Source organism: Pseudoroseicyclus sp. H15, from assembly GCF_054353345.1.
Genome location: NZ_JBTHJE010000003.1, coordinates 333,913 through 388,921, shown reverse-complemented (window position 1 = coordinate 388,921; position 55,009 = coordinate 333,913). Strand labels below are relative to the sequence as shown.

Here is a 55,009-nt window from a genome sequence, read left to right as displayed (position 1 = left end):
TTGCCGGTGCGGTCGTCGGTCTCCACGTAGAGCCCGGCCAGCGTCGCCTCGCCCAGCGCCGGCGTGAAGCGCTCCTTGGCCATGCCGGTGACGAAGCGGCGCATCGGCTCGGCCTTCTCCATGCCGATGACCGAATTGTAATCGCCGCACATCCCGGCGTCGGAAAGATAGGCCGTGCCGCCGGGCAGGATCATCGCATCGGCGGTCGGCACATGGGTATGCGTGCCCACCACGATGCTGGCGCGGCCGTCGCAATAATGGCCCATGGCCATCTTCTCGCTGGTCGCCTCGCAATGCATATCGATCAGGCTCGCCTGCACCAGCCCGCCCATGGGGTGGGCCTTCAACACTGGCTCGACGGCCGAAAACGGGTCGTCATAGCTGCGCGACATGAACACCTGCCCCAGCGCCTGCGCGACGAGCACCTTCTGCCCGCCCTTTGCGGCAAAGACCTTCGCCCCCCGCCCCGGCGCGCCCTTGGCAATGTTCAGCGGGCGGATGATCCGCGGCTCGGCCTCGCAGAATTGCAGCATGTCCTTCTGGTCGAAGGCATGATCGCCGAGCGTAAGCACATCGGCGCCCGCCTCCAGCAGCGCCTTGGCGTTGCTGGCACTCAGCCCATGGCCCGAGGAGGCATTCTCCCCGTTCACCACGACAAAATCGAGCCGCCAGTCCTCGCGGAGCTTCGGCAGCCGCTCCGCCACGGCGGCGCGCCCCGCGCGCCCCATGACATCGCCAAGAAAAAGAATACGCATGGCCTGCCATACCCCCCCGGCCCGCCCATCGCAATCGGCGCCGCCCCTCCGTCCCAAGAGACACCACGCGCGCAAGCCGCCCCCTCGTCTTTGCTCCAGCAAAATCCTCGGGGGGTGAATTGGCCATCAGGCCAAGAGGGGGGCAGACAGCCCCCCTGCCCCGGAATCGGGTGCGCCTCAGGCGCTCAATTTTCTAGCGAACCGGTTCGATGACACCGCGCTCCGTCACGATCAGGTCGAGCGGCTGGTCGGTCACCTCCACCGGCACCGGCCCCTCCTGGCCCGCGAATGCAAAGCCCACCGCCAGCACCGGCCCTTCGGCGCGCAGCTTCTCCAGCGTGCGATCGTAGAAGCCGCCGCCGTAGCCGAGGCGGTAGCCGGCCCGGTCGAAGGCGAGCAGCGGCACGATCAGGATCTCGGGCGTCACCCAGTCCAGCACCTCGGGCCGCAGCGTGCGGAAGGGCCCCTCGACCAGCGTCATCTCCGGCTCCCAGCGGGCGAAGCGCAGCGGGGTGGCCGGTGCCTCGATGATGGGCACGGCGACGGGGCCGTGGGCGGCGGCCTCGGCCATGGCGGGCAGCGGGTCGATCTCCGTGCGGATCGGCAGGTAGCCGGCCAGCGGCACGCCGCGATGGCCGGCCAGCAGGGCAGAGAGCTGCGCCGCCTGCCCCGGACCCGCCGCCTCGAAGGCCGCCTTGCGGCGGGCAAAGGCCTCGGCGCGGGCCGCGGCCTTGTCTTCCGCGGCAGCGCTCACAGCAGCAGCACCCCGGCGAGGCCGAGGAAAGCGAAGAAGCCCACGACATCAGTCACCGTCGTCACGAAGGTTCCCGAGGCGAGGGCCGGGTCGACCCCCATCTTGTCGAGCACCACGGGGATTCCCATGCCGGCCAGGCCAGCCACCACCAGATTGATCACCATGGCTGCCGCGATCACCACGCCCAGCATCGGCAGGCCGAACCAGACGATCCCCACCACCGCCATGACGGCGGCGAAGACGACGCCATTGAACAGCCCCACGACCATCTCCCGCCTCAGCACCCGCCAGACGTTGCTGCCGGTGAGGTCGCGCGTCGCAATCGCCCGCACCGCCACCGTCAGCGACTGGGTGCCGGCATTGCCGCCCATCGAGGCAACGATAGGCATCAGGATCGCCAACGCCACGACGGCGGCGATGGTCTCGTCGAAGAGCGAGATCACGACCGAGGCGACGATGGCCGTCAGCAGGTTCACCGCCAGCCAGGGCAGCCGCTGCTTCACGGTGCCCCAGGTGCTGTCGGAGATCTCCGATTCAGTGCCCACACCGGCGAGGCGCAGGATGTCTTCCTCGGCCTCGTCATCCAGCACTTCCATCGCGTCGTCGATGGTGATCACGCCGACGAGCCGGTCCTCGTCGTCCACCACCGGGGCGGAGATCAGGTGGTACTGGTTGAATGCATAGGCCACGTCGCCCTGATCGTCCTCGACATGGAAGGTGCGAAAGCTGTCCTCGGCGAGATCCTTCAGCGGCGTCGCGCGCGGATGCGACAGGATGCGCCCGAGCGTGACATAGCCCTTGGGCTTCAGTCGAGCATCGACCAGCACCACATGGTAGAACTGGTCGGGCATGTTTTCTTCGCTGCGCATGTGGTCGATGGCCTGGCCGACATTCCAGTCCTCCGCCATGCGCACGATCTCCACCTGCATGAGGCGGCCGGCGGAATATTCGGGATAGGCGAGCGCCTTCTCCACCACGTTGCGCTCGGCGGCGCTGAGCCCGGCGAGCACGGCGACCTGCTGGGCGGTCTCCAGATCCTCGACCAGATCGACGACGTCGTCCGATTCCAGCTCGCGCACCGCCTCGGCCAGCTGGTCTGCCGGCAGGTAGGCGATGACCTCTTCACGCAGATTGTCGTCGAGCTCCGACAGGATCTCGCCCGTAACGCCGGTCCACAGCACCAGCAGCGCCTTGCGGTCGCGCAGGTCGAGCTGTTCCAGAAGGTCGGCGACGTCGGCGGGGTGCAGCGGCTCGAGGATGGCATCGACGCGCGGCACGTCCTCTTCCTCGATGGCATCGAGGATATCGTCGAAGAGTTTTTGCGGCAGCGCGAAGGTGCCGTCATCCTCGGCTTCGGGCGCGGTTTGTGGGGTCGTCTCTGTCATGTCCGCTCCTCCGGCTGGGGTCGGGCCCGACCATAGCGGAGACAGGGGTGGCGGCAATGGTGCCCCAGGGCGCCGCAGGCGATTTACGCCGCGCCACAAGGCCCTTAACAATCGCGTCATGACACAGCTCCTCCTCGGCCAGACGCTGGCCTTCACCGCCGATCCCTTCACCCACGGCCCCGGGGCCGCCCGCCACTCCGCCAGAGGGGGCGTGCTGATCGAGGGCGGCCGCATCGCGGCGGTCGGCGAGGCCGACGATCTGCGCGCCGCGCATCCAGAGGCCGAGGTCGTCGATCACGGGCAGGCGCTGATCCTGCCGGGCTTCGTCGATGCGCATATGCACTACCCGCAGACCGGCATGATCGCCTCCTGGGGTAAGCGGCTGATCGACTGGCTGAACGGCTACACCTTTCCCGAAGAGATGCGCCTGGCCGACCCGGCCTATGCGACCGAGATCGCCGAGCGCACGCTCGATCTGGCGCTGGCGAATGGCACGACGACGCTGCTCTCCTATTGCACGATCCACCCCCATTCGGTGGATGCGTTCTTCACCGCCGCCAAGGCGCGCGGCATGCGCGTGGCCGCCGGGCGCACCTGCATGGACAGGGACACGGCCCCCGAGGGGCTGCGCGACACGGCGCAGTCAGCCTATGACGAGTCGAAGGCCCTGATCGAGCGCTGGCATGGGAAGGGCCGCGCAAGCTACGCCATCACCCCCCGCTTCGCGCCGACCTCGACGGAGGATCAGCTCGAAGCTCTCGGCGCACTCTGGGCCGAGCATCCCGATTGCCTGATGCAGACGCATCTGAGCGAGCAGACCGACGAGATCGACTGGGTGCTGGGCATGTATCCCGGCGACGAGGATTACCTCGCCACCTACGAGCGGCACGGGCTGATCGGCGAGCGCGCCGTCTTCGGCCATGCCATCCACCTGACGGATCGCGAGCGGGCGCGGCTGGTCGAAAGCGGCGCCGGCATCGCCCATTGCCCGACCTCGAACACCTTCATCGGCTCGGGCCTGTTCGATCTGCCGGGGCTGCGCGCGGCCGGGGCGCGTATCGGGCTGGCGACGGATACCGGCGGCGGCTCGAGCTTTTCGATGCTGCGCACCATGGCGGCGGCCTACGAGATCGCCCAGCTGCGCGGCACGGCCCTGCACCCGGCCGAGCTGATCTGGCTGGCGACCGAAGGCGCGGCCAACTTGCTGCACCAGCCCGGCATCGGCCGGCTGGCCGAGGGCGGCGAGGCTGACCTGGTCGTACTCGACCTTTCCTCGACCCCCGGCATCGCCCAGCGCAGCACCAGCGCCGGCGACATCTGGGAGGCGCTGTTCCCCACCATCATGATGGGCGACGACCGCGCCGTCGCCGAGACCTATGTGGCCGGTAAGCGGATGAAGGGTTAGGCGCGAACGTGACAGGCGGGGCCTTCTGCGATGCGCGGGGGGCCCTTGGCGGATGTGTTGCGGGGCTGAGCTAGCGGCGCTGCGCGACCGGTTTTATCAGGAGAGTATCGCTGGCGACTTCTGAGCAGGGCTAGGAATGGCCGCTATGCGGACGAAGCTGCCGTATGAAATACGCCGTCCGATAGTCAGCTTTCGGGTTTTAACACCCAATCTTCTGCTTTTACTTCAAGGGTTTCATCTTTTAAATAGAAATGAAAATGCTTTATCCCGACGCCTTCCATCTTAATCCAAGGCGTAGAGTTCATGTTGTCTCGGACGTTGCCTGATATCTCGTAGAACTCACCCCATTCTGGCGCCAGCCCACTGAAGCGGCACTGGCCTTCATACCAGCCTTCGTCGTTTACTGACGTCACGCGATATTTGGAGCAGTTGACGAATCTGACAGCGATTTCGGGGATATTCTCATATTGTCGATAGACGTAAGGATTTGGTTTCATTCGGGCAATCAACTCATCTCCGCGCTCTTCGAGCCTGAGACCCACATCATTCGGATGAGCGTTCCAGCCTTCATTTAGTCTGATGAACTTGGGGAGGTCGTCAGTCTTGAAATGCCATGGTAAATCCGCTTTTGCTACCCAAGTTACCCAAAGACGGTTTGGATGCTTTGGTAAGGGTTTCAGTCCCTCCGTTGGCTCGCTGACCAATACGGCGATACTGCCAAGGCCAATCAGCGGCCAGCCCGTCAGGCAGCTTCGCATCCACTGTCTATCAACTTTTTCAATCGACAGGTGACGATCTGCGACCTGAAGCACATCCCCAATCTCGGGAACTTGGGTAAGTTGATCAAGCATAAGAACCGACCGAGCTTGCCCTGAACCATCTGTGGAAAGGCTGAATATGTCGGTCAGACGACCCTTCGGTTGGTGCATCCTCGGCCCCTTCGAAATTTTCAATGCCAACCACGAAGAAAAGCAGTTTATAGATTTTTTTGATCGTAGCAGACCTTTCTGCGCAGTGCAGCATCCGCCAAACAGGGCTCGAACCGGGCATTGCCCCCCTTATTCTCTGCAAACCCCACCCGGCGGACCCGGCGACACAAAAGATAAGGGCCTCCCGCCGCGGCGGAAGGCCCTTCCGTCAGATGCTTCTCGCGGCCAGCGATGGCCCCTCAGCAGGCGCCGCCGATGACCATCACGTAGTAGCCCTGCGCATCGGCCATGCCGTAGTAGTCCGTGCCGGCCCGCAGGATGTTGGCGCGGTGACCGGGCGAGCCCAGCCAGCCGGAGGCCGCGGCCTCGGCGCTGGCCTGGCCGTAGGCGATGTTCTCGCCCACCGGGCCGCCCATGCAGAAGCCGGCGCCACGCACCCGGTCACCCAGCGAATTGCCACCCGGCCCCTCGTGCGAAAAGTTGCCGCTGGAGAGGATGTGGTTCAGCTGCGTCTCCGCAGCCGACGTCAGCTCTGCGCTCGCCACCAGCTCTGGCAGGCCGGCGGCGGCGCGGGCGGCGTTCATGGTCGACAGCGCCGGCGCATAGGCGGCCGCTGTGGCGATGGGGGTGTTCTCGCCGCTTTCCGCCGAGACGGTGTAGCGGACGGTGCAGGCCGAAAGCGCGGTGCTGGCGAGCGCTGCGAGAAGGATCAGGCGCATGGGAAGGGCTCCGTTTGGGGTCGCGTGACCTTACGGGCACCCGAGCCTGCGTCAACGTCACACGACATGGGCCCCGATCAGGCGGAGCGGGCCAGCGCCTCGGCCAGCCGGCGCTGATGCTCCAGCACAAGCGGCAGGTCGAGCGTGGTGAGCTCGCCGCCCCGCACCACCTGGCGGCCCTCGACCAGCAGGTCGCGCACGCGCCGCGGCCCCGTCAGCAGCAGCGCCCCCGGGTCCCACGAGCCGGCGGAGGCGGCACCGGAGACATCCCAGATGGCGAGGTCGGCACGGTAACCAAGGGCGATCTGGCCGAGCTCGCCACCCCGGCCCAGCACCTCGGCGCCGCCGCGCGTGGCGATCATCAGCGCCTCGCGCGCGCTCATCGCATCGGCGCCGGAGCGGACGCGCTGGAGGAGCATCGCCATGCGCGCTTCGCCGATCAGGTTGCCCTCGTCATTCGAGGCCGAGCCATCCACGCCGAGGCCCACCCGCACACCGGCATCGCGCATGGCGCGAATGGGGGCGATGCCAGAGCCGAGGCGGCAGTTGGAACAGGGGCAATGGGCGACGCCGGTGCCGCTTTTCGCAAAGAGGTCAATCTCCTGCCCGTTGAGTTTCACGCAATGGGCATGCCAGACATCCGGGCCCGTCCAGCCCAGATCTTCAGCATATTGCCCGGGCAGGCAGCCGAATTTCTCCAGGCTATAGGCGATGTCCTCGTCGTTTTCGGCGAGATGGGTGTGCAGCATCACCCCCTTGTCGCGGGCCAGCAGCGCCGCATCGCGCATCAGCTCGCGGCTGACGGAAAAGGGCGAGCACGGCGCCACGCCGATGCGCAGCATCGAGGCGGGCGAGGCATCGTGGTAGCGGTCGATCAGGCGGATCGCATCGTTCAGGATTGCGTCCTCGCGCTCGACAAGGCTGTCGGGCGGCAGGCCGCCGGCGCTTTCGCCGATGCTCATGGCGCCGCGCGTGGGATGAAAGCGCAGGCCCACCTGGGCGGCCGCCTCGATCGTATCGTCCAGCCGCGCGCCGTTCGGGTAGAGATAGAGGTGGTCGCTGCTCATGGTGCAGCCCGACAGCGCCAGCTCGGCCAGCCCTGTCTGGGCAGAGACGCGCATCTCCTCCGGCCCGAAGCGGGCCCAGATCGGGTAGAGCGTTTGCAGCCAGCCAAAGAGCAGCGCGTCCTGTGCGGCAGGCACGGCACGGGTGAGGCTCTGGTAGAGATGGTGGTGCGTGTTGACGAGACCGGGCGTGACGACGCAGCCCGCCGCCTCGATCACCTCGGCGCCGTCGGGCGACAGCCCCTGCCCCAGCTCGACGATCTCGCCGCCGCGGATACGGATATCGCCCGGCCCCTCGGTGCCGGCATCGTCCATCGTCAGAACAATGCGGGCGCCGCGGATCAGGAGATCAGCCATGGGCGGCCTGCAGGATCGCCAGCGCCTCGGCGTGGATCTCACGGTTCGCAGCGGCAAGCGCCCGGCCACCGTCGTGCACCGGGTCGCCCTCCCAGTTCGTGACGATGCCGCCTGCCGCCTCTATCACCGCGATGGGGGCGGCGATGTCATAGGCGTTCAGCCCCGCTTCGATGACGAGGTCGATCTGCCCGGCGGCGAGCAGCGCGTAGGCGTAGCAATCCATCCCGTAGCGGGTGAGCTTCGCCTGTGCCGCGACGGCCTCGAAGGCGGCGCGGTCCTGCGTTGTGCCCACCTCCGGGAAGGTGGTGAAGAGGATCGCCTCGCTGAGCGGCCGCGGCGCCAATGTGCCAAGCGGGCGGGCGCCTTGCGGGCCGGTCATTCCAGCCTCGCCGCCGCCGCCCAGGAAGCGCTCGCCGATATAGGGCTGGTCGATGAGCCCCAGCACCGGCCCCTGCCCGTCTGTCACGCCGATCAGCACGCCCCAGGTGGGGGTGCCGGAGATGAAGCCGCGCGTGCCGTCGATGGGGTCGAGCACCCAGGTGAGGCCGCTCGTGCCGGCCTGCTGCCCGAATTCCTCGCCGAGGATGCCATCCTCGGGCCTCCGCGCGGCCAGGATATCGCGCATCGCCTGCTCGGCGGCGCGGTCGGCCAGCGTGACGGGGTCGAAGCCCTCAGCCGCCTTGTTGTCGGCCAGCAGACCGGTGCGGAAATGCGGCAGGATCACCGCGCGGGCGGCATCGGCCAGCGCGTGGGCGACGCCGATTAGCTCTTCGGCCAGAGGGGGAGCGAGACGGGTCATGAGCTTCGCCTAGGGGCCTCGTGCGGGCCGGTCAAGCTCAGGCGGCTTCGGAGAGCACCCGGGCGAGCTCGAACAGCCGTTTGCGCTGGTTTTCCGGGATCGCATAATAGGAACGCAGCAGCTCCAACGCCTCACGGTCGGACAGGATGTCGTCCGGCAGCCTGCCGGCGCCATCCAGCGGCTGGCCAGCATCGCCCAGCCCCTCGAAGAAGAAAGCGATGGGCACGCCCAGCGCGCCCGCAATCTCCCACAGCCGCGAGGCAGAGACGCGGTTCATGCCGGTCTCGTACTTCTGGATCTGCTGGAATTTGATGCCGACGGCCTCGGCGAGCTGCTGCTGCGTGGTTCCGCTCAGCCAACGGCAATGCCGGATGCGCTTTCCCACATGAACATCGACAGGGTGCTTCATGGCACGTCCCTTTACCCACACACGCGCCCGCAGGGAGACAGGCCGCAAACGGCCGAAAGGGCGATCTCCTTGCGTCTCTTCGTGAGACCGGTGGCTGCGGAGCGAGCGCTCCACCGGGGCAATGGGGTGATCAGACACGCGTCGGTTGCAAAAGTCATCCTGACCTTTTGGTCAGGTTTGCCAATACGTTAGGGTATATTCTTCAACAATGTGCCGCCTCCGGCGGCCAGTGTCACCAAAGCAGAAACAAAGCGGACGCAGGCGATTCGACCGGTGAGAGATCAGCGCCCCGGCAGGCCACCGAGGAAGCCGACGACCGACTCCACCACCGACGGGGCGATGGGCAAGCTCGGGTCCGCATAGGTTGCAAGGCCGGCCTCGCGGCCCTCGTCCGTGGCCAGCTTCAGCACATGGGTCACTCCGGGCAACAGGGCGAGCGTCGCGTCCGGTGCGGCCTCGGCGAGTGCCCGCGCGTCCGCCTCGCTCACCTGAATGTCGCGCTGGCCCTGGAGCACGAGCACCGGCACCTCTGTCCCGGCAGCAAGAGCAGCCGGATCGTAGGAGAATTCATCGATCAGGAAGCCCTGCACCGGCGCGGCGAAGAGGCCCTGCAGCGCCGGATGCATCCCGGAGGTATCGACCCGCTCGCCCTGCTCCAGCGCCGCAAGGGCGGCGTCGGCATCGTCCAGCACCGGCGCATTGGCCGGGTTGGCTTGGAGCTGCTCGTGAATGATGTCGCCCATCGGCCGACCCGGCGCGCTGGCGAGGATCAACCCACAGGCGTCGGGCAGCCGCGAGATAGCGGCCAGCGCGACCAGCCCGCCTTCACTGTGGCCGAACGGGACGACGCAGCGCGTGCCGCCTTCCACCGGCAGCCGGGCGCGGATCGCCTCGGCCCAAGAGAGCAGGTCGTCGCCATAAGCGCCGATGGTCACGTCATTGGCATCGGGCACGGCGGCGGCGGAGCCGAACATGCCGCGCTTGTCGATGCGCACCGAAGGGTAGCCCCGTGCGGCCAGTGCCTCGGCTAACAGAGCGTAGGAATTCGCCGCAACGCCCAGCGGGGAATTGCCATCCCGGTTCGTCGGGCCAGAGCCGGGCACGATGAGCACCACCGGCGTCTCGTCGGCCAGCGCGGCGGCGCCCTCCGGCAGCGTCAGCGTGCCGGCCAGCGGCCCCTCCGGCCCGGCGGCGGTGATCTCTTCCTGCATGGCCTCTCCCTGGCTCCCCTGTGCGGCCGCCTGCAGCGCAGACAGGCCGATCATCAGCGTGGCAGCGAGTGCAGCGCGGCGCATGGCAGACTCCCCTTACGACAGATCGAGCGCGAGCGCGTGGATGCGGCCCATCAGGTCTGGGCCCAGGGCGCTGTGCACCGCCCGATGGCGCGCGACTCGGCTGAGGGGGGCAAACTCGGGGGCGCTCATCACCACGCGCCAATGGCTCTCGCCCGACCCGTCGTCGCCGGCATGGCCGGCGTGATGGGCGCTTTCATTGACCACCTGCAGCTCTTCGGGGTGGAACGCCTCACGCAGGCGGGTCTCGATCTCTTCTGCCACTGCCATTTTTTACCCAGCTCCTTCCATCTGCCGTCCAAGCGGGTACACTCTCGCCTCCGAGTCGGAAAGGAGCCCATAAATGCCCAAGGCTGACCCTTTCGGTTTCGACATGTCCGTGTCGGCTTCGAAGAAGAAGAACCCGCGTGGCCGCCGAGGCATGTCGGGCGCATCAGAGACCTCCACCCGCCAGTGCGACCATCCCGGCTGCGAGGAGGCGGGCAAGTTCCGCGCGCCCAAGAGCCCGGATTCGCTGGATGATTACTGGTGGTTCTGCAAGGACCACGTGCGCGAGTACAACCTGAAGTGGAACTTCTTCGAAGGCACCACCGAGCAGGAATTCCAGGATCAGATGGGCGAGGATCGCGTCTGGGAGCGCAACACCCGTCCCTTCACGAAGGAAGAGCAGCGGGCCTGGGCACGCCTAGGCGTTGACGACCCGCACCAGGTGCTGGGGCAGAATGCCACGCGCAACCCGGGCAAGGCCGTGACCGGCCAGCGCCGCCTGCCGCCGACAGAGCGCAAGGCCGTCGAGATCCTCGAGGTGAAGGACCACGCGACGCGCGCCGAGATCCGCAAGGCCTACAAGGCGCTCATCAAGGTGCTGCACCCCGATATGAACGGCGGCGACCGCAGCCAGGAAGAGCAGCTGGGCGAGGTCGTCTGGGCCTGGGATCAGCTGAAGACCAGCCGCAACTTCCGCGACGAATAAAGGTCGGGGCTACGGCCCCGGCTGCCAGTTGAAGATCGTCGCCCGCTCGCGGCGCCAGACGATCATCGAGCGGTGGAGCCGCGCGAAGGCCACAAGCCAGATGACCGCGAGCAGCGGCGCGCTGGCCAGAACGGTGCCAAGCGCGAAGGGGCCGAACATCGTGCCATAGAGCGGCAGCGCCATCGTGCCGCCGAGCAGCCCGGCCAGAAACGTGGCGATCAGCACGCCCCAGACGAAGCGCACCAGCCCGAGCGGGCCTTCGTGCCCATAGTGCCCCCTCACAGCCCAAAGCGCCGCCGCGGCACCGACGCCGCCGGCCAGCACCATCCAGCCACCATAGAGCGGCGAGAGCGGCATGCCGCCGTTCAGCCGCACGCCTCCCCGCAGCGCCACGGTGGCGCCGACGGCGGCCACGGTGGCCAGCGCCAGCACCACGCGCTGCTCACCGCCCCGCTCGGGGGTCAGCAGCCAGCGCAGGCCGCGCATGGAATTTGTCCGTTGGTCGTCATGCCCCCCTGTCGCGCGGCAGGATGGCAAGGATATGGCGCGGCTGTGCCCAGTTGCGGGAGACAGCCGAACGGGCCTGCGAGCGGTCAGTCCAGCGCCGGCGCGCGCCGCGAAAGGATCGGGCTGTCAGGCGACGGCCCGGCGGAAAGGCCAAGCTCCGCCCCTGCCGGCCAGAGGTCGCCCGGCAGTTGCAGCACGATCTCGCCGCCCGGGCCAATGGCCCCGAGGGGCTGTGCCTCGCCCGCCGGCGGCAGCAGCCAGAGCCAGTAGCGCTCAGACCCCGCCTCGCCCGCCGGCCCGGCGAGCCCGACCGTCAGCCGCCCGTCGGTGACCTCTGCGCTCAGCTCCGGTGCCGCCGCCACCACGGCCGGTGCCGCGCTCTCAGCCGCGATCTCCGCCTCGTCGCCCGGCACGAGGCCCAGCCGCACGGCGCCCACCAGCACCAGCGCGGCAATCGCGCCGCCCGAGATGGCGGGCACGATGCCGAGGCGGCGCCAGAGCGGCTGGCGATCTTCGGGGAAGAGCCCCCCGATCAGCCGGGCGCGCAGCTCAGGCTCGGGCGCAACCGCGGGGATATCCTCGGCGAAGAGCGCGAAATGCATGGCCCAGGCCTCTTCTTCTGCCGCCAGCTCGGGCATCACCGCCGCGGCCTCACGATAGGCCTGCGCCTCTTCGGGCGAGAGCAGGCCCAGCGCCTGCTCGCCGGCCAGCAGTGGGTGATCGGCCAGCTCGGCCGGCCCGTCGGCCTCGTCATCGCGCAGGAGGATCAGGTTGTCGCGCAGCCAGTTGCGCACGCCGGCAATATGCATGCCATGCACCCGGGCCAGCGCCGGATAGGCAGCGCCATAGACCCAGGCCTGCCGGATAGCGCTGAGCGCATCCTCATCCAGGCTTTCGGCTGCCGGGTTGGCGGCGAGATAGGCGGCGGGCTCCGGCAGCTCGGGGATTTTCTCCGGCGGCGTCTGCCGCGCCCGGGCCGCCCGGTGCAGATGCCGCACCATCCAGGCCCGGCCTTCCTGCCGCGTGGCCGGCACCATCGCGGCATCGGCGCGGATAGCCGCCAGCGCCTCTTCCAGCGCCTCGCCCGCCTCGGGCCCCGAGCCCAGCATCTCGCGGGCCAGTCCGTAAAGCGGCGGGCCGGCCTCGGCCAGCAGCTGCGCCTGCGCGTCTCTGTCGCCCGCCTCTACCCGGCCCATCAGCTCTGCCAGTGCCTGTGCCGCCATCTGCCACCCCTTCCCGCCCCGAATTTCGCCCGGCGAACGCGAAATTTCGCCCTGCGCACGCGATGATGGCGGACCCGGCTCAAAAGGCAAGCGAAGCGCTGTTTCGTGAGGTTTCCAGCCCCTGCTGCGCTTGCACCCGGCAGGCGCCTGTTGCACTAGAGGCGGGACCTGACAGACAGGAGGGAATGGAATGGCCGAGCGTGACGTCGACAGCAAGATGACGCCCACCGAGGAGCTTTCGGTGCGTGAAGTCTTCGGCATCGACACCGACATGAAGGTGCATGGCTTCGCCGAGGGCTCCGACCGGGTGCCCGCCATCGATTCCACCTACAAGTTCGACCCCGACACCACGCTCGCCATCCTCGCCGGCTTCAGCCACAACCGCCGCGTGATGATCCAGGGCTACCACGGCACGGGCAAGTCGACCCATATCGAGCAGGTCGCCGCCCGCCTCAACTGGCCGACAGTGCGCGTCAACCTCGACAGCCACATCTCCCGGATCGACCTGATCGGGAAGGACGCGATCAAGCTGCGCGACGGCAAGCAGGTGACGGAATTCCACGAGGGCATCCTGCCCTGGGCGCTGCGCAACCCCGTCGCCATCGTCTTCGACGAATACGACGCCGGCCGCGCCGACGTGATGTTCGTCATCCAGCGGGTGCTGGAGCATGACGGCAAGCTGACGCTGCTCGACCAGAACGAGATCATCACGCCGAACAAGTACTTCCGCCTCTTCGCCACGGCGAACACGGTGGGCCTCGGCGACACGACCGGCCTCTACCACGGCACCCAGCAGATCAACCAGGCGCAGATGGACCGCTGGTCCCTCGTCGCCACGCTCAACTACCTCAGCCACGATGCGGAAGCCGCGATCGTTCTGGCGAAGTGCCCGCATTACAACACGGCGCAGGGCCGCGAGCAGATCAACCAGATGGTGACAGTCGCCGACCTGACCCGCACCGCCTTCATGAACGGCGACCTCTCCACGGTGATGTCGCCGCGCACGGTGATCAACTGGGCGCAGAACGCCGAAATTTTCCGCAACATCGGCTACGCCTTCCGCCTGTCGTTCCTCAACAAGTGCGACGAGCTGGAGCGGCAGACGGTTGCCGAGTTCTACCAGCGCTGCTTCGACGACGAGCTGCCGGAGAGCGCCGTGAGCATGGCGGCGGGCTGAAGGCCGCACCGAAGCGACATGCAGGAAGGGCGCCGGGGACGGCGCCCTTTTTCTTTTGCGCTGGGAATGAGCGGAGCGGCGAGGCGAACCTCGCCAGTCCCCAAGCCCCTCCCCAGCCCCTTCATCGCTGCGAGCGAGCGCCAGCCAATCTGGTGGGTCCGCGACGATGACGGAGCGCCCTCTTCTTTGTGAACGCCCGCACATGGCGAAGACGGCATAGTCCCTGCCAAGGTCGAAACCGGGTGCGGCGCACCTGGCTGCGTCCCGGCCCTGTCACGTTTCCAGTTTTCGCTTTTGCGAGGTTTCGATGTACCTGACCCGCCGCGCCGCCTGCCTGGGCCTGACGTCACTCGCCGCCTGCGGCCCGCGCGGCATCCCCCAGAGCCTGCCCAGCCGCGTGCCACTGCCCGGGCCCGTGCGCCCGCCTCGCTTCGGCGACCGCGACCCGATCACAAGCTGGAGCGGCGGGCCTGCCCCCTCGACCTACCCCGTCCACGGCATCGACGCGGCGAGGTACCAGGGACCAATCGAATGGCGCGCCGCGGCCGCAGCCGGCGTGAACTTCGCCTTCCTCAAGGCCACCGAAGGCGGTGACCGCGTCGCCGAGCACTTCCCTGAGAATTTCGCGGGCGCCGCGGCGGCGGGTGTGCCGGTCGGGGGCTATCACTTCTACTACTTCTGCCGCAGCCCCGAGGATCAGGCGCGCTGGTTCATTCGGAACGTCCCGCGCATCCCCGGCGCCCTGCCCCCCGTTCTCGATCTCGAATGGAACCCCTTCTCGCCGACCTGCACCACGCGCCCGCCCCAGGCAGAACTGCGGCGCGTGGTGGAGACGTGGCTGGCGATCGTCTCGCAGCATTATCAGCAGCGCCCAATCGTCTATGTGCCGCTCGAATTCTGGCGCGACAGGGACGTGAGCCGCCTGCCGGCAGAGTACTGGCTGCGCAGCGTGGCGCGGCACCCCGATGAGGCATTCCCCAACGGCTTCTGGACGTTCTGGCAATACTCGGCGACCGGCCAGGTACCGGGGGTGACCGGTGATTGCGACCTCAATGTCTTCGGCGGCAGCGAAAACCTCTGGCGCCGCTGGCTCGCCGCCAGGCGCCACGCCTGAACAGGGGCGGACTGCGCGGGTTACGCTCGCGCGCCCCGCGATCCGCCTCAGCCTTCTAGCACGTCCCGCCAGGAATGCTTGGGATCGAAGCCCACCAGCTTCTTTGCCTTGGCGTTCGAATAGAAGGTCTCGTGCTCCCCCATCTCGCCCTTCATAGGCACGCCCTGATAGAAGCGCTCCATGATCTCCGCCGTCGAGATCCCCACCGAGGCGTCATCGTTCGAGACGTTGAACACCTCGTAGCCGAGCCCATCCGTTGCGAGGCAGCAGTTCACCATCTCGCCCAGATCGCGCGCGTCGATATAGGCGAAGATGTTGCGGCGGCGGATTGAGGGGTCCTCTATGTAGGCCGGAAAGTTCTCTGCATATTCATGGGGTTCAATCACGTTGTTGATGCGAAGCCCGTAGATATCCGCCCCCGTCCGCGCCTGGAAGCTGCGCGCCGTGACCTCGTTGGCCACTTTCGACATTGCGTAGGAATCCTCGGGCACTGTGGGGTGTTCTTCATCCACCGGCACGTAGTCCGGCTTGCGCTCGCCTTGCGCGAAGCACACCCCGTACGTGGTCTCGGAAGAGGCGAAAATCACCTTGCGGATGCCCAGCCGCGTCGCCGCCTCGATCACGTTGTAGGTCGCGAGCACATTGACCCGGTAGGTCTCGCTGTCCGGCACAAGCAGGATCCGGGGAATGGCGGCGAAATGCACGACGGCATCGTAGCGCGGCACGCCGGGCGCGTCGTCGAGATCGGCGAAGCTCGCGGCCTGCGCCATTGAGGAATAGACCTGCCCCGCATCGGTGAGATCGACCTTTAGGTTGTTCACCCCATCAAGCTCCAGCGGCACCAGATCGGCATTCGTCACCTCGTGCCCCGCTGCCATCAGCTGCGGAATGGCATGCTTGCCCGCCTTGCCCGCTCCGCCCGTGAAATAAACCCGCATCGCTCTCTCCCTCTTGCTGCAAAGACCCTCGCCCAACGCGCCGGGGGCCTCAAGAGGTTCCACCAGGATTCGTAACTTATACAGTTACACACTCTTGCGCCGGCGCCATATCACGCACTATGTGAAGTTACGAAACCTGCCTCCAAAGGATCCTCCCATGCCCAGCCCCGCCCCCGCCGACGTGCTCATCATCGGCGGCTCCTATGCCGGCCTCTCCGCCGGACTGCAGCTCCTCCGCCCCGGCCGCCGCGTCACGATCGTCGATGCCGGCCAGCGGCGGAACCGCTTCGCCGCCCATGCCCACAACCTCATCGGCTTCGATGGCGTCCCGCCAGAGGAGATCGCCGCCCGCGCCCGCGCCGATGTCATGGCCTATCCCACGCTCACCTGGGTGGACGGGCTGGCCGAGAGCGTTAGCCGCGGCCCCGAGGGCTTCACCGCGACCCTCGCCGATGGCAGCCGCCAGTCCGGCGCGCAGCTCATCCTCGCCACCGGCGTGGCCGACGAGCTGCCGGGCACGCCCGGCCTTGCGCCGCTCTGGGGCAGCCATGTCTTTCACTGCCCCTATTGCCACGGCACCGAGCTCGGCGGTCGGCGCGCGGCGGTGCTGGCGAGCGCGCCCGTCTCCCGCCACCAGGCACAGATGGTGCGCGACTGGGGGCCCGTCACCTATCTGACGAACGGCGCAGATCGGCTCGACGAGGCCGCCCGCACCGATTTCGCCGCCCGCGACATCGCCATTGAACCCGCTCCTGTAACCTCCGTCGCGCCAGCGGGCACCGATATCGAGATCCGCCTCGCCGATGGCCGCGCCCTCACCTTCGCCGGCCTCTTCATCGCCCCCGCCCAGCGGCCCGCCTCGCCCATCGCCGCTCAGCTCGGCTGCGCCACCGAAGAGACGCCCTTCGGCAGCGGCATTCGCACCGGCCCGATGCAGGAGACCTCGGTGCCCGGCGTCTTCGCCTGCGGCGATCTTGCCGCCGGCCCGCAATCCCTCGCCGCCGCCATCGGCCGCGGCCAGATGGCCGGCGCCGCCGCCCACCGCGCCCTCCTCTTCCCCTAAGCCCATCTTCGACTGCCAAATATCCTCGGGGGGGGCTGCCGACGGCAGCGGGGGGCAGACAGCCCCCCTCCAACACCGGCCACCCCGCCCACCCCATGGACGAAGCCGCCCCGCCCTGTCACAATGGCCGCACAGGCAATATAACGAGAACATGAGCGGTATGCCCGACGACCTCCTCTCCGGGGCCGAGCCCGGCACTTACGATGCCTCCTCCATCGAAGTCCTCGAAGGGCTCGAGCCGGTCCGCAAGCGGCCGGGGATGTATATCGGCGGCACCGACGAGCGGGCCCTGCACCACCTCGTCGCCGAGGTGCTCGACAACTCGATGGACGAGGCCGTCGCCGGCCATGCCAACCGCATCGAGGTCGAGCTGCAGGCCGACGGCTCGGTCATGATCCGCGACAACGGCCGCGGCATGCCGTTCGATCCGCACCCAAAGTTCCCCGGCAAGTCGGCGCTGGAGGTGATCCTCTGCACGCTGCACGCGGGCGGCAAGTTCTCCGGCAAGAGCTACGAGACCTCGGGGGGCCTGCATGGCGTCGGCGCCTCGGTCGTCAACGCCCTCTCCGACCGGATGGTCGTGCAGGTGGCGCGCGACCGCAAACTGGTGGAGCAGCGCTTCGCCCGCGGCATCCCCCTCGGCCCGGTGGAAGAGATCGGCGCCGCGCCCAACCGCCGCGGCACCACCACCACCTTCCACCCCGATGCCGAGATCTTCGGCCATCACCAGTTCAAGCCCGCCCGTCTGCACGCCATGGTGCGCTCGAAGGCCTACCTCTTCTCGGGCGTCGAGATCCGCTGGAAGAGCGAGATCGACGATGGCGAGACCCCGACCGAGGCCGTCTTCCACTTCCCCGGCGGCCTCGCCGATTACCTCGGCGAGACGCTCGGCACCTCGACCACCTATTCCGAAAAGCCCTTCGCCGGCACCGTGGAGTTCCGCGAGAAGTTCGGCGAGCCCGGCAAGGTGGAATGGGCCATCAACTGGACGCCCAGCCGCGACGGCTTCATCCAGAGCTATTGCAACACCGTGCCCACGCCCGAGGGCGGCACGCATGAGGCGGGCTTCTGGGCGGCGATCCTGAAGGGCATTCGCGGCTATGGCGAGCTGGTCAACAACAAGAAGGCCAGCCAGATCACCCGCGAGGATCTCACCTCCGGCGCCTGCGCCGTCGTCTCCTGCTTCATTCGCGAGCCGGCCTTCGTCGGCCAGACGAAGGACCGCCTCTCCACCGAGAGCGCGCAGAAGATGACCGAAGGCGCGGTGCGCGACCATTTCGACAACTGGCTCGCCAGCGACACGCGCTCGGCCAATGCCATCCTCGATTTCCTCGTGCTGCGCGCCGAAGAGCGCCTGCGCCGCCGGCAGGAGAAGGAAACCGCCCGCAAGAGTGCCACCAAGAAGCTGCGCCTGCCGGGCAAGCTGGTCGATTGCTCCAATTCCGCCCGCGAGGGCACCGAGCTCTTCATCGTCGAAGGCGACAGCGCCGGCGGCTCGGGCAAGGCCGCCCGCAACCGCAAGACGCAAGCCATGCTGCCGCTCAGGGGCAAGATCCTCAACGTGCTCGGCGCCGCCTCCTCCAAGCTCAGCTCCAACCAGGAGATCAAGGATCTCACCGACGCGCTCGGCACCGGCATGGGCACCCGCTTCAACCTCGACGATCTGCGTTACGAGAAGGTCATCATCATGACCGACGCCGATGTCGACGGCGCCCATATCGCCTCGCTTCTGATGACGTTCTTCTTCACCCAGATGCGCCCTTTGATCGACGCCGGCCACCTCTTCCTCGCCTGCCCGCCGCTCTACCGGCTCACGCAGGGCGCCAAGCGCGTCTATTGCGCCAGCGAGGCCGAGCGCGACGCCTGGCTGGCCAAGGGCCTTGGCGGCAAGGGCAAGATCGACACCTCCCGCTTCAAGGGCCTCGGCGAGATGGACGCCAAGGACCTCAAGGAGACCACGATGGACCCCGCGACGCGCCGGCTGATCAAGGTCTCCCTGGTGGACGATTTCGCCGGGGAGACGGCGGACCTGGTGGAACGCCTGATGGGCAAGAAGCCGGAGCTGCGCTTCCAGTATATTCAGGAGAACGCGCGGTTCGTGGAAGAGCTGGATTTGTGAACGGCATAGCGACCGGGTTGAATTAGGGAGGATGAGCGTGACCCAATATATCCAACTGCCGGTCAGCATCGAGACTATCGAAAATGGTCGAAAGCGCTTCACCTTCCCAAACCTTGATGGAAGCAAAATCGTTATTGAAACGAAAGAACATGCTGCCTTTACAAAAACGAGGATAGGTGACCCGCCGTCCATCAATGACCAACACCCTGAGACGCCTCGGCAGAGAACGTTTGAGAGAATCGTAAGACTTCTGGCGGAACTGACTAACGGAGCTGCCCCCTACCGTTTTCTGACGCTCGACGGAGAGTTGTGGCGCATGGAGACATCGGCAACTCAATGGGCTTTGGACGCCGGTCACTTTAAGGCAATTGGAAAAGCAGACGACCCAAGCTTCGCTTTGAAGCCAATCTGATCCGATGCGGTCACCAATGCGCCCCCTCCTCCCCGTCCTCCTCCTCCTCCTCACCGCCTGCGCCCGCCCCCTCACCCCGGACGAGACCACCTTCGCGCGGGCCTTCCTCGGCCCCGATTTCACCACCGAGACAGTCCGCCTCCGCGGTGATCTCGCCGAGGATCCGCCACGGTCCATCCCCGTGCGGCCCCGGACGACCTGTCAGGAGCGGATGTATCCGCAGCCCGCCAGCGCCACGATCGAGGTGGTCACCGGGGCGGTGACGGCGTTCCAGACCGTCTACTTCCGGCCCGGGCGCTATTCGGAGGATTATCTGGAAGGGCTCGGCGGCGAGATCATTTCGCTGCCCGCCGCCATGCTCTTCGCCCACGAGATGGTGCATGTCTGGCAATGGCAGAACCGCGCCACCACGGGCTATCACCCGCTGAAGGCCGCCTTCGAGCATGTGCAGAGCCGCGACCCCTATCTCTTCGATCCCGAGACCGAGGTCGATTTCCTCGATTACGGCTGGGAGCAGCAGGGGCGGGTCTATGAGGAATACCTCTGCTGCCGCGTCCTCGCGCCCGAGGCGGATCGCACGGAGCGGCTGCACGAGGTGCTGTCGAAATATTTCGACCTGCCGCCCCGCGACATCGCCCTCGCCCGCAACGTCTGGCTGCCGGCGGGCGGGGACGATCTGGAGGGGATCTGCGACTAGGGCGCCGGCTACTCGGCCGCCGGCTCCTGCAGCCGCTGCAGATAATTCGTCACCGCCAGCAGCGCGGCCGGCACCGGCGTGGCGGTGCCGTCGGCATTCTCTACGAGGATGGTCTCCCCCAGGTCGCCCGCGCCGAATTCCGGCATGACGGCGCCATAATGGCTGCCGCGGGTGTAGCCGTCGATGAAGCTCATCACCTCATCGCGCGGGAAGGTGCCGCCGTTGCGGGCGCTCAGCGTGGTTAGATCCGGCGGCGCGGTGGGCAGGCCGGCGGCGGCGGGGCCGTTGCCGCGCGCCTCGGGCCCATGGCAGGCGGCGCAATTGGCGGCGTAGAACGCGGCGCCGTCGACTTCTTCGGGCTCACTCATGCAGCCGGCGAGGGCCAGCGGCAGCGCGAGGGCGGTCAGGTGATATGCTCTCATCCCCAGGGTCTCCTTTTGTGCAGAGAGTGTCACGCCGGCGTGAGACTGTCGACCGGCAGGGTGTCGCGGCGGGCTGTGCCGGCGGGTGCCTGCCCGGCCCTGCGCCCTACCCCTCCACCACCTGCCCGCCATCCAGCCGCAGCCGACGGTCCATCCGGGCGGCGAGGTCGAGGTTGTGCGTGGCGATCAGCGCGGCGAGGCCGGTGCCGCGCACCAGGCTCATCAGGGCGGCGAACACCCGATCGGAGGTTTCGGGGTCGAGATTTCCCGTGGGCTCGTCGGCCAGCATCAGGCGCGGGGAATTGGCCAGCGCCCGGCAGAAGGCCACACGCTGCTGCTCGCCGCCGGAGAGGGCGGCGGGGCGGTGGTGACCGCGATCCTCCAGCCCGACCTCGGCGAGCAGCGAGGCGGCCCGCGCATCCGCCTCGGCCCGCGGCACGCCATTGGCGAGCTGGGGCAGCACGATGTTCTCGGAGGCGGTGAACTCCGGCAGCAGATGGTGGAACTGGTAGACGAAGCCCACCTCCTGCCGCCGCACCACTGTGCGCTTGCGGTCGGAGAGCTGGGTCATGTCGCGCCCGCCGATCTCCATCCGCCCGGCATCGGCCACGTCGAGCAGGCCGGCGATATGCAGCAGCGTCGATTTGCCGGCGCCCGAGGGGGCGACGAGGGCGACGATCTCGCCCGGCTGTACGGTCAGGTCGATGCCGCGCAGCACCTCGACGGGTTTGGCGGCATCGCCATAGGTCTTGGTGATGCCCTGCAGCATGAGGGCGGCGGGCTGGTCACTCATAGCGCAGCGCCTCCACCGGGTTCATCCGCGCCGCACGGCGGGCGGGAAAGAGGGTGATCACCCACGACAGGAACAGCGCCAGCGACACGGCAGAGGCGACATCGCCCCATTCCAGCTTGGCCGGCAGCGCGTAGATGCCGCGGATCGACGGGTCCCACACGCCGCCGCCGGAGAGGTAGTTCACGGCAGAGAAGATCGGGTCGATCCAGATGGCGAAGGCGCAGCCGAGCACCACGCCGAGCGCCGTGCCGATGGTGCCGATCGAGGCGCCGCAGATGAAGAAGATGCGCAGGATCGAGCCCTGGCTCAGCCCCATGGTACGCAGGATACCGATGTCGCGGCCCTTGTTCTTCACCAGCATGATCAGGCCCGAGATGATGTTGAGCGAGGCGATGAGCACGAGGATCGAGAGGATGACGAACATGACGTTATCCTCCACCGTCAGCGCCCGCAGGAACGAGCCCGAACTGTCCTTCCATGTCCAGACCATGGCGCGCGGGCCGGCGGCCTCGATCAGGGCAGGCACGAGGGCTTCGATATTGTCGGGGTCTTCAACCATGACCTCGATTTCGTCGGCCACGCCATCGCGGTTGAAGAACAGCTGCGCCTCGTCCAGCGGCATGTACACGCGCGTGCGGTCGATGTCGTAGCGGCCAGCGGTGAAGATATAGGTGGCATCATAGGCCGAAGCGCGGGGGCTGGTGCCGAAGGCGGTGCGCGCGCCGCTGGGCGAGATGATGCGGATGCGGTCGCCCAGGAAGGCGCCAAGCTCACGCGCGACGCCCGAGCCGATGGCGATGCCGTTCGGGAAATCGCTGAGCGAGCCTTGCGAATCTTCGGGGTTGGCGACGCGGGGGATGTTCGCCAGATCCTCGGCCCGGATGCCGAAGACCTCGACGCCCGCATTGGCATTGCGCAGATTGGCCATCACCTGGGCGCGCACGAGCGGGGCGGCACTGATGACCCCCGGCACCGCCTCCAGCCGCGCGGCCATATCCTCGTAATCCTCAATGACGCGCGAGGTGTTGCCCAGATCGTCGACCTCGATCTGCTGGTAGATCGTGGCATGGGCGTTGGCGCCAAGGATGGTGTCGACGAATTCCGCCCGGAAGCCGGCGCGGACGGAGAGCGTGGCGATCAGCGCCGCGACCGAGAGCATGACGCCGAGCAGCGAGATCCATGTCATGATCGACACGCCGCCCTCGGCACGGCGGGCGCGCAGATAGCGCCAGGCGATCAGAAATTCGAAGCCCGCGAAGGGGCGTGGGGACGTGGCCAAGACCTGCTCCTTTTTGCCGGCGGACCATGCGGGGGCGCGGGCACGCGGTCAAGCGATGGCAAGTCACGGAGCGGTGCGGCGGCTCAGGGTGGCGGCGGGGCGCCGGTAAGCCGGCAGATCGCTGCCGAGGCATGGGCGAGCGGCGCGCGCGGGCCGAACATGCGCACGGATGCCAGCGCCCCCTCAACGATGAGGAACAGCGCTTCGGCGGCGGCCTCGGGCTCTGCCAGACCTTCGGCCCGGGCGCGGGCATTCAGGCTGGCAAGCAGCCGCTCCTTGGCGGCGGCGGCCGCAGCATGGGCGGGATGGTCGGGGTCGGAGAATTCGGCCGCCGCCGTCTGGAAGCTGCAGCCCATGGCCCAGTCGCGCCGAGCGCGGCGGATGGCCGAGAGCGCCCAGTCGGTGAGCGGGCGGGGCCCGTCCTGCGGTGCGGCAGCTTCAGTGAGCGTAGCCTCTGCGCGCTCGATCCAGGCGATGATGAGAGCGTTCTTGGCCGAGAAATGCTTGTAGAACGTGGCCTTGGCTACGCCCGCCTCGGCGATCACCCGGTCGATCCCGACGGCACGGTAGCCGTGCTGGTAGAACAGAAAGCCCGCCGCGCAGAGGATGCGCTCGCGCTGGCTGGCGGCAGAGCGCCCCTCGGCGGCGCCGCTGCGCCTGAGCAGAATGTCACTGGTCACCCGACCCCTCCTCACAGTTCGATCCTCGCCGCGTCTCATACTGCGAGAGAGGCAGGCACGGGGGAGTATTCGCGTAAAATGGCTGAGATGGGGTGAACAGGGCCCGAGAGCCCGCCGTCACATCCGGGCGAAGATATCCGCCAGCCGCGCCTGCTCGTCGGCAAAGCCATAGGGCGCATTGAGCAGGATCAGCCCCGAGCCCGTCATCCGGTGGCCCGGCTTGGGCGGGCGGAGGGGCACCTCGAAGCGCACCGCGCCGTCCAGCTCGGACAGCGCTTCGACCATCGGTTCATGCAGGCCGGCGGCGAGCACGGGATACCAGAGGATCTTCACGCCCACCGGCCAGTGCTTGTGCAGCGTTTTGACCAGCGCGGTCATCGCCGCGTAATCCTCCTTCACCTCGTAGGAGGGATCGATGAGCACGAGGCCCCTGCCCGGCTCCGGCGGCAGCAGGCGCTTCGCCATGGCGGCACCGTCTTCCTTGCTCACCTCGGCCCAGTCGCTCGCCAGCTCTTGCAGCGCAGCATGCTCCTGCGGGTGCAGCTCGGCCAGGTACAGCCGGTCGCTGTCCCGCGCAAAGTGCTTCGCGATCAGCGGTGAGCCCGGGTAGGCCGTCGGCCCATACGCCTCACGCGTCGCCTCCAGCGCCTCCAGAAACGGATGCCCCTCCGGCAACAGAGGCTCGGCCAGCGCGATGCCCGCCGCCGCCTCGCCCGTCTTCAGGGCCTGCACGCCGGCGAGGTCATAGAGGCCCCTGCCCGCATGTGTTTCCACATAGGTCAGCGGCTTGTCCTTGGCGGTGAGGTACGCCAGCACCCAGGCGAGGACGGCGTGCTTGTGCACATCGCCCCCGTTGCCGGCGTGATAGCCGTGCTGATAGCTCAGCATCAGCTGGCCTTTCTCATCCCCATGACCTTGGCGCGGGCGCGCGGGTCATTGTCGAACAGGCTGGCGAGCTGTTCGGTCATCGCGCCGGCCAGCTGCTCAACATCGGTGATCGTCACCGCCCGCTCGTAATAGCGTGTCACGTCATGGCCGATGCCGATCGCGATGAGCTCCACGGCCTTCTTCTTCTCGACCATGGCGATGACGTCGCGCAGGTGCTTCTCGAGGTAGTTGGCCGGGTTCACCGAGAGAGTGCTGTCGTCCACCGGCGCACCGTCGGAGATGACCATCAGGATTTTGCGCTGCTCGGGCCGGTTCACCAGCCGCTTGTGCGCCCATTCCAGCGCCTCGCCGTCGATGTTCTCCTTCAGGAGGCCCTCTTTCATCATGATGCCGAGGTTCTCGCGCACCCGGCGCCACGGCGCATCTGCGCGCTTGTAGACGATGTGGCGGAGGTCATTCAGCCGCCCCGGCAGCGGCGGCCGGCCGGCATTGCGCCAGCCCTCGCCCGCCTGCCCGCCCTTCCAGGCGCGGGTGGTGAAGCCGAGGATCTCCACCTTCACCTGGCAGCGCTCCAGCGTGCGGGCGAGCACGTCGGCGCAGATGGCGGCGATGGAGATGGGGCGCCCCCGCATCGAGCCGGAATTGTCGAGGAGCAGCGTCACCACGGTGTCGCGGAACTCGGTGTCCTTCTCGCGCTTGAAGCTGAGCGGCGTCGTGGGGTTGGCGACCACGCGGGCAAGGCGCCCGGCGTCGAGCGTGCCCTCCTCGAGGTCGAACTCCCAACTCCGGTTCTGCTGGGCCTGAAGGCGGCGCATCAGCTTGTTGGCGAGGCGGCTGACAGCACCCTTCAGCGGGTCGAGCTGCTGGTCGAGATAGGCACGCAGGCGCTCGCGCTCGGCCGGCTCGGCGAGGTCTTCGGCCGCGATCTCCTCGTCGAAGGAGGAATCGTAGACCTTGTAGTCGGGATCGGCCTCGGAATGCGGCGCGGGGGGCGGAGGCTCGACGGGCGCTTCGCCCTCGGGGACCATCTCCTCCTGCATCTCCTCGGCGTCGCCGCCTTCCTGCTCCATCGAGGCCTGGGCTTCGCCCTCTTCCTCCTGCTCCTGATCGGAGCTCTCGGGGGTGGCATCCTCGACATCGCCGCCGGAGTTCTGATCCTCGTCGCCATCGTCCAGCTCGGGCTCGTCCTCCGCCTCGTCGTCGGACATTTCGTCCTCGAGGTCGGGGTCGTCGCCCAGCTGGTCGCCGTAGCCGAGGTCGGAAATGAGATCGCGCGCCAGCTTGGCGAAGGCCTGCTGGTCGTGGAGCAGATCGTCGATCTGATCGAGCCGGTCGCCGCAGCTTTCCTCCAAGTGGCCGCGCCAGAGGTCGAGCACGTTGTCGGCGCCGGCGGGCAGCTTGCGGCCCGTGGCGAGCTGGCGGACGAGGTAGCCGGCGGCGGCGGCCAGCGGGGCCTGCGCCGCATCGCGCACCTGATCGTAGCCCTTGCGGCGGGCCTCGTTGCCAATCTTGGCGTCGATGTTCTTGGCGGTGCCGGGCATGTAGCGCGCGCCCAGCGCCTCGACCCGGGCCGTCTCCATCGCGTCGTAGAGATCGCGGGCCATCTGGCCCTGCGGCAGGTAGCGGTTGGCGACACTGGCGTCATGCAACCGGTGGCGCAAAGCCAGCGCATCGGCAGTGCCGCGGGCGAGCAGCACCTCTTCGGCCGTCATGCGGCGCGAGATTTGCGGCAGACGGATGGAATCGTTGCCGCCCCCCGGCGGATCGACCGAAAAGGAGACGGCGAGATCGGGATCGTCTGCCATCACCTTGGTGGCTTCGGCCAGCGCCTTCTTGAAGGGATCGGCCGGGTTGTCGCTGGGCTTTTTCATGGGGTCTCATAAAGCACCGGCGGGCCGTGGCGGCAAGCCGGGTTAGCGCTCGCGGGCGCTCACCTTGGGCGCAGGCCCGCCCTATTTTCGCCCTTTGCCATGGCGAGGCTCGCGCCCATGATGCATGCCGCCACCCGCCCCCGCGTTGCGCTCTATGTCGATGGCGAGAACATCTCGCCGTCCCACGCCTCCGCTCTGCTTGAGGTCGCGGGCCGCCGCGGCCGGCTGCAGAGCGCCCGCGCCTATGGTGACGCGGCGCAATTGCCGGGCTGGCAGAAGGCGCCGGGCTACAGCCTGGTCCATGTCGCCCCCGGCCCCTGCGCCACCGATCTTCGCCTGAGCATCGATATGGTGCGCGCCGCCGCCGAAGACCGGTGGGACATCGCCTGCCTCGCCAGCTCCGACAGCGACTTCGCCCCGCTGGCGCTGGAGCTGCGCGACATAGGCAAAGAGGTGATCGGTCTTGGCGAGGCCAAGGCCTCCAAGCGGCTGCGGGCAGCCTGTACGGAATTTCTGGAGATTGCGGAGGCGGAGGCGCTCTCGCCGGTCGACGCAAGCATTCATGCCCTGCTCGTCACAGATCCGAAGGGGCAACTCAGCGTGCAGGCTTTGGGCATACGCCTGCCCCGCGAACGGGGAATACGGCTGGCGAACGTGAAGGAGGCGAGCTGGACGAGCTATGTCAGCGCCCGCCCCGATCTCTACCGCGTCGACAAGAGCGGCCCCATTCCAATGGTGCGCGCCCGCTGAGGGCCGGGCTCAGGCCGCGCTCGCCTCTCGCCCGTCGGCACCGCGCGAATCGTAGGCGAGGCGTGCGGCCTCGATCCGGTCGGCATTGGTGGCCGTCCAGCTGGCGAGCGCCTGCACCGGGCAGAGCAGCTCCTGCCCCAGATCGGTCAGCTGGTATTCCACCATCGGCGGGGTCACCGGCGTGACAGTCCGTCGCACGAACCCGTCGCGCTCAAGATTGCGCAGCGTGGAGGAAAGCATCTTCTGGCTGATGTCGCCGATCTCGCGGCGGAGGGCGTTGAAGCGCTTCGTCTCGCCATCGAGGGCGCGGATGACGAGGATCACCCACTTGTCGCCGACGCGGCTGAGCAAGGCACTGATACGTAAGCAGGTTTCCTGCGGGTGACCATCTTCCATCGGGGTGCCTTCCTTTCCAAAGAGTGCCTTCTTGCGGGAAAACTCGCGCTCCCCGATATGCAGGTAGTAACGAATCGAAACTACTCCAAGGAGGGACCCATGTCCAAACCTCGTATCGCCCTGATCCTCTCCACCACCCGCGAGACGCGCTTCGCCGACAAGCCGGCCGCGTGGATCAAGGAAGTGGCCGATGCCCGCGACGACCTGACGCTCGAAATCGTCGATCTCCGCGACTTCGACCTGCCGTTCTTCGCCGCCCCGGCTTCCGACCTGTGGATGCCGGCGACCGACCCCAAGGTCATCGCCTGGCAGGAAAAGCTGGCCGAATACGACGGCTATGTCTTCCTCACTGCCGAGTACAACCACTCGATCCCCGGTGAGCTGAAGAACGCGCTCGACCAGGCCTACATGCCCTTCGTGCGCAAGCCGATGGCCGCCTTCGGCTATGGCTCGATCGGTGGCGCCCGCGCTGTCGAGCACCTGCGCGGCATCGCAGTCGAACTGCAGATGGTGCCCGTCCGCGGCGGCGTGAACCTCGGCGCGTCGGACTTCTTCAAGGTCCACCCGCTGGGCGGCAACGGCCCGATGAGCGATGTCGACGAGGTGCTGCGCCCCTCCGCCACCGCGATGTTCGACGATCTGGTCTGGTGGGCCAACGCGCTGACGCCGGCGCGCGCCGCGTCCTAAGCTAAGCACTGGACGCCGGGGACAACCCGGTATCACGAGACTGGCAGGGCGCTGGCGCAGGCTGGCGCCCTGCTCTATTTAGCCTGGCATGTTCACGAACCTCCTCCGCCGGCTGACAGAGCCGGAGCCGGGCCGTCTGCCAGAGCCAGACGAGCAGCTGGCGCTCGCCGGCCTTCTGGTGCGCATCGCCCGCACCGATGGCGATTATGCCGAGACCGAGATCGCGCAGATCGACGCGCTGCTCGCCCGGCGCTACGGCCTCTCGCCCTTCGAGGTCACGCGCCTGCGCAGTGACGCCGAAGCGCTGGAGGCCGAGGCGCCAGACACGGTGCGCTTCACCCGCGCCATCAAGGATGCGGTGCCGCTGGATGAGCGCGAGGCGATCATCGAGGCGGCCTGGGCCGTGGCGCTGGCTGACGGGCAGCGCGATACCGACGAGAACCAGCTGATGCGGCTGGTGGCGCGGATGCTGGGGATCGACGACACGGCCTCGAACCGGATTCGCAAGGGGCTGGAAGACAGCGCCTGATGGCGACGTGCGGGGGCCAGCCCCCGCACCCCCGAGGTATTTCTGGCCAGATGAAGGAGGCGCCGGGAGCATGATTGCGGCCTTGCCGATGTATCTGCGGGCGGAGAATGCCGGGGCGCATAGGGTGCTCTGGGAACTTATCCGCGACGGGCTCAGGGCGCGCGGAATTTCGGCGCCGGACGAGCTGGACACAGAGACGGGCCATGTTGAGGGCTGGGGGCGGGAGGATCTGGTGCTCAGCCAGATCTGCAACCTGCCGTACCGGGCGGTCTTCAAAGGCCGGGTGACGCTGATCGGCGCCGGTGACTACGGGCTGCCGGGTTGCGCGCCGGGGGAATACTACTCACATTTCATTGTGCCGAAGGACGACCCAGCCGAAAGCCCCGAGGACGCCGCGGCCTATCCGCTCGCCTATAACGACGGGCTCAGCCAGTCGGGCTGGGGGGCGGCGCAGCTTTGGGCCGGGGCGCGGGGCTTCCACTTTCCCACCGGCGAGGAGACCGGCTCGCATGCCGCCTCGCTGGCGCGCGTGGCGGAGGGCGCGGCGCGGCTTGCGACGATCGACGCGGTCACATGGGCGAACCTCAGCCGCTGGGCGCCCGAGCAGACGGCGCGCGTGAAGATCATCGGGCGCACCGATGCCAGCCCGGGGCTAAGCTTCGTCACCCGCGCGGGGCAAGACCCGGCCCCCTATCGGGAGGCGATTGCCGGCGCCATCGCCGCCCTGCCCCGCCAGGAGGCAGAGGTGCTTGGCCTGAAGGGAATCGTGCCCTTCCCGGAAAGCGCCTACGACCTGCCTCTTCCGCCCAAGCCAGAGGCATCTGCCATCTGATCGGGCATTTGCGCAGCGTTCCTTGCTGCGACTTATTGCCATGGCAGGCGAAATAGGCTGCACTGCCCGGCAACGAGGGCCTCAAGGGCCGAAAAGCCGGGATGACTTTAGGCGTGCATGACGACACTCAGCCGAGCGGGCTGCGCGACGGCGCGTCCAGCCTGACCGCAACGCCAGGCTCGCGGCCGAACAGCCCGCCGGTCATCGAGATCAGCGACCTGCACAAGAGCTACGGCGAGCTGGAAGTGCTCAAGGGCGTCGATATCGCCGCGCCAGCCGGGCATGTCGTGGCGATGATCGGCTCCTCCGGCTCGGGCAAATCCACGCTGCTGCGCTGCTGTAACCTTCTGGAGGACAGCCAGCAGGGCGAGATCCGCATCAATGGCGAAGAGGTGCGATGGAAGGGCCATGGGCCGAACCGCCGGCCCGCCGACCATGCCCAGCTCGTGCGCATTCGCACGAACCTGTCGATGGTGTTCCAGCAGTTCAATCTCTGGGCGCATATGACCATCCTGCAGAACGTCATGGAGGCGCCCGTCACCGTGCTCGGCCGCCCCAGGGCGGAGGTCGAGGAGAAGGCGCGGTATTACCTCGCCAAGGTCGGCATCGGCGACAAGGCCGAGGCCTGGCCGGCCCAGCTTTCCGGCGGGCAGCAGCAGCGCGCCGCCATAGCACGGGCGCTCTGCATGGAGCCGAAGGCGCTGCTCTTCGACGAGCCCACCAGCGCACTCGACCCCGAGCTGGAGCAGGAGGTGGTGCGCGTCATCAAATCCCTCGCCGATGAGGGGCGCACCATGATCCTGGTCACGCATGACATGCGGCTGGCTGCCGATGTCTCGGACCATGTCGTCTTTCTTCATCAGGGCCGGATCGAGGAAGAGGGCCCGCCCTCGCGCCTCTTCGGCCAGCCGCAAACCCAGCGGCTGCAACAGTTTCTCTCCGCCACCCAGGCCGCCTGAACCTGGCCCGGCAGAGTGAAAGACCAAAGCGGCCCCGATCGGTCGCCAAACAGGATCAACAGGGAGACCAACATGAATAAGCTGATCCTCACCACCGCCGCGCTGGCGCTGACTGCCGGTGGCGCCCTCGCGCAGGACACCATCCGCATGGGCACGGAGGGCGCCTACCCTCCGTACAACTACATCGACGACACCGGCGAGGTCGCCGGCTTCGAGCGTGAGCTGGGTGACGAGCTTTGCGTGCGCGCCGAGCTGACCTGCGAATGGGTGACGAACGATTGGGATTCGATCATCCCCAACCTCGTGGCTGGCAACTACGACACCATCATCGCCGGCATGAGCATCACCGACGAGCGCGAGGAAGTCATCGACTTCACGCAGGATTACTACCCGCCGACCGCCTCGGCCTATGTCGCGGCCTCTGCCGATGTCGACGTGACCTCCGGCGTCGTCTCGGCCCAGACCGCAACGATCCAGGCCGGCTATGTGGCCGAAAGCGGCGCCACGCTGCTGGAATATGCGACCCCCGATGAGACCATCGCCGCCGTCCGCTCGGGCGAGGCCGATGCTGTCTTCGCCGATTACGACTACCTCGCTCCGGTGGTCGAAGCCTCTGGCGGCGAGCTGACCTTCGTGGGCGACCGCGTGCCGCTCGGCGGCGGCGTTGGCATGGGCCTGCGCGAAAGCGACACCGAGCTGAAGGACGCAATGGACGCGGCCATCACCTCGATGAAGGAAGACGGCTCGCTCAACGAGCTGCTCATCAAGTGGTTCGGCGAAGACGTCGTGACCTACGAGTGATGTGACGGACCGAGGGCGGGGCCTGCCCCGCCCTCGACGCGCCGCTCGGGCCGCCCTCATGGCAAAGACGCAATTTAGACAGGCGGCCCCGGTGCCGCATGCAGGCTGCCCAAGGGCAGCGCTGGAGGGCTGATGTTCGGCTATTGCACCGACCCCGCGACGCTGGAGGGGCTGAGCTGGCTCAGCTGCTACCTGACCACAGGCAAGCACATGGCGATCTACTGGTCGGTCGGCACGGTGCTGCTGCTTCTCGCGGTGACGGCACCCACGGCGCTGGCCTTCGGCTTTGGCGGCGCTGTGATGGCGCGCAGCCGCTTCGCGCCGCTCAGATGGCTCGGCAAGGGCTACATCGCCATCGTGCGCGGCGTGCCCGACATCGCCTTCTTCCTCTTCTTCGTTATCGCACTCGACCAGCTCTTCGAATACATCCGCCACCGGGTGAAATGCCCCGACTGGGAGAATTCCGTCTGGCAGGGCAATGACTTCATCGTCTGTCAGGCCGCCAAGCTGCCGCTCTCGAACGCGCCGCAATGGGTGCATGAGGGGTACGGCTTCGCCCTGGCCGTCATCACCTTCGCCATCGTCTTCGGCGCCTTCGCGGCCAACGTACTCTTCGGCGCCATGCGCGCGGTGCCCCGCGCCCAGCTGGAAACGGCAGAGGCCTATGGCATGAGCCGGGCGCAGACCTTCCGCCGGGTGCTGGTGCCGCAGATGTGGGTCTACGCCCTGCCCGGCCTCAGCAACCTGTGGATGGTGCTGGTGAAAGCCACGCCGCTGCTCTTCCTCCTCGGGGTGGAGGATGTCGTCTACTGGGCGCGCGAGCTCGGCGGCACCAAGACACCGCAATTCACCGCCTACCCCCATGGCGACTGGCGGGTGTGGTACTTCGGGGCGTTGCTCGTCTTTTATCTGGGGCTGACGAAGCTGTCGGAATGGGCGCTCTCGCGCCTGCAGGACAGGCTGAGCCACGGCCAGGCCACCGCCTCTGGCGAGCGGCTCCGGCGCGGCGAGGTGACAGCGTGAGGCGCCCGGGCCTAAAACTCGGGCTGAGGGCCCGGATCGCTCGATGGCTCAACAATGCTGGCGGGCTGGCGCCCGCCGGTGATGTCGATGACATCGGCTATGATCTCGCCCAGCGCCGTCTCAAGCCGGGCTTTGCGCTCCGCGCCCCAGCCCTGCACACGAGCAACCGTGGTGTCGAGATCCATCCGCAGCAGGCGGCTTTGCTCCACGAGCGGGCGAAACAGCTCGGGTTCGACAACGCTGCTGCTCAGCACACCCTCGTGCCGCAGCTCGCTGGCCTCTTCGGTGATGTAGCCGAGAATGGCATCGGCCTCGCGCCGTCCGACACGGTCATCGATGCGCGCCGCGGTGGCGAGCAAAGCCACGGCCGGCATCACCTCGAAGCGCAGCCGTTCGAAGCTGCCGCCGCCCGCCGGCTCGTCGACCGGATCGAGCGCGAAGACGGCGGCATTCTCGGTGATCTGGCTGAAGAACGGATCGGAATTGACGGCGACATCCGTGCCGTCGATGAGCGAGGCGATCCGCTCGAGGCGAAACATCCGGCTGCCCTCACGCTCGTGGCAATAGGCGCAGAGCAACATGCGCGAGCCGCGCTGCTCAAGGTGGCGCATGGTGATGCGGCGGCGCGAGAAGAGGTGATGGCAATCGACGTAATCGATGATGGTGAAGATCGGCTCTATCGCGAAGCGCGGGCCGAAGGCGGTGGTGTCGGCCTCGCTGGGCTTGCGCACGACAAGCTCGCGGCCCTGAGGCTTGGGCTCGGCACGTTCGCCCGCATCAGCCTCTTCGGGGGCGGCGCCGTCTGGCGGAGGGCCGTTCGCGGCCTCGAGCACCGTCCAGTCGTGAACGACATCGTCGGGATGAAGGGGATCGTCGATAATCTCATCGGGGGAATAGATGATCGAGGAGGACGTGCCCGGGGGCGGATCTTCCCTCCCCGGGGTGTTGGCCCGAAGCCAGTCGATATGGATCACGCGGGAAACTCACTTAGAAATCTAATCAACTTACCTGGCCCTAATGCTTTGTCATCGCTGAAAGTTTCCGCATGAGCTGCATCGAGACCATTCAGGCCTATGCCCTGCGCTCTATCGGGATCGGCGAGCGGCTGCTGCCGCGTGAGGATTTCACCCTCTGCCAGCAGTTCACGCTCATCGGCTCTGGGATGCTGTGGAACATCTATTTCGGGCTGATCGCGATGGCGACGGGCTTCATGCTCGCCAACCTGCTCGCAGTCGGCAAGAACTCCGAAAGCCCCTGGCTGCGCAAACCGGCGGAGTGGTTCATCTTCCTCTTCCGCGGCTCGCCGCTCTTCATTCAGTTCTTCTTCGCCTATTTCGCCTTCCTCTCGCTCAAATCGGTCCACCCCGCGTTCGACCCGCTCACCTCGGCCTGGCTGGGCGCGGCGCTGGTGCTCTTTCTTAACACAGCCGCCTATTCAGCAGAGATCTTCTATGGCGCGCTGCGCTCGATCCCCAAGGGAGACCTGGAAGCCGCCGATGCCTACGGCCTGACCGGCTTCACCCGCTGGCGACGGATCGTCTGGCCCACGACGATGCGGCTGGCCTGGCCGGCCTATACGAACGAGGCGATCTTCCTCTTCCACGCCACCACACTGGTCTTCTTTTCCGGCTTTCCCGCCGTGCAGCAGCGGGGCGACGCACTCTACTATGCCGCCTATTTCGCTGACAAAACGTTCAACCCCTTCGTCCCCTACCCCATCCTCGCCTTCTACTTCATCCTGCTCACCCTCACGATCATCGGCAGTTTCGGGCTGGTGAACCGCCGCCTGAACCGGCATCTTCCGCAAGATCGCCGGGCACGCCTGCGCTGGCGGCCTCAACTCATCCGGTAATTCATGAACGGCCCTCCGCCCTCTATCCGCAACATCCGCGCTGGCGCGGCAGATCTCAACGGCGTCGCAAGGGGCAAGCGTGTGCCCTGGCGCTTCGCCGCAAAGCTCGAGGAAGAGGGGATGCGCTTTCCACTCTCCGTCCTCAATCTCGACATCTGGGGCGAGGATGTGGAGGACAGCCCGCTGGTCTTTGAGATCGGCGACCCCGACGGCGTGCTGATGCCCACCGAGCGCGGCTATGTGCCGATGCCCTGGCTCAACACCGACACCGCCCTGCTGCCGATGTGGATGTTCACCGAGCAGGGCCAGCCCTTCGAAGGCGACCCCCGCCAGGCGCTCGCCAGCGTGGTGGGCCGCTTCAAGAAGCTCGGGTTGACGCCGGTGGTGGCGACCGAGATGGAGTTCTACCTCGTCGACGACAGCGGCAGCGACATCCGCCAGCCCGTCTCGCCCCGCTCGGGCAAACGGCGGCCGGGGGCGGAGATCCTCAGCCTGCGCGCGCTCGACGCCTTCGACATCTTCTTCACCGAGCTCTACGACGCCTGCGATGCGATGGGCATCCCGGCCGAGGCCGCCATATCCGAGAATGGCGCCGGCCAGTTCGAGGTGAACATGGTGCACGCGCCCGACGCGCTGAAGGCGGCGGACGATGCGTGGCTCTTCAAGATGCTGGTGCGCGGCATCGCCCGCAATCACAACATGGCCGCGAGCTTCATGGCCAAGCCATACGAGGAATATGCCGGCTCCGGCCTGCATGTGCATTTCTCGATGGAAGATGACGAGGGCCGCAATGCCTTCGCCAACGACACCTTCGAAGGTTCGGAGCTGATGCACCAAGGCATCGCGGGCTGCCTGAAGGGCATTCCCGAGCTGGCCCTGATCTTTGCGCCCCATGGCAACAGCTACGACCGGCTCGTGCCGGAAAGCCACGCGCCGACCGGCATCTGCTGGGCCTACGAGAACCGCACCGCCAGCGTGCGGGTGCCCGGCGGCAGCTGGGGAGCGCGGCGGATCGAACATCGCGTGGCGGGGGGCGACGTGAACCCCTATCTCTTCATGGCCGCCGTGCTGGGCTCGGCGCTCATCGGCATCGAGGAGAAGATGGTGCCGCCAGCCCCTATCTCGGGCAATGCCTATGACATCGAGATGGCGCAGATCCCCGACACCTGGGAAAGCGCCATCGACGCGCTGGAAGAAAGCGCCTTTGCGCGCAAGATCTTCCCTGAGCTGCTCATCGAGAACCTCGTGCGCACCAAGCGGCAGGAAGCGCGCTACTTCGCCGAGCTGACGAAGCGGCAGCAGCTGGAACTCTATCTCGATACGGTGTGAGCGGGGAGAGGTCGGAGGGGGGCTGTCTGCCCCCCCGCTGCCTTTGGCAGCCCCCCCGAGGATATTGGAGAGTCGAAGATGGGGGGCGGGGCGCTGATGGATGACCGGCAGGAGGAGACGGCGGGCCGGGTAGAGCTGCGGCCGCTGGTGCCTGGGGATGCGGAGGGGCTGTTTGCGGCCATCGGCAATGAGGCGACCTATGCGGCGCTCGACCTTCCGCCGCCCGCCCGTGCCGACGTGCTACGGGCGCAGATCACCCGGCAGCAAGCCGGGCCGCCGGACGGCGGGGCGACCTGGCTGAACTGGGCGGTGCGGGTGGACTGCGTCGTCGCCGGCTTTGTGCAGGCGACCGTGACCGGAGAGGAGGCCGACCTTGCCTATGTGCTGGGGGCTGCTTTCTGGCGGCAGGGCCTCGGGGAGCGGGCGTCGCGGATCGCCATGGCGGAGTTGGCGGCGCGGCATGGGGTGACCCGGCTGATCGCCGATACCGACGAGGACAACCGCGCCTCGCAGGCGCTGCTCGCGCGGCTGGGCTTCGTCTTCGACCGGCAAGAGGGGCGCGACCTGCATTACCGCCATGACGGCCCGCTGGCATAGAGAGCGCGCGGCCCCCGCTTGCCCTGCCCGGTCTGGCCGACTAGGCTCCTCCCATCTCATCCAAAACGGTGCTTCATGCTCATCGGCATTCTACAGACCGGCCACGCGCCCGACGCGCTGCGCCCGGCCCTTGGCGATTATTCCGACCTCTTCGAACGGCTCCTCGGCGGGCAGGGCTTCGAGTTCGCCGTCTTCTCGGTGGTGGACGGGGAGTTCCCCCCCGGCCCCGAGGCCGCCGATGGCTGGCTCATCACGGGCTCGAAGCACGGTGCCTATGAGGACCACGCCTGGATACCGCCGCTCGAAGAGCTGATCCGGGCGATCCGCGATTCAGGCCGACCGCTCGTGGGCATCTGCTTCGGCCATCAGATCATCGCGCAGGCGCTTGGCGGCAAGGTGGAGAAATTCCCCGGCGGCTGGGCCGTGGGGCGCACGCTCTACGATCTCGGCGGCGAGACGCTGGCGCTCAACGCCTGGCATCAGGACCAGGTGACGGTAGCGCCCGAGGGCGCCGAGGTGGTGGCGACCAATGCCTTCTGCGCCAATGCCGCCCTCGCCTATGGCGACCAGATCTTCACCGTGCAGGCACATCCCGAATTCAACAGCAGCTTCATCGAGGGGCTGATCGACAAGCGCGGCAAGGGCGTGGTGCCTGACCATCTGCTCTCGCAGGCCCGTGCGGCGCTGCCCATGCCGAATGACAACGACAAGCTGGCCGAGAAGATCGCCAATGTTCTGCGCGCGAAGGTGACGGCATGAACTGGCTCGACCGGATCCCCCAGGCGGCGCGGACCTATCTGGAGGGCAAACGCCTCGACGAGGTGGAATGCATCATCGCCGACCTGCCGGGCATCGCCCGCGGCAAGGCTGTGCCCGCCGGCAAGTGGGAGCGGCAGCAGTACTTCCATCTGCCGAACTCGATCTTCTTCCAGACGATCACGGGCGATTGGGGCGAGGCGGCGGGGCCGGACGGCTTTACCGAGCCCGACATGATCCTGAAACCCGACCTCACCACCGCCACCGCCGCCCCCTGGGCCGCCGATGGCACGCTGCAGGTCATCCACGACGCCTTCGACCAGCGTGGCGAGCGCGTGCCCTTCGCACCACGCAACGTGCTGATCCGCATGGTGGAACTCTACGAGGCGCAGGGCTGGAAGCCCGTTGTCGCGCCCGAGATGGAATTCTACCTCGTCGGCCGCAACACCGACCCGCGCCTGCCCATCGAGCCCATGATGGGCCGCACCGGCCGCCCGGCGGCGGCGCGGCAGGCCTATTCGATGACCGCGGTCGACGAATACGGCCCCGTCATCGACGACATCTACGAATTCGCCGAGATCCAGGGCTTCGAGATCGACGGCATCACGCAGGAGGGCGGCGCCGGCCAGCTGGAGATCAACCTGCGCCACGGCAACCCCGTGCGGCTGGCCGACGAGGTGTTCTACTTCAAGCGGCTGATCCGCGAGGCGGCGCTGAAGCACGATTGCTTCGCCACCTTCATGGCCAAACCCATCGAGGGCGAGCCCGGCTCGGCCATGCATGTCCACCATTCGGTCACCGATCTGCGCACAGGCCGCAACCTCTTTGCCGGGCCGCAGGGCGGCGAGACGGATGCCTTCTTCAACTTCATCGGCGGCCTGCAGGAGCATCTGCCGAGCGTGATCGCCGTGATCGCGCCCTACGTGAATTCCTACCGCCGCTACGTGCGAGACCATGCCGCGCCGATCAATCTCGAATGGGGGCGCGACAACCGCACGACCGGCATCCGCATTCCCGTCTGCCCGCCCGAGGCGCGGCGGGTGGAGAACCGGCTCGCGGGCATGGATTGCAACCCCTACCTCTGCATCGCCGCCTCGCTGGCCTGCGGCTATCTCGGGCTGATGAACGAGACCCGCCCCGACAAGCGCTTCCGCGGCGATGCCTACGAGGCCGAGGATGCCATCCCCCGCGGCGTGCATGCGGCGCTCGACCTCTTCGACGAGGCCAAGGAGATCCACGAGGTCATGGGAAAGGAATTCGCCCGGGTCTATTCCATCGTGAAACGCACTGAATATGACGAGTTCCTGCAGGTCATCAGCCCCTGGGAGCGCGAGCATCTGCTGCTGAACGTCTGATGGCCCTGGAACTGAGACCGAACTGCGAATTCTGCGACAGGGATCTGCCGCCGGACGCGCCGGATGCGATGATCTGCACCTATGAATGCACCTTCTGCCGCGATTGCGTGCAGAGGGAGCTGCAGAACGTCTGCCCCAATTGCGGCGGCGGCTTCGCGCCCCGCCCGATCCGGCCCGCCCAGGAATGGCGGCCGGGCCTCAGCCTCGCGCAGCGGCCGGCTGGCACTCAGCGTCGCGGCCTCTCCTACCCGGTCGAGGAGGTGCGCGCCTTCTCCGCCCGGCTCAAGGACATCCCGCCCGGGGAGCGCTGAGAGGGATGGGCTATTACCTCACAATCGACGTCCCCGATATTGAGGCCGCCATCCGCTTCTATTGCGAGGGGCTGGGCTTCGAGCTGCGCTCGCGGCTCTTGGCGGATTACGTGGTGCTCTCGCTGGCGGGCCGCACCATGGGCCTGCTGGAGCGGCCCGAGGGCTCGATTCCTGTCGAGGGGCTGGAGGATCGGCGCCGCTACAGCCGGCACTGGACGCCGGTGCATCTGGATATCGACGTGGGCGACATCGACGCCGCCGTCGCCCGTGCCGTTGCCGCCGGCGCCATCCTGGAGAAGAACCAGCCCATCGGCGGGGGGCGCTGGATGGTGACGCTGGCCGACCCGTTTGGTCACGCCTTTTGCATGGTGGGGCAGAAGGCAAGCCGCTAGGCGCGTGCCCCCTTCCCTTTCCCCCTGCACCGGCTCAGGATCACGCCCATGAACCCCTTGCATCGCAACGACCGCCCCGCCACCTACCCGCCCTCCTACTACACCGCCACGGCGCGGCTGCATGACGAGCGGCCCGCGCTGGCGGGTGATGAGAGCGCCGATGTCGCCATCCTCGGCGCCGGCTTCACCGGCCTCTGGGCCGCCAAGGTGCTGGCCGAGAAGGGCTACAGCGTGCGCGTGCTCGAGGCGCACCGCGTTGGCTGGGGCGCCTCGGGGCGCAACGGCGGGCAGGTCGGCTCGGGCTACAACAAGCCGATGCGCTGGATCGCCGAGCGGATGGGCGAGGATAAGGCCCGCCTCGTCTGGCAGGTCGCCGAGGATGCCAAGGAACAGGTGAAGAGCTTCTGCGCCTCCCACGCGGTCGAGGCCGACTGGAAGGAGGGCGTCGCCCACGGCGCCTATTCCGAGGCCGAGGCGGAGGAGGACAAGGCCGAGGCCGAGTTCCTCGCCCGCCACTACGGCTACGAGCAATCCGAGACGATGGGGGCCGCCCGCTTCGCCGAGCTGGTCAAATCGCCGCTCTACAAGGGCGGCGTGCTCGACCGTGGCGCCGCGCATGTGCACCCACTGAACTACGCGCTCGCTCTGGCCCATGCGGCGGAAGCGGCGGGCGCCGTCATCCATGAGCGCAGCGAGGTCACGGGTATTGAGCATGGGCAAGCCCCGGCGCTGAAGACGGCCGCGGGCGTGGTGCGGGCCAAGCACCTGATCCTCGCCGGCAACGGCTATCTGCCCAGCATCGAGCCGCATATGTCGGCCCGGGTGATGCCGATCAATTCCTTCATCGCCGCCACCCGCCCGCTGGACGACCCGCGCTCGGTGCTGGCCGAGGATATCGCCGTCGCGGATTCCAAATTCGTGGTGAACTACTACCGCTTCTCCAGCGACGGCCGCTTCCTGTTCGGCGGTCGCGAGAGCTACGGGCTGGGCTTTCCCAGCGACATCAAGGGCCCTCTGGTGGCGCGGATGACCAATCTCTTCCCGCAGCTGAAGGGCGTGGAGGTGGAACATGTCTGGGGCGGCACGCTGGGCATCACCATGACCCGCCTGCCCCACCTCGCCCGCCTCGGCCCCACGACCCTCTCCGCCGCCGGCTTCTCGGGCCACGGCGTGGCGCTCTCGGGCATGGCCGGCCGCCTGATGGCCGAGGCGGTGGCGGGCCAGGCCGAACGCTTCGACGTGATGAGCGAGCTGCCCGTGCAACGCTTCCCCGGCGGCTCGGCCTTCCGCACGCCCTTGGTGACGCTGGCGATGAGCTGGTACGCGCTGCGGGACCGGCTGGGGGTTTAGGGGAATCGTGGGTGCCGCAGGCTGCTGTTCGTCGGGATTCACGGACGGCTTCGAGCGTTCCCCTACGAGGGCTTGCCGTTGGCTTGACGTGATTCAAGCGCACTTCATTGTCTCCATACACGCCTCCTGGGCGCGGGAATGCTACGCGTGCTGCGAGCTGCGCGCGATGAAAACCGATTTGCCGCACAAGCGACTCCACTGAGGTTAAGCACAGAAACATCAGACACTGGATTTTTCAGTGGGTGCAAAGGCGAAAGGACCTCAGATGTTTAGCGTCACAATCTCCAAGCTCCGGTACCGTGAGCTAGTCAGGACGTATGGCTCCCTCCGAAAGGGCAGCGAAATTCTCGCCGAAGACCTGGGCACGTGTACTCTCACCGGCCGATTTATTGTCGATAGCATGGAGGAGCGTTCTGAAGCGGTCGCCCTCACCGGGTGCGCGTAGGCCACGATAAGTCACGGCATCTATAGGCACTCCCGTTACTCTCACTGTCATAAACCAATAATTCCGCCGCAAGCCTGCGGCGGACCCATCGGAATGGGCCCCCAAACTGTCTTTGCCACGTCACACAGCGCATGTTAGGTTTCCCGAAAGATGATTTCGGGAATGCCAAAATGACCCTGACCACCGAGCAGATCGACGTCTACAGCGCAGAGCCCATCCCCGCCGCCGCGCGGGAGGAGATCGAGCGCATCCTCGCGACGGGCGACCTCTTCCGCTACACCGCCAAGGAGAACGCCCCGGTGACCCTACTGGAGCGGGAGTTCGCCGAGATGCTGGGCGCGCGCTACGCGCTGGCCGTCTCGTCCTGCTCCGCCGCGCTGTTCCTCTCGCTGGAGGCGCTGGCGCTGCCGAAGGGCGCAAGGGTGCTGATCCCGGCCTTCACCTTCGCCGCCGTCCCCTCCTCCATCGTGCATGCCGGCATGGTGCCGGTGCTGGTGGAGTGCGGCGCGAACTACCGGATCGACCTTTCCGATTTCGCCGCCAAGCTGCCCGGCGCCGATGCCGTCATCATCAGCCACATGCGCGGCCACACCTCCGACATGGACGCGATCATGTCGCAATGCGAGCTGGCCGGTGTGCCGGTGATCGAGGACGCGGCCCATTCGCTCGGCACCACCTGGGGCGGGCGGAACATCGGCACCATCGGCAAGATCGGCTGCTTCTCGTTCCAGAGCTACAAGCTGCTCAACGCCGGCGAGGGCGGGGTTCTGGTCACCGACGATGCCGAGCTGATCGCCCGGGCCGTCATCATGTCGGGCGCCTATGAGCACGCCTGGCGCAAGCATGACCGCGACGAGGCGCTCGACGAGGCGCTGGCCCGCTGGCAGAACCGCCTGCCGCTTTACAACATGCGCCTGAACAACCTCTCCGCCACGCTGATCCGCGCCCAGCTGCCCGAGCTGCCGCGCCGGGTGCGCGACGGGCGGCGCAACCACGATCTGGTGGCCGAGCTGCTGGGCGCCTCGCCCTGGCTGGAGGTGCCGGAGAAGCTGGCGCAGGAGCGGCGGGCGCCGGATTCCATTCAGTTCAACATGGTGGGGCTGGGCGAGGATGAGGCGCGCGCCTTCGCGGCGGCGGCCGGGGCACGGGGCGTCGCCATCCAGATCTTCGGGATGAGCACGGATAACGCCCGGGCGTTCTGGAACTGGCAGTTCCTGCCCGAAGCGCCGGGCGAGCTGCCGCAGACCCGCGCGATGCTGATGAGCGCCTGCGACATGCGCCTGCCGGCCCGGCTGACCGAGGCCGAGTGCCGCGCCATCGCCGCCGCCGTGGTGGAAGCGATGGACGAGGTGATGGCCGAGCGGCTGGCCTACGGGACCTGAGGGGAGGCGCGCCTGACAGCGCGCCATCCGCCGGAGACGGCTGCCACAAGGGACCCCGGTTCACGCCGGCCCGGCGCCGCTCCGGGTCCGCTATTGCGCTTTATCCCGGCCACCCCCTCCTCGCGGCGAGCCAATCTGTACCTTCCCCAGAGCGCCAGCCCGCAGGGACGGGCCGGCGCTCGCGCGGCGGGCTGAAGCCCTTGATTCCGCGCCTGGGGAAGGAGCGGTGAGGTTCGGCAAAGACCAAGGGCCGCAACCAGTCGCCCTCCCTACGGCCCCAGCACCGTCAGCTCCCCCTTGAGCCAGGGATATTCCTCCACCACCGGCCGCACGATGTAGTCGCAGAGCAGCGGCCCCAGCCGCGCGGCCATGCTCGCCGTCATCTCGCCCATCACCCCGCCCCGCGCGATCAGCGAGATCGAGCGGGAGAGCGGAGCGAAAGGCAAGGGGCGCAGCTCGACGTCGTCGTGGAAGCGCTCGGCGGCCAGCCAGCCCATCGGGGTCAGCACCGTCCAGCCGGCGCCGGAGGCGACCATCGCCATGATGGCGTGGTAGCTGTCCATCTCGAAGCGGTGCGGCACGGCCACGCCCTCTCGCGCCAGATGCGCCGCGATCGTCCGCCCCATGTGGTGGCGCGTCGTGTAGCGGATCAGCGGGCTGCGCTTGAGGGCCCGAGGCCCCTCCTCGAAGCCGCGCGGCACGGCCAGTACGAAGGGCTCTTCGAAGAGCGGATGCCGCTCCATTCCGTCGATCTCGGCGCCGATATCGGCGGCGACGATCACGTCGAGCGCCCGGGCGTCGAGCAGGTCGTAAAGCCGGTGCGAGGCGCCCGTCTCTAGCAGGAACTGGCACTTTTGCAGCTCCTCGCCCATCGAGGCGAGCAGGCGCGGCGTCACTTCGGCATCGAAATCTTCGATCATCCCCAGCCGGAAGCGGGTGACCGAGGCGAGCTGGCGCAGCCCCAGCTCTGCCCGCGCCTGGTCGGCCTCGTTGAGGATCGCATTGGCCCGGCGCAGGAAGATTTCCCCCGCCGGGGTCAGCTGTACGGGCCGCGCCCCCCGGTCAAGCAGGCGAACGCCGATGGCGGCCTCGAGGTTGGTGAGCTGCTGCGAGACGGTGGCGGGCGAGGCATCGAGCCTCCGCGCGGCGGCCGAGAGCGAGCGCTCCTCTGCGGTGGCGACGAACACCTCGATGCCCCAGAGGCTGATCCGCCCTTCCGATGCCGTCACGCCCTGCCCTCTCGCTGCCTTGCGGCGACGGTAGCGGCCGCGCGCCGCAGCGTCCATGCCGGGGGCGGCGTGCCCCCGGCCCTCTTCCAGCGATTGAACGTGCTTCGGCGGAGGTCTAGCATCCCGCCAAACTCCAAACAGAGGTGCCCCATGCGAGAGACCAATCCGAACAGCTGGGAATCGCGCGCCGACGCGCATTCCTTCTATGGCTTCACGGATCTGCCCACGATCGCCGACCGCGGCGCCACCATCGTGACCTCGGGCCATGGCCCCTACATCACCGATGTGCATGGCCGCGATTACCTCGATGCCAATTCGGGCCTGTGGAACATGGTGCTCGGTTTCGACAACAAGGAACTCGCCGAGGCTGCCAAGGCGCAATACGACACGCTGCCCGGCTACCACGCCTTCTTCGGCCGCATGTCCGACCAGGCGGTGATGCTGAGCGAGAAGCTCATCGAGGTCTCGCCCTTCTCCGACGGCAAGGTGTTCTACACCAACTCCGGCTCCGAGGCGAACGACACGCTGGTGAAGATGCTGTGGTTCCTCTGGGGCGCCGAGGGGCAGCCGCAGCGGCGCAAGATCATCACCCGCAAGAACGCCTACCACGGCGTGACGGCGGTGTCCGCCTCGATGACGGGCAAACCCTACAACTCCGTCTTCGGCCTGCCGATGGACGGATTCCTGCACCTGACCTGCCCGCATTACTGGCGCGAGGGCAAGGAGGGCGAGAGCGAGGCCGAGTTCACCGCCCGCATGGGCGCCGAGCTGGAGGAGATGATCGCGCGCGAGGGCGCCGAGACCATCGCCGGCTTCGTCGCCGAGCCCGTGATGGGCGCGGGCGGGGTGATCCCGCCGTCGGAAGGGTACTTCCAGACGATCCAGCCGATCCTGCAGAAGCACGGCATCCCGCTCATCTCCGACGAGGTGATCTGCGGCTTCGGGCGGACGGGCAGCGACTGGGGCTGCCAGAGCTACGGCTTCATGCCGGATGCCATCATCTCCTCCAAGGTGCTCACCGCCGGTCTCTTCCCGATGGGCGCCGTGATCCTCGGGCCGGAGCTGAGCGACCGGCTGACGCGGGCCTCCGAGGCCATCGAGGAGTTCCCGCACGGCTTCACCGCCTCGGGCCACCCGGTTGGCTGCGCGATTGCGCTGAAGGCCATCGACATGGTGATGAGCGACGAGATCAAGGGCAACATCGCCCGCCTGATCCCGCAGTTCGAGGCCGGGATGGCGCGACTGGCGGAGAAGAAGAACATCGGCGAATGGCGCGGCCGCGGCCTGATGGGCGCGCTGGAGGCGGTGCAGGACAAGGCGACGAAGACGCCCTTCCCCGGGAACCTCTCGGTCTCCGAGCGGATCGCGAACGCCTGCACGGACCAGGGGCTGATCTGCCGCCCGCTGGGCCAGAGCATCGTGCTGGCGCCGCCGTTCATCCTGACGGACGAGCAGCTTGCGGAGATGTTCGACAAGCTCGAAGCGGCGCTCGACAAGGTGTTCGCAGAAGTGGCGTAAGAAACGCCGGGGTGGCGGGGAGACCCTCCGCCACCCCGGAACGCGAGTTTCACCCGCCACGTCCGCTCACAAAGCGCGCTCCCCTCGCACGCGGGGCGAGCGCCCGCTCGAGGGGTGGCGCACTAACTTTTCCGCCAAAGCGATTTATGCCTGCCACGCCCCTCCCAGCGGCGCGCTTTGCGCTGCCGTCACCAGAGCGCCAGCGGGGACGGGCCGGCGCTCGCCCTGCGCCTGCGGCGCGCATCGGGCTGGGGGCTTAGCGGCGGCGGTTTCGTGGAAGATGGGAGGTGCCCGAAGGCCCCTACTGCCCCATCTTCGACAGTTTCTCCTGCAGCTCGGCAAGCTGGCGCTTGATGTCGGTGAGGCCGTCGTCGTCACCGCGCGGCTCCTGGGCGGGGCCGGAGGAAGCGCCGGGCACCATGCCGCCCATGGCCTTCAGCCAGGCCTCCTGCTGGGCGCGCATCGCTTCGAAGCCGGGCATCTGCGACATCGGGTTGGCGCGGGTCATGGTGTCGAACATCTGGCTTTGCCCCTCGCGCAGCATCTCGAAGCTGGCGGCGAGGAATTGCGGCACCACCGACGAGGCCTGGCTGGTGTAGCTGCGCACCAGATCCGTCAGCACATCCACCGGCAGCACGCTCTCGCCGCGGCTTTCGTGCTCGGCGATGATCTGCAGCAGGTACTGGCGGGTCAGATCGTCGCCGGATTTCAGATCGACGATCTTCACCTCGCGCCCCTCGCGAATGAAGGCGGCGATGTCTTCCAGCGTCACGTAATCGCTGGTCTCGGTATTATAGAGGCGGCGGCTGGCGTAGCGCTTGATCAGCAGTTGTTTCGGCGTATCGGCCATGGCGCTGTCCTCCCGGATATTGCGGTGCAGAGAAGTGTACGTGCCCGCGCAGAAAAAGAAAGGGCGAGCTGCGTCTCGCGCAGCCCGCCCAATCTTCAGGTCAGGTCGTCTCGCCGGTTCAGGCGGTGGCGTTCATCGCGGCCGAGGTGGCCTCGTTCGTCGCCTGACGCGTGGCGGCGGTCATGTCGTCCTGCATGTCCTTGCCGGCGGAGAGCATCAGCTCAAGCGTCTCGGTCTGCATCGTCTTGGCGATCTCGGCGAAGGCGGCCATGTGCTCGGCGGCGCTTTCGGCAGAGGCCGAGGCGAAATCGGTCATCGACTTGGCGTAGTCGGTGGGCTCAGATTTGGCCTGGGCCATCACAGAGAGCTTCGAGAGCGTCTCTTGCGTCCACTTGGCGGAGAGATCGGTCGATTTCTGCGCGGCGTCGATGGCCATGGCAGACATCTTCTCGGCCAAGGCGGTTTGCGACTTGAACATGTTCTCGACCGCTTTGGTGTCCATCGGGAACATGGCCATCATGTCCTTGAACGCGGCGGTGTAATCGGGGGTGTTCGGAGTATAGGCCACGGTAATTCCTCTTCAATGCACTTGGCGGGGCAGCTCCTGGCGCCTCTCGCCTGTGCCAAGAATATGCATGCTGCAACGCAGCATTTCAAGGTTTCTCTGCACTGCAGCGAAGAAAAGTTCACCTAGCGTCAGATTTCAGGGGTTTACTTGCCGTTAAGCGTCGATGACCCCGAAAGAACGTAGCTCCCCGGCGCCGGTCCGAGCGGTTTGTGGTGGGAATCACCCGGCTTTCGCGCCTTCACCAGCTTACCCGAGCGCGGCTGCAGCCAAGCCTCCCAGCGCGGCCACCAGCTGCCATCGTGGCGGGTGGCGCTGGCCTGCCAGCCCTCGGCCCCCTGCCCCAGATCGCCGCCGACGTAATGGCCGTACTTCTTCTTCGATGGCGGGTTCACGATGCCGGCGATATGGCCGCTCTCGCTGAGGATGAAGGTCTTGTCGTCCGAGCCGTATTGCCGGAACCCCTCGTAGCACGACCGCCAATTGGCGATGTGGTCGGTCTCGCAGGCGATCGAGCAAAGCGGCACCGTCACATCGCCGATCTGCACCACCTCGTCGCCCAGCGGCATGCCGCCGCGGGCGAAACGGTCCTGCTGGCAGAGGCCGCGCAGGTATTCCACCGCCATCTTGGCCGGCAGGTTGGTGCCGTCGCCGTTCCAGAACAGCAGGTCGAAGGCGGGCGGCGGCTCGCCCAGCATGTAGCTGCGGATGGCGGGCTGATAGATCAGATCGCCGGCGCGCAGATAGCTGAAGGTGCGGGCCATGTAGAACTTGTCCATGATGCCGCTGTCCTTCGCCTCCTGCTCGATGGCATCGACGAAATCGTCGTTGAGGAAGACGCCCATCTCTCCCTGATCCGAGAAATCGGTCATCGTGGTGAAGAACGTGGCCGAGGCGACCGACCGGTCGCCCCGCTTCTTCATCAGCGCCAGGGTGAGCGACAAAGTGGTGCCGCCGATGCAATAGCCGATGGCGTTGATGCGCTTGGTGCCGGTGATGGCCCGCGCCTCGCGCATGGCCGTGAGGAACCCGTCTTCGATGTAGTCGAGCAGCCCGGTCTCGCGGTAGCCTGGGTCGGGGTTCACCCAGGAGACGACGAAGACCGTATAGCCCTGATCCACCACCCATTTGATGAAGCTGTTCTTCTCCTTCAGATCGAGGATGTAGAACTTGTTGATCCAGGGCGGGAAGATGATCAGGGGGATCTTGCGCACCTCTTCGGTGCTCGGCGCGTATTGGATCAGCTCGAACAGGTGGTTGCGGTAGACGACCTGCCCCGGCGTGGTGGCAAGGTTCTCGCCCACGCGAAAGGCCGTCCGATCCGCCAGCGAGACGACCAGATCGCCGGCGTTGGCCTCCAGATCGGCGACGAGGTTTTCCAGCCCGTTCACAAGGCTCTGCCCCTCAGTCGCAACCGCGCGCTCCAGCGCGTCGGGGTTGGTCGCGAGGAAGTTGGTGGGCGAAAGCAGCTCAACGATCTGGCGAGAGAAATAGGTCAGCCGCCGCTTCTCGGCCGGATCAAGCTCGATGGTGTCGACCGCGCTCTGAATGGCGGCGGCATTCACCAGATACTGCTCCTTGATGTAGTTGAACCAGGGATGCGTCTCCCAGAGCGGGTTGGTGAAGCGCTTGTCGGGCCTCTGCTTTGGCGGCGGCGCGGCCTCTTCCGCTGCGGGGCGCACATAGCCCTTGGCGAGGTGCTGCTGCGCTTCGACATATTGCTTCACCGTCTCACCCCACCAGCCGATCTGCTGTTCGATCAGCTTGGCCGGGTCATGCACGGCCTGATGCCACCAGGCGGTGGCGGCCTTGGCATAGAGTTCGGGCGCCGGCCCGGCGAGGCCAGGGGGCACCTGCCGCCCCTTCGACAGGGCCGCCAGAAAGCGCGCTGTCAGCCCCTCGATCTTTGCGAGATTGGCCTCCAGCTTACTCAGAGCCAGCGTGTCTTCCCCGGCGTTGTCACTCTCATCGATGGACATGCGTTAATCTTCGGCCTAGTTTGCAGGTGCAGCATTCGTGCCCGTCCCGCTATGGGAGGACGCGGAGCAGGTCTCGACAGTTCCCCTCGGGAGGGTCTGATGAAGAATATGTTCACGTATGACCTGATGGAAACCATGCGCAATACCAATCAATGGCTTGGTGCCACTGCGCAGGCCATCGGCTCGTATCCCGCCATGGCGGGCAGCCCCATGGCGCCCTGGCTGAAGGCCTGGGGCGAGGTGACCGAGCGCAGCTTCGCCCGCATGGTCGCCAAGCCCGCCTGGGGCATCCCCACCATCACCGGCGCCGATGGCAAGGACCATGTCGTACGCGTGATGAAGATGGTCGAGAAGCCCTTCGGCGATCTCATCCATTTCAAGGTGCCGGGGCGCGAGCCGCGCCGCCGCCGTGTGCTTCTGGTCGCCCCGATGTCGGGCCATTATGCGACCCTCCTGCGCAAGACCGTCATCTCGCTTCTACCCGATTGCGAGGTCTTCGTCACCGATTGGCACAATGCGCGCGACATCCCGGTTTCGGCCGGCAAGTTCGATGTCGAGGACTACACGCTCTACCTCGTCGAATTCATGAAGGCGCTCGGCAGCGATCTGCATGTCATCGCCATCTGCCAGCCCGCCCCTCTCACGCTCGCCGCCACGGCCTATCTGGCCGAGGAAGAGCCCGACGCGCAGCCCCGCTCGATGACGCTGATCGGCGGCCCGATCGACCCCGAGGCCACGCCCACCGAGGTTACCGATTTCGGTCGCTCCGTCACCATGGGCCAGCTCGAACAGGGCGCCATCCAGCGGGTCGGCTTCAAGAATGACGGCGTCGGGCGGCTCGTCTATCCCGGCCTTCTGCAGCTGAGCTCGTTCATCTCGATGAACATGGAGACGCATAGCGAGGCGTTCCAGAACCAGATCATCCGCGCCGCCAAGGGCGAGGCCGATGACAACGACCGCCACAACGTCTTCTACGACGAATATCTGGCGGTGATGGACATGACGGCGGAGTTCTACCTCTCTACTGTCGAGCGCATCTTCAAGAACCGTGAGATCGCGCGGAACGCCTTCACCGTCGAGGGCAAGCAGGTGGATATCGGCAAGATCACCCGCGTCGCCGTGAAGGTGGTTGAGGGCGAGGAAGACGATATCTCGGCCCCCGGCCAGTGCTACGCCGCGCTCGACCTGCTCACCGGCCTGCCCCGCGAAAAGAAGGCCGCACATCTGGAGCCGGGCGCCGGGCATTACGGCATCTTCGCCGGCAAATCCTGGCGCAACAACATCCGCCCGCTGGTGCTGAAGTTCATCGACGAGAATTCCGAAGCTCCGGCCCGCAAGCCGATGCGCCCGAAGATCGTCACCGTGAACGAGAGGCCGGCGGATTCGGGGACCGAGCCGGAACCGATGCGGCACGACGGCACGATGCCGGTCTAAAAGGAACGGGGCCGCTCTGCAGCGGCCCCTATCTTTTGGCTCAGGCGACGGTCAGCCACTAGGCCGGCCGCAGCTGAGCCCGACGATGCCTGCCGCGGTGCGGATCGATACGAGCGACACCCCGGCCGCGCCTGCCTGTCAGCTGATCGCCCCGAGTGCCTCTCCGACCAGCGCCAGACATTCGGGCGTTGAGAAGCGGTGATCAGCCCCCTTCACCAGCGTCAGGCGGATGTCCGGCCCTTCGGCATGGTCCAGCAACGCCGTAGCCCGGTGCGGCCGCACGTCGGTGTCGGCGGTGCCCTGCAGCATCCGCACCGGCATCGGCAGCACGAGCGGCTGGTCGAGCACGAGGCGATTGCGTCCATCCTCGATCAGGCGGCGGGTGATCGGATAGGGATCGCCGTAATCCGAGGGGCGCCTCGTGACGCCCGTCTCCATCAGCTCATCGCGCTGCGCGGCGCTGAACTCTTCCCACATCTCCTCGGTGAAATCGGGCGCCGCGGCGATCGTCACCAGTCCGGCCACCTGCTCTGGCTGAGCGCGCGCGAGCAGCAGAGAAATCCAGCCCCCCATCGACGACCCGACCAGCACCAGCGGACCCTCCATCAGCGTCACCGCCGCGGCTGCATCCTCGGCCCAGTCACCGATGGCGCCGTCTTCGAAGCTGCCGGACGAGCTACCGTGGCCCGAGTAATCGAAGCGCAGAAAGGCGCGGCCATGTGCGCGCGCCCATTCCTCCAGGTAGAGCGCCTTCGTCCCCTCCATGTCAGAGCGGAAACCGCCAAGGAAGACGATCCCCGGGCCCTCCCCTTCGGTCAGGTAATAGGCGATGCGGCGGCCGGCGGGCGTGTCGAGATATGGCATGGGGCCAGAGATGACGCGGCTGTGGCCGCCTGTCCAGCCATCGAGGGGCTCAGAGGCGGGCGCCGGAACGCCCGCACCCTTCGTCAATCTTCGAGCGCGATGATGCCGAGGCCCATGTCTGCCCGCTGGCCGGAGACAAGCGACGTGCCCTGATAATAGGCCTCGCCGACAATCATGGTATCTTCGTCACGATCCACGCCGAGGCCCATCAGCACGTTCTCGTCGATCCTTTGGGTGTAACCCGCCGCGCCCCGAAGAGAGCCGTTGAGGCGAACACCGATGACGGCGCCGAAATCATCTTCAATCCCCTTGCCCGCAAGGTCGAGATGGCCGCTCACCTCGGTATTATCGTGGGCGACAAAATTGTCGGCGCGGCCGGTGAGTCTCTCGTTGGCGAAGTCCAGCTCCATCCCCACTCCGCCGATCGCCGCGGTGTTCGCGCCCGGGCTCTGTTCGGTGATCAGGACAAACCCCTCATAGGAGGCGGTGCCGTTTTGCGGCAGCTGGTCAATCGGGAGCGCGCGGGAGGAGGCGTAGACGTCGAGCACGTTGTCGGCGTAGTCAATTGCCTGATTGAAATCCGAAAAGGCTGGCACGTCTGGCCCCTTCGGGCCGGAGGATGAGGAGCATGCAGCGAGGGCAGCGAGAAGAACCAGCGGCGCGCCCGCTGAGCGAAGGATAGAGGTCATGCTGATATGTCTTTCGTCTAGGTGAAAGGGCACCTTCCCCAAGCTTCGCCCAGCCGTCCGTGGCAGAAACGGACCGACCCAAGCGGCGGAAAAACAAGGAAACTCCCCCTATAGGTGTAATCGTTAACAGCACAGGCGAGTCGGAAAACCTTTTTCTGGCCTCAGAACAAATGATGTCGCTTGACGAATGTCCCAGAGTCACCCGCCCGACCTTTGACCTCTCGTTCCGTCTTGACCGCGCCGCCGCGCCAAGCCATTGCTCCGCCCACACATAACCCGCAACCGGGCGCTTGGTGGGCGCCAAACCGACGAGGAGAAAAGGCCCATGGCCGATATTTCCCTGACTTTCCCCGATGGCTCCGAACGCAAGTACCCCGCTGGCACCACGCCGGCCGAGGTGGCCGAGAGCATTGCCCCCTCGCTGGCGAAAAAGGCGATCTCTGCCTCGCTGAACGGCCAGCACTGGGACATGCAATGGCCGATGGAGACCTCCGGCCAGATCACCATCAACACGATGAAAGATGACGGCCCGGCGCTCGAGCTGATCCGCCACGACCTCGCCCATATCATGGCGCGGGCGGTGCAGGAGCTTTGGCCCGACGTGCAGGTTACCATCGGCCCGGTGATCGAGAACGGCTGGTACTACGATTTCGACCGCCAGGAGCCCTTCACGCCGGAAGATCTGGGCGAGATCGAAGCGAAGATGAAGCAGATCATCAACGCCCGCGAGCCCGTGCGCACCGAGGTGTGGGACCGCTCACGCGCCCTCGCCCATTACGAGAAGGCCCACGAGCCCTACAAGGTCGAGCTGGTCGAGGCGATCCCCGAGGATCAATCCATCCGCATGTACTGGCACGGTGACTGGCAGGATCTGTGCCGCGGCCCGCACCTGCAGCACACCGGGCAGGTCCCCGCCGATGCCTTCAAGCTGATGAGCGTGGCCGGCGCCTACTGGCGCGGTGACAGCAAGCGCGCGCAGCTGCAGCGCATCTACGGCGTCGCCTTCAAGTCCCGCGACGAGCTGAAGGCCCACCTCACCATGCTGGAGGAGGCCGCCAAGCGCGACCACCGCAAGCTGGGCCGCGAGATGGATCTCTTCCACATGCAGGAGGAGGCGCCGGGACAGGTGTTCTGGCACCCCAATGGCTGGACGATCTACACCACGCTGCAGGATTACATCCGCCGCAAGCAGCGCGCCGGCGGCTACCGCGAGATCAACACGCCGCAGATCGTCGACCGCAAGCTCTGGGAGGCCTCGGGCCACTGGGCGAAGTACCAGCACCACATGTTCATCGTCGAGGTCGACGAGAGCCGTGACGGCGAGAACGATGACGCGGAGGCGAAGGACAAGGCCTCCACGCGCATCAACGCGCTCAAGCCCATGAACTGCCCCTGCCACGTGCAGGTCTACAATCAGGGCCTGAAGTCCTACCGCGACCTGCCGCTGCGCTTCGCCGAATTCGGCTCCTGCACCCGCTACGAGCCCTCGGGCGCGCTGCACGGCATCATGCGCGTGCGCGGCTTCACGCAGGACGATGGCCACATCTTCTGCACCGAGGACCAGATCGAGACGGAATGCGCGCGCTTCATCGAGTTCCTCGCGGGGATCTATGAAGAGCTCGGCTTCGCCACCTTCGAGATCAAGTTCGCCACGCGCCCCGAAAAGCGCGTCGGCACCGAGGAGAGCTGGGATTACGTCGAGAATGCGCTCGAGCAGGCGATCCGCAAGACGGGCCGCACCTATACGCTCGAGCCGGGCGACGGCGCCTTCTACGGCCCCAAGCTCGACTTCTACCTGACCGACGCCATCGGCCGGGTCTGGCAATGCGGCACCTTCCAGGTCGACCCGAACCTGCCCCAGCGGCTGGATGCGGAATATGTCGGCCCCGATGGCGCCAAGCACCGGCCCTTCATGCTGCACCGCGCCACGCTCGGCAGCTTCGAGCGCTTCATCGGCATCCTCGTCGAGGAGCATGCCGGCAAGCTGCCCATGTGGCTGGCGCCGCGGCAGGTTGTAGTGGCCTCCATCGTCTCCGATTGCGACGCCTACGTGCTGGAGGCGGTGGAGAAGCTGCGCGCCGCGGGCATCCGCGCCGAGGCCGACATCCGCAACGAGAAGATCAATTACAAGGTCCGCGAGCATTCGCTGGCCAAGGTCCCGGTGATCTTCGCGGTCGGCATGCGCGAGGTGGAAGAGGGCACCGTCTCGATCCGCCGGCTCGGCGAGAAGCAGACGAGCACCGCCTCCCTGACCGACGCCATCGCCGAGCTGCAGCGCGAGGTGACGCCGCCCGATCTGGCTTTACAGCAGGCCATCGCCGCGGAGTGAGCGGCGGGCGGGCGACTGCGCCATACGAATGAGGATCCAGAAAGGCCGGGCCAGTCCCGGCCTTTCTTGCGTAGTCGCCGACGGTAAAAGGGGCTGCTGATCGGCCGCAGGCTGACGGCGGGGTCCACCAGCACTCTGTCAGTCTCGGTCGAGGCCCCCTCAGGCAGCCTTCATCTGCGGGATCTCGTCCCAACGTGTCAGCCGCTCATAGGTGGGCCGGGCGAAGTAGAAGCCCTGCATATGGGTGATGCCGATGTCTGCCAGCGCGGATGCATCCTCCGCCGTCTCGATACCCTCGGCCAGCGGCAGGATGCCGAGATCGAGGCAGAGCTTCTGCAGCGCAGCCACGATGAGCCGCCTCCGCTCGTCACCCGCGATGCCGCGCACCAGCGAGATATCGAGCTTCACGATGTCGGGCTGCAGATCGCAGAGCAGGCTCAGCCCCGAATATCCGGCCCCGAAATCGTCGATGGCCGTCAGAAATCCGCGCGAGCGGTAGCTGCTGACTATATGCGCCAGATGCGCCGTGTCGCGCACGGCCTCGCCTTCGGTGAACTCGAAGATCAGCCGGTCAGTCGGAAATGAGTGCCGCTCGGCCGCCCGCAGGGTCGCCTGGATGCAATGGTCGGGGTTGTAGACGGCGTTGGGCATGAAGTTGATGCTCAGCCGCGTGTCGATCCCCAGGCGCGAGGCCACCTCGATGGCCCGCGTCCGGCAGCGCTGGTCGAAGCTGTAACGGTTGTCGGTGGTGACCTCGCCCAGCACCTCCGCCGCCGAACCGCCGCCCAGCGGGCGCACCAGCGCCTCGTGGGCGAAGATCTCGCCCCGTCCCACGTCGATGACCGGCTGGAACGCCATGGTGAAGCCCTGGCGAAACGCCTGGCGCCCGCCGTCACGGCAGGCGCTGCAACCGGTATTGGGGTTGTCCGTCATCGCGCATCCTTCAGGGCCGGGCGGGGCACCAGCCCCCCGTTCAGGCTGGATACATGGCTAAAATGGCAAGATTACGGAACCCTTACGCCCCGCCTGCCATCAATGGCCGCTCGCGCCGCGCCCGTCAGAAATGCGCCTTTTCTTCATCCGGCCGGCCCGCGGCCAGCGCCAGCACCCCCGCGAGGCCCGCCATGGTGATGGGGAAGATCGTGGCCACGTTGAAGCCGAAGCCGCCATACATCAGCGCCGCCGAGCCGATCAGCAGGATGCCGCCCCAGAGCGCCCGCGCCCGTGCCATGGCGCCGCCCGCGATGGCCAGCACCGGCGCCAGGATCGAGGCTGCGCGCACCATGTCGCGGTTCTCGAAATCGAGGAAGCGGGCGGCCTCGGGATGCATCCGTGTCAGCTCTGTCCAGCCAAAGCCGAAGAGGCCGACGAAGAGGCCAATGATGCCGGCGATGATGCCGAGGACGAGGGCGGCGTTGCGCATGTGTCTGCTCCATTGTTGCAGCAACAGATGGGGGTGCTGCGGGCGCGGACCAAGGGTGAAGGCGCGACGGCTATTCCCCTAGCCGCTGGGCGCGCACCTTCGCGCTCCATCCCATCGTCCAGACGCCGCCCTCTTCGATCACCGGGCGCTTCATCAGCGTGGGGTGCTTCGCGAGCAGCGCTTCGGGCGGCTCGGCCCGCTCCGCCTCGCTCAGGCCCCGCCAGGTGGTGGAGCTGCGGTTCACCACGCTTGGCCCGAGCGCGGCCACCATCGCGGCGATGTCCTCCTCGGTCAGGCCATCGGCCCGCACGTCGGTCACCTGCGGCTCCTGCCCGGCGTCCCGCAGATCCTTCAGCGCG

At 67.1% G+C, this 55,009-nt stretch carries 57 protein-coding genes (2 of these 57 running past the window's edge); 27 read left to right on the top strand and 30 right to left on the bottom strand.

Features of this window, described 5'->3' with window-relative positions:
* The 3 genes from ACXN5S_RS09380 to mgtE form a co-directional block, all read right to left on the bottom strand.
* A protein-coding gene (locus ACXN5S_RS09380) for a TIGR00282 family metallophosphoesterase (RefSeq protein ID WP_458605158.1) crosses the window boundary here: on the bottom strand, positions 1-755 show its 5' portion. 61 nt of this gene lie to the left of the window's left edge; the window shows 755 of its 816 coding nt (coding positions 1-755); the start codon lies at positions 753-755; its stop codon lies beyond the left edge, outside the window.
* A 193-nt stretch (positions 756-948) separates the two neighbouring features.
* Entirely contained in the window at positions 949-1,509 is a 561-nt protein-coding gene (locus ACXN5S_RS09375) for a 5-formyltetrahydrofolate cyclo-ligase (RefSeq protein ID WP_458605157.1), read from the bottom strand.
* Entirely contained in the window at positions 1,506-2,894 is a 1,389-nt protein-coding gene (gene mgtE / locus ACXN5S_RS09370; protein WP_458605156.1) for a magnesium transporter, read from the bottom strand. The genes ACXN5S_RS09375 and mgtE overlap by 4 nt, the downstream gene beginning before the upstream one ends.
* Positions 2,895-3,012: 118 nt before the next feature.
* On the opposite strand from mgtE, the gene guaD reads away from it, so the two are divergent.
* Complete coding sequence (guaD, locus tag ACXN5S_RS09365) at positions 3,013-4,299, top strand: guanine deaminase (RefSeq protein WP_458605155.1); 1,287 nt, start codon at positions 3,013-3,015, stop codon at positions 4,297-4,299.
* 185 nt (positions 4,300-4,484) lie between these two features.
* Here guaD and ACXN5S_RS09360 read toward each other — a convergent pair whose 3' ends face one another.
* The 7 genes from ACXN5S_RS09360 to ACXN5S_RS09330 all read right to left on the bottom strand — a co-directional run bounded on the left by ACXN5S_RS09360 (position 4,485) and on the right by ACXN5S_RS09330 (position 10,138).
* Positions 4,485-5,228, bottom strand: coding sequence for a hypothetical protein (locus ACXN5S_RS09360; protein WP_458605154.1), 744 nt, complete (start codon positions 5,226-5,228; stop codon positions 4,485-4,487).
* A gap of 239 nt (positions 5,229-5,467) precedes the next feature.
* Positions 5,468-5,947, bottom strand: a complete 480-nt coding sequence (locus tag ACXN5S_RS09355; RefSeq protein ID WP_458605153.1) for a CAP domain-containing protein — start codon at positions 5,945-5,947, stop codon at positions 5,468-5,470.
* 77 nt (positions 5,948-6,024) lie between these two features.
* Positions 6,025-7,368, bottom strand: a complete 1,344-nt coding sequence (locus ACXN5S_RS09350) for an 8-oxoguanine deaminase (RefSeq protein ID WP_458605152.1) — start codon at positions 7,366-7,368, stop codon at positions 6,025-6,027.
* Entirely contained in the window at positions 7,361-8,167 is an 807-nt protein-coding gene (hisN, locus tag ACXN5S_RS09345; protein WP_458605151.1) for a histidinol-phosphatase, read from the bottom strand. Before hisN ends, ACXN5S_RS09350 begins: the two co-directional genes overlap by 8 nt.
* A gap of 37 nt (positions 8,168-8,204) precedes the next feature.
* Positions 8,205-8,576 carry a helix-turn-helix domain-containing protein gene (locus tag ACXN5S_RS09340; protein WP_458605150.1) on the bottom strand — a complete coding sequence of 124 codons (372 nt, stop codon included), beginning with the start codon at positions 8,574-8,576 and terminating at the stop codon, positions 8,205-8,207.
* A 281-nt stretch (positions 8,577-8,857) separates the two neighbouring features.
* Positions 8,858-9,871: an alpha/beta hydrolase gene (locus tag ACXN5S_RS09335; RefSeq protein ID WP_458605149.1), complete on the bottom strand. Its 1,014-nt coding sequence runs from the start codon at positions 9,869-9,871 to the stop codon at positions 8,858-8,860.
* A gap of 12 nt (positions 9,872-9,883) precedes the next feature.
* Positions 9,884-10,138, bottom strand: coding sequence for a BolA family protein (locus ACXN5S_RS09330; RefSeq protein ID WP_458605148.1), 255 nt, complete (start codon positions 10,136-10,138; stop codon positions 9,884-9,886).
* A 73-nt stretch (positions 10,139-10,211) separates the two neighbouring features.
* Here ACXN5S_RS09330 and ACXN5S_RS09325 point away from each other — a divergent pair, with 73 nt between their 5' ends.
* Positions 10,212-10,841 (top strand): J domain-containing protein, encoded by a 630-nt coding sequence (locus ACXN5S_RS09325; RefSeq protein WP_458605147.1) that lies wholly within the window; start codon positions 10,212-10,214, stop codon positions 10,839-10,841.
* Positions 10,842-10,850: 9 nt separating this feature from the next.
* Here the strand turns inward: ACXN5S_RS09325 and ACXN5S_RS09320 are convergent, their stop codons facing one another.
* Together ACXN5S_RS09320 and ACXN5S_RS09315 are read right to left on the bottom strand one after the other, a co-directional pair.
* A complete protein-coding gene (locus ACXN5S_RS09320) occupies positions 10,851-11,327 on the bottom strand; it encodes a hypothetical protein (protein WP_458605146.1) in 477 nt (158 codons plus the stop codon).
* 107 nt (positions 11,328-11,434) lie between these two features.
* Positions 11,435-12,571, bottom strand: coding sequence for a hypothetical protein (locus ACXN5S_RS09315; protein ID WP_458605145.1), 1,137 nt, complete (start codon positions 12,569-12,571; stop codon positions 11,435-11,437).
* A 190-nt stretch (positions 12,572-12,761) separates the two neighbouring features.
* Between ACXN5S_RS09315 and cobS the strand changes: the two genes are divergently transcribed.
* Both cobS and ACXN5S_RS09305 read left to right on the top strand, forming a co-directional pair.
* Positions 12,762-13,748, top strand: coding sequence for a cobaltochelatase subunit CobS (gene cobS / locus ACXN5S_RS09310; protein WP_458605144.1), 987 nt, complete (start codon positions 12,762-12,764; stop codon positions 13,746-13,748).
* A 307-nt stretch (positions 13,749-14,055) separates the two neighbouring features.
* Positions 14,056-14,862 carry a GH25 family lysozyme gene (locus ACXN5S_RS09305; RefSeq protein ID WP_458605143.1) on the top strand — a complete coding sequence of 269 codons (807 nt, stop codon included), beginning with the start codon at positions 14,056-14,058 and terminating at the stop codon, positions 14,860-14,862.
* 47 nt (positions 14,863-14,909) lie between these two features.
* Here ACXN5S_RS09305 and ACXN5S_RS09300 read toward each other — a convergent pair whose 3' ends face one another.
* Positions 14,910-15,800: an NAD-dependent epimerase/dehydratase family protein gene (locus ACXN5S_RS09300; RefSeq protein ID WP_458605142.1), complete on the bottom strand. Its 891-nt coding sequence runs from the start codon at positions 15,798-15,800 to the stop codon at positions 14,910-14,912.
* A gap of 157 nt (positions 15,801-15,957) precedes the next feature.
* Here ACXN5S_RS09300 and ACXN5S_RS09295 point away from each other — a divergent pair, with 157 nt between their 5' ends.
* From ACXN5S_RS09295 to ACXN5S_RS09280, 4 genes are all read left to right on the top strand, one after another.
* Positions 15,958-16,863: an NAD(P)/FAD-dependent oxidoreductase gene (locus tag ACXN5S_RS09295; RefSeq protein ID WP_458605141.1), complete on the top strand. Its 906-nt coding sequence runs from the start codon at positions 15,958-15,960 to the stop codon at positions 16,861-16,863.
* Between the two features lie 160 nt (positions 16,864-17,023).
* Entirely contained in the window at positions 17,024-18,982 is a 1,959-nt protein-coding gene (gene parE / locus ACXN5S_RS09290; protein ID WP_458605171.1) for a DNA topoisomerase IV subunit B, read from the top strand.
* A 37-nt stretch (positions 18,983-19,019) separates the two neighbouring features.
* Positions 19,020-19,394, top strand: coding sequence for a hypothetical protein (locus ACXN5S_RS09285; RefSeq protein WP_458605140.1), 375 nt, complete (start codon positions 19,020-19,022; stop codon positions 19,392-19,394).
* 16 nt (positions 19,395-19,410) lie between these two features.
* On the top strand, positions 19,411-20,091 hold the full coding sequence (locus tag ACXN5S_RS09280) for a hypothetical protein (RefSeq protein ID WP_458605139.1): 681 nt from the start codon (positions 19,411-19,413) through the stop codon (positions 20,089-20,091).
* Between the two features lie 8 nt (positions 20,092-20,099).
* On the opposite strand, the gene ACXN5S_RS09275 is transcribed toward ACXN5S_RS09280, so the two are convergent.
* The 6 genes from ACXN5S_RS09275 to cobT all read right to left on the bottom strand — a co-directional run bounded on the left by ACXN5S_RS09275 (position 20,100) and on the right by cobT (position 26,024).
* Complete coding sequence (locus ACXN5S_RS09275; RefSeq protein WP_458605138.1) at positions 20,100-20,513, bottom strand: c-type cytochrome; 414 nt, start codon at positions 20,511-20,513, stop codon at positions 20,100-20,102.
* Positions 20,514-20,619: 106 nt separating this feature from the next.
* Complete coding sequence (locus tag ACXN5S_RS09270) at positions 20,620-21,306, bottom strand: ABC transporter ATP-binding protein (RefSeq protein WP_458605137.1); 687 nt, start codon at positions 21,304-21,306, stop codon at positions 20,620-20,622.
* The gene (locus ACXN5S_RS09265; RefSeq protein ID WP_458605136.1) at positions 21,299-22,585 is read right to left on the bottom strand and encodes a lipoprotein-releasing ABC transporter permease subunit; all 1,287 of its coding nucleotides are present in this window, start codon (positions 22,583-22,585) and stop codon (positions 21,299-21,301) included. The genes ACXN5S_RS09270 and ACXN5S_RS09265 overlap by 8 nt, the downstream gene beginning before the upstream one ends.
* 83 nt (positions 22,586-22,668) lie before the next feature.
* Positions 22,669-23,265: a TetR/AcrR family transcriptional regulator gene (locus ACXN5S_RS09260; protein WP_458605135.1), complete on the bottom strand. Its 597-nt coding sequence runs from the start codon at positions 23,263-23,265 to the stop codon at positions 22,669-22,671.
* A gap of 117 nt (positions 23,266-23,382) precedes the next feature.
* The gene (gene rlmJ / locus ACXN5S_RS09255) at positions 23,383-24,153 is read right to left on the bottom strand and encodes a 23S rRNA (adenine(2030)-N(6))-methyltransferase RlmJ (protein ID WP_458605134.1); all 771 of its coding nucleotides are present in this window, start codon (positions 24,151-24,153) and stop codon (positions 23,383-23,385) included.
* Positions 24,153-26,024, bottom strand: coding sequence for a cobaltochelatase subunit CobT (gene cobT / locus ACXN5S_RS09250; RefSeq protein ID WP_458605133.1), 1,872 nt, complete (start codon positions 26,022-26,024; stop codon positions 24,153-24,155). The genes rlmJ and cobT overlap by 1 nt, the downstream gene beginning before the upstream one ends.
* Positions 26,025-26,141: 117 nt before the next feature.
* On the opposite strand from cobT, the gene ACXN5S_RS09245 reads away from it, so the two are divergent.
* A complete protein-coding gene (locus ACXN5S_RS09245; RefSeq protein WP_458605132.1) occupies positions 26,142-26,774 on the top strand; it encodes an NYN domain-containing protein in 633 nt (210 codons plus the stop codon).
* A 9-nt stretch (positions 26,775-26,783) separates the two neighbouring features.
* Here ACXN5S_RS09245 and ACXN5S_RS09240 read toward each other — a convergent pair whose 3' ends face one another.
* A complete protein-coding gene (locus tag ACXN5S_RS09240) occupies positions 26,784-27,170 on the bottom strand; it encodes a winged helix-turn-helix transcriptional regulator (protein WP_458605131.1) in 387 nt (128 codons plus the stop codon).
* A gap of 99 nt (positions 27,171-27,269) precedes the next feature.
* On the opposite strand from ACXN5S_RS09240, the gene ACXN5S_RS09235 reads away from it, so the two are divergent.
* The 6 genes from ACXN5S_RS09235 to ACXN5S_RS09210 all read left to right on the top strand — a co-directional run bounded on the left by ACXN5S_RS09235 (position 27,270) and on the right by ACXN5S_RS09210 (position 32,001).
* Entirely contained in the window at positions 27,270-27,857 is a 588-nt protein-coding gene (locus tag ACXN5S_RS09235) for an NADPH-dependent FMN reductase (RefSeq protein WP_458605130.1), read from the top strand.
* Between the two features lie 88 nt (positions 27,858-27,945).
* Positions 27,946-28,386, top strand: coding sequence for a tellurite resistance TerB family protein (locus ACXN5S_RS09230; protein WP_458605129.1), 441 nt, complete (start codon positions 27,946-27,948; stop codon positions 28,384-28,386).
* 70 nt (positions 28,387-28,456) lie between these two features.
* Positions 28,457-29,218: a phosphate/phosphite/phosphonate ABC transporter substrate-binding protein gene (locus ACXN5S_RS09225; protein WP_458605128.1), complete on the top strand. Its 762-nt coding sequence runs from the start codon at positions 28,457-28,459 to the stop codon at positions 29,216-29,218.
* Positions 29,219-29,379: 161 nt separating this feature from the next.
* Positions 29,380-30,177 carry an ABC transporter ATP-binding protein gene (locus ACXN5S_RS09220; RefSeq protein ID WP_458605170.1) on the top strand — a complete coding sequence of 266 codons (798 nt, stop codon included), beginning with the start codon at positions 29,380-29,382 and terminating at the stop codon, positions 30,175-30,177.
* Between the two features lie 72 nt (positions 30,178-30,249).
* Positions 30,250-30,978, top strand: a complete 729-nt coding sequence (locus ACXN5S_RS09215; RefSeq protein WP_458605127.1) for a transporter substrate-binding domain-containing protein — start codon at positions 30,250-30,252, stop codon at positions 30,976-30,978.
* A gap of 132 nt (positions 30,979-31,110) precedes the next feature.
* Positions 31,111-32,001: an ABC transporter permease gene (locus ACXN5S_RS09210; RefSeq protein ID WP_458605126.1), complete on the top strand. Its 891-nt coding sequence runs from the start codon at positions 31,111-31,113 to the stop codon at positions 31,999-32,001.
* A gap of 11 nt (positions 32,002-32,012) precedes the next feature.
* On the opposite strand, the gene ACXN5S_RS09205 is transcribed toward ACXN5S_RS09210, so the two are convergent.
* Positions 32,013-32,975 carry a hypothetical protein gene (locus tag ACXN5S_RS09205; RefSeq protein WP_458605125.1) on the bottom strand — a complete coding sequence of 321 codons (963 nt, stop codon included), beginning with the start codon at positions 32,973-32,975 and terminating at the stop codon, positions 32,013-32,015.
* A gap of 71 nt (positions 32,976-33,046) precedes the next feature.
* Between ACXN5S_RS09205 and ACXN5S_RS09200 the strand changes: the two genes are divergently transcribed.
* The 9 genes from ACXN5S_RS09200 (at position 33,047) to ACXN5S_RS09160 (ending at position 41,770) form a co-directional block, all read left to right on the top strand.
* Positions 33,047-33,853, top strand: coding sequence for an ABC transporter permease (locus ACXN5S_RS09200; RefSeq protein ID WP_458605124.1), 807 nt, complete (start codon positions 33,047-33,049; stop codon positions 33,851-33,853).
* 3 nt (positions 33,854-33,856) lie between these two features.
* Positions 33,857-35,182, top strand: a complete 1,326-nt coding sequence (locus tag ACXN5S_RS09195; RefSeq protein WP_458605123.1) for a glutamine synthetase family protein — start codon at positions 33,857-33,859, stop codon at positions 35,180-35,182.
* 78 nt (positions 35,183-35,260) lie between these two features.
* On the top strand, positions 35,261-35,779 hold the full coding sequence (locus ACXN5S_RS09190; protein ID WP_458605122.1) for a GNAT family N-acetyltransferase: 519 nt from the start codon (positions 35,261-35,263) through the stop codon (positions 35,777-35,779).
* A gap of 75 nt (positions 35,780-35,854) precedes the next feature.
* A complete protein-coding gene (locus ACXN5S_RS09185) occupies positions 35,855-36,538 on the top strand; it encodes a type 1 glutamine amidotransferase (RefSeq protein ID WP_458605121.1) in 684 nt (227 codons plus the stop codon).
* The gene (locus ACXN5S_RS09180) at positions 36,535-37,890 is read left to right on the top strand and encodes a glutamine synthetase family protein (RefSeq protein WP_458605120.1); all 1,356 of its coding nucleotides are present in this window, start codon (positions 36,535-36,537) and stop codon (positions 37,888-37,890) included. The genes ACXN5S_RS09185 and ACXN5S_RS09180 overlap by 4 nt, the downstream gene beginning before the upstream one ends.
* A complete protein-coding gene (locus ACXN5S_RS09175) occupies positions 37,890-38,201 on the top strand; it encodes a DUF1272 domain-containing protein (RefSeq protein ID WP_458605119.1) in 312 nt (103 codons plus the stop codon). The genes ACXN5S_RS09180 and ACXN5S_RS09175 overlap by 1 nt, the downstream gene beginning before the upstream one ends.
* A gap of 5 nt (positions 38,202-38,206) precedes the next feature.
* Positions 38,207-38,593, top strand: coding sequence for a VOC family protein (locus tag ACXN5S_RS09170; protein WP_458605118.1), 387 nt, complete (start codon positions 38,207-38,209; stop codon positions 38,591-38,593).
* A gap of 48 nt (positions 38,594-38,641) precedes the next feature.
* Complete coding sequence (locus ACXN5S_RS09165; RefSeq protein ID WP_458605117.1) at positions 38,642-39,943, top strand: NAD(P)/FAD-dependent oxidoreductase; 1,302 nt, start codon at positions 38,642-38,644, stop codon at positions 39,941-39,943.
* Positions 39,944-40,558: 615 nt separating this feature from the next.
* The gene (locus tag ACXN5S_RS09160; protein ID WP_458605116.1) at positions 40,559-41,770 is read left to right on the top strand and encodes a DegT/DnrJ/EryC1/StrS family aminotransferase; all 1,212 of its coding nucleotides are present in this window, start codon (positions 40,559-40,561) and stop codon (positions 41,768-41,770) included.
* 269 nt (positions 41,771-42,039) lie between these two features.
* Here the strand turns inward: ACXN5S_RS09160 and ACXN5S_RS09155 are convergent, their stop codons facing one another.
* Entirely contained in the window at positions 42,040-42,999 is a 960-nt protein-coding gene (locus tag ACXN5S_RS09155; protein ID WP_458605115.1) for a LysR family transcriptional regulator, read from the bottom strand.
* A 150-nt stretch (positions 43,000-43,149) separates the two neighbouring features.
* On the opposite strand from ACXN5S_RS09155, the gene ACXN5S_RS09150 reads away from it, so the two are divergent.
* Entirely contained in the window at positions 43,150-44,517 is a 1,368-nt protein-coding gene (locus ACXN5S_RS09150) for an aminotransferase (RefSeq protein WP_458605114.1), read from the top strand.
* 301 nt (positions 44,518-44,818) lie between these two features.
* On the opposite strand, the gene phaR is transcribed toward ACXN5S_RS09150, so the two are convergent.
* The 3 genes from phaR to ACXN5S_RS09135 all read right to left on the bottom strand — a co-directional run bounded on the left by phaR (position 44,819) and on the right by ACXN5S_RS09135 (position 47,911).
* Positions 44,819-45,367 carry a polyhydroxyalkanoate synthesis repressor PhaR gene (gene phaR, locus ACXN5S_RS09145; protein ID WP_458605113.1) on the bottom strand — a complete coding sequence of 183 codons (549 nt, stop codon included), beginning with the start codon at positions 45,365-45,367 and terminating at the stop codon, positions 44,819-44,821.
* Positions 45,368-45,485: 118 nt separating this feature from the next.
* Positions 45,486-45,887 (bottom strand): phasin family protein, encoded by a 402-nt coding sequence (locus tag ACXN5S_RS09140; RefSeq protein ID WP_458605169.1) that lies wholly within the window; start codon positions 45,885-45,887, stop codon positions 45,486-45,488.
* Between the two features lie 191 nt (positions 45,888-46,078).
* A complete protein-coding gene (locus ACXN5S_RS09135) occupies positions 46,079-47,911 on the bottom strand; it encodes a PHA/PHB synthase family protein (RefSeq protein ID WP_458605112.1) in 1,833 nt (610 codons plus the stop codon).
* 99 nt (positions 47,912-48,010) lie between these two features.
* Between ACXN5S_RS09135 and phaZ the strand changes: the two genes are divergently transcribed.
* Positions 48,011-49,345 (top strand): polyhydroxyalkanoate depolymerase, encoded by a 1,335-nt coding sequence (gene phaZ / locus ACXN5S_RS09130; RefSeq protein WP_458605111.1) that lies wholly within the window; start codon positions 48,011-48,013, stop codon positions 49,343-49,345.
* 138 nt (positions 49,346-49,483) lie between these two features.
* Here phaZ and ACXN5S_RS09125 read toward each other — a convergent pair whose 3' ends face one another.
* Positions 49,484-50,209, bottom strand: coding sequence for an alpha/beta fold hydrolase (locus ACXN5S_RS09125; RefSeq protein ID WP_458605110.1), 726 nt, complete (start codon positions 50,207-50,209; stop codon positions 49,484-49,486).
* Between the two features lie 83 nt (positions 50,210-50,292).
* The gene (locus tag ACXN5S_RS09120; protein ID WP_458605109.1) at positions 50,293-50,898 is read right to left on the bottom strand and encodes a hypothetical protein; all 606 of its coding nucleotides are present in this window, start codon (positions 50,896-50,898) and stop codon (positions 50,293-50,295) included.
* A 325-nt stretch (positions 50,899-51,223) separates the two neighbouring features.
* Between ACXN5S_RS09120 and thrS the strand changes: the two genes are divergently transcribed.
* A complete protein-coding gene (gene thrS, locus ACXN5S_RS09115; protein ID WP_458605107.1) occupies positions 51,224-53,227 on the top strand; it encodes a threonine--tRNA ligase in 2,004 nt (667 codons plus the stop codon).
* A 159-nt stretch (positions 53,228-53,386) separates the two neighbouring features.
* On the opposite strand, the gene ACXN5S_RS09110 is transcribed toward thrS, so the two are convergent.
* The 3 genes from ACXN5S_RS09110 to ACXN5S_RS09100 form a co-directional block, all read right to left on the bottom strand.
* Entirely contained in the window at positions 53,387-54,160 is a 774-nt protein-coding gene (locus tag ACXN5S_RS09110) for an EAL domain-containing protein (protein ID WP_458605106.1), read from the bottom strand.
* A 124-nt stretch (positions 54,161-54,284) separates the two neighbouring features.
* On the bottom strand, positions 54,285-54,650 hold the full coding sequence (locus ACXN5S_RS09105; protein ID WP_458605105.1) for a hypothetical protein: 366 nt from the start codon (positions 54,648-54,650) through the stop codon (positions 54,285-54,287).
* 70 nt (positions 54,651-54,720) lie between these two features.
* Positions 54,721-55,009 carry the 3' portion of an arsenate reductase family protein gene (locus tag ACXN5S_RS09100; RefSeq protein WP_458605104.1) on the bottom strand. It continues 41 nt past the right edge of the window, so 289 of the gene's 330 nt are visible here — the last part of the coding sequence; the start codon falls outside the window, past its right edge — the gene reads right to left on this strand; the stop codon is at positions 54,721-54,723.

Coding starts and splice junctions, on each gene's coding strand:
- mgtE (WP_458605156.1), bottom strand. CDS start 2,894: ATGACAGAGACGACCCCACAAACCGCGCCCGAAGCCGAGGATGACGGC.
- guaD (WP_458605155.1), top strand. CDS start 3,013: ATGACACAGCTCCTCCTCGGCCAGACGCTGGCCTTCACCGCCGATCCC.
- ACXN5S_RS09360 (WP_458605154.1), bottom strand. CDS start 5,228: ATGCACCAACCGAAGGGTCGTCTGACCGACATATTCAGCCTTTCCACA.
- ACXN5S_RS09355 (WP_458605153.1), bottom strand. CDS start 5,947: ATGCGCCTGATCCTTCTCGCAGCGCTCGCCAGCACCGCGCTTTCGGCC.
- ACXN5S_RS09350 (WP_458605152.1), bottom strand. CDS start 7,368: ATGGCTGATCTCCTGATCCGCGGCGCCCGCATTGTTCTGACGATGGAC.
- hisN (WP_458605151.1), bottom strand. CDS start 8,167: ATGACCCGTCTCGCTCCCCCTCTGGCCGAAGAGCTAATCGGCGTCGCC.
- ACXN5S_RS09340 (WP_458605150.1), bottom strand. CDS start 8,576: ATGAAGCACCCTGTCGATGTTCATGTGGGAAAGCGCATCCGGCATTGC.
- ACXN5S_RS09335 (WP_458605149.1), bottom strand. CDS start 9,871: ATGCGCCGCGCTGCACTCGCTGCCACGCTGATGATCGGCCTGTCTGCG.
- ACXN5S_RS09330 (WP_458605148.1), bottom strand. CDS start 10,138: ATGGCAGTGGCAGAAGAGATCGAGACCCGCCTGCGTGAGGCGTTCCAC.
- ACXN5S_RS09325 (WP_458605147.1), top strand. CDS start 10,212: ATGCCCAAGGCTGACCCTTTCGGTTTCGACATGTCCGTGTCGGCTTCG.
- ACXN5S_RS09320 (WP_458605146.1), bottom strand. CDS start 11,327: ATGCGCGGCCTGCGCTGGCTGCTGACCCCCGAGCGGGGCGGTGAGCAG.
- ACXN5S_RS09315 (WP_458605145.1), bottom strand. CDS start 12,571: ATGGCGGCACAGGCACTGGCAGAGCTGATGGGCCGGGTAGAGGCGGGC.
- cobS (WP_458605144.1), top strand. CDS start 12,762: ATGGCCGAGCGTGACGTCGACAGCAAGATGACGCCCACCGAGGAGCTT.
- ACXN5S_RS09305 (WP_458605143.1), top strand. CDS start 14,056: ATGTACCTGACCCGCCGCGCCGCCTGCCTGGGCCTGACGTCACTCGCC.
- ACXN5S_RS09300 (WP_458605142.1), bottom strand. CDS start 15,800: ATGCGGGTTTATTTCACGGGCGGAGCGGGCAAGGCGGGCAAGCATGCC.
- ACXN5S_RS09295 (WP_458605141.1), top strand. CDS start 15,958: ATGCCCAGCCCCGCCCCCGCCGACGTGCTCATCATCGGCGGCTCCTAT.
- parE (WP_458605171.1), top strand. CDS start 17,024: ATGCCCGACGACCTCCTCTCCGGGGCCGAGCCCGGCACTTACGATGCC.
- ACXN5S_RS09280 (WP_458605139.1), top strand. CDS start 19,411: ATGCGCCCCCTCCTCCCCGTCCTCCTCCTCCTCCTCACCGCCTGCGCC.
- ACXN5S_RS09275 (WP_458605138.1), bottom strand. CDS start 20,513: ATGAGAGCATATCACCTGACCGCCCTCGCGCTGCCGCTGGCCCTCGCC.
- ACXN5S_RS09270 (WP_458605137.1), bottom strand. CDS start 21,306: ATGAGTGACCAGCCCGCCGCCCTCATGCTGCAGGGCATCACCAAGACC.
- rlmJ (WP_458605134.1), bottom strand. CDS start 24,153: ATGCTGAGCTATCAGCACGGCTATCACGCCGGCAACGGGGGCGATGTG.
- cobT (WP_458605133.1), bottom strand. CDS start 26,024: ATGAAAAAGCCCAGCGACAACCCGGCCGATCCCTTCAAGAAGGCGCTG.
- ACXN5S_RS09245 (WP_458605132.1), top strand. CDS start 26,142: ATGATGCATGCCGCCACCCGCCCCCGCGTTGCGCTCTATGTCGATGGC.
- ACXN5S_RS09240 (WP_458605131.1), bottom strand. CDS start 27,170: ATGGAAGATGGTCACCCGCAGGAAACCTGCTTACGTATCAGTGCCTTG.
- ACXN5S_RS09235 (WP_458605130.1), top strand. CDS start 27,270: ATGTCCAAACCTCGTATCGCCCTGATCCTCTCCACCACCCGCGAGACG.
- ACXN5S_RS09230 (WP_458605129.1), top strand. CDS start 27,946: ATGTTCACGAACCTCCTCCGCCGGCTGACAGAGCCGGAGCCGGGCCGT.
- ACXN5S_RS09225 (WP_458605128.1), top strand. CDS start 28,457: ATGATTGCGGCCTTGCCGATGTATCTGCGGGCGGAGAATGCCGGGGCG.
- ACXN5S_RS09215 (WP_458605127.1), top strand. CDS start 30,250: ATGAATAAGCTGATCCTCACCACCGCCGCGCTGGCGCTGACTGCCGGT.
- ACXN5S_RS09210 (WP_458605126.1), top strand. CDS start 31,111: ATGTTCGGCTATTGCACCGACCCCGCGACGCTGGAGGGGCTGAGCTGG.
- ACXN5S_RS09200 (WP_458605124.1), top strand. CDS start 33,047: ATGAGCTGCATCGAGACCATTCAGGCCTATGCCCTGCGCTCTATCGGG.
- ACXN5S_RS09195 (WP_458605123.1), top strand. CDS start 33,857: ATGAACGGCCCTCCGCCCTCTATCCGCAACATCCGCGCTGGCGCGGCA.
- ACXN5S_RS09190 (WP_458605122.1), top strand. CDS start 35,261: ATGGGGGGCGGGGCGCTGATGGATGACCGGCAGGAGGAGACGGCGGGC.
- ACXN5S_RS09185 (WP_458605121.1), top strand. CDS start 35,855: ATGCTCATCGGCATTCTACAGACCGGCCACGCGCCCGACGCGCTGCGC.
- ACXN5S_RS09180 (WP_458605120.1), top strand. CDS start 36,535: ATGAACTGGCTCGACCGGATCCCCCAGGCGGCGCGGACCTATCTGGAG.
- ACXN5S_RS09175 (WP_458605119.1), top strand. CDS start 37,890: ATGGCCCTGGAACTGAGACCGAACTGCGAATTCTGCGACAGGGATCTG.
- ACXN5S_RS09170 (WP_458605118.1), top strand. CDS start 38,207: ATGGGCTATTACCTCACAATCGACGTCCCCGATATTGAGGCCGCCATC.
- ACXN5S_RS09165 (WP_458605117.1), top strand. CDS start 38,642: ATGAACCCCTTGCATCGCAACGACCGCCCCGCCACCTACCCGCCCTCC.
- ACXN5S_RS09160 (WP_458605116.1), top strand. CDS start 40,559: ATGACCCTGACCACCGAGCAGATCGACGTCTACAGCGCAGAGCCCATC.
- ACXN5S_RS09150 (WP_458605114.1), top strand. CDS start 43,150: ATGCGAGAGACCAATCCGAACAGCTGGGAATCGCGCGCCGACGCGCAT.
- phaR (WP_458605113.1), bottom strand. CDS start 45,367: ATGGCCGATACGCCGAAACAACTGCTGATCAAGCGCTACGCCAGCCGC.
- ACXN5S_RS09140 (WP_458605169.1), bottom strand. CDS start 45,887: ATGATGGCCATGTTCCCGATGGACACCAAAGCGGTCGAGAACATGTTC.
- ACXN5S_RS09135 (WP_458605112.1), bottom strand. CDS start 47,911: ATGTCCATCGATGAGAGTGACAACGCCGGGGAAGACACGCTGGCTCTG.
- phaZ (WP_458605111.1), top strand. CDS start 48,011: ATGAAGAATATGTTCACGTATGACCTGATGGAAACCATGCGCAATACC.
- ACXN5S_RS09125 (WP_458605110.1), bottom strand. CDS start 50,209: ATGCCATATCTCGACACGCCCGCCGGCCGCCGCATCGCCTATTACCTG.
- ACXN5S_RS09120 (WP_458605109.1), bottom strand. CDS start 50,898: ATGACCTCTATCCTTCGCTCAGCGGGCGCGCCGCTGGTTCTTCTCGCT.
- thrS (WP_458605107.1), top strand. CDS start 51,224: ATGGCCGATATTTCCCTGACTTTCCCCGATGGCTCCGAACGCAAGTAC.
- ACXN5S_RS09110 (WP_458605106.1), bottom strand. CDS start 54,160: ATGACGGACAACCCCAATACCGGTTGCAGCGCCTGCCGTGACGGCGGG.
- ACXN5S_RS09105 (WP_458605105.1), bottom strand. CDS start 54,650: ATGCGCAACGCCGCCCTCGTCCTCGGCATCATCGCCGGCATCATTGGC.